Source organism: Asticcacaulis sp. P2_C5 (assembly GCF_056404555.1).
Genome location: NZ_JBFUDU010000008.1, coordinates 56,862 through 114,532, shown reverse-complemented (window position 1 = coordinate 114,532; position 57,671 = coordinate 56,862). Strand labels below are relative to the sequence as shown.

Sequence of the window (57,671 nt, the reverse complement as noted above, 5' to 3'; positions counted from 1 at the left end):
ATGAGAGGTAAGCGTATGACCCAAACCATTTCGTCCGCTGAGTTTTTAAAATCCTACGTCAGCATCGTGCAGATCGCTTTGCGTGAGCCGGTAGCCATTACCAACCACGGACGTGAGCACCTGGTACTGCTTTCGGCTGCCGAATACCGCGGCCTTAAACAATATGATCGCGTCGCCCAGTACCCGTGGGAACTGAGCGATACAACATTGAGCGCAATAGCCGTAGCGGAGCCGCCGCCTGAAACCGCCGACTTCGATCGCGAAGTGCGCTGATACCCTGTGGCGCTTCCTCAACCTGTTCCTGGCCTGGTGATTTCTTACCCCTTTCTGTGGCGGGATGAGGCGCTACGTGGTCAGGAGGAGGGAGAAGGACCGCCCGCGCGTCATTGTCGTGGCGGTCGAGGAGACTGATGGCCGCAAAAAGAGTGACGGTAGTGCCGATCACCCATTCACCGCGTGCCCATGCTGAAAGCGCCCTGGAAATTTCGACGGCAACCAAACTACGTCCAAACTACGTCTCGGTCTCGACAGCGAACGCGCCTGGGTGATTGCTGCCGACCTCAATCAATTTGTTTGGCCGGGCGTAGACCGTCGCCCCATTCGTCGGGGCGCAACGACCTACGCTTATGGGCAGCTTCCCGCTACCTTTTATCGCCAGTTGCGCGACCGAGTCGTTGCCCTTGCGCGGGCTGGCCGTACGGCGGTGACGCCGCGTAGCGTGTAGAATCATCCACAATACCCAGATTTATGCCGTACATCTGAGTATTGAGACAGCTTTTCAAGTGTCGATTATATATGCAATTGGTAACCTGTCACCGAAACCGGGATGGGTGTCGGTATCGGCGAGGCAGGTGGTGTGGCGCCGGCCTACAGCCTGATCTCCGACTATTTCCCGCCCAGGTCCCGCGCCCGGGCGCTGGCCCCTGGGCGGCTGGCTGGCTGACGCCCTGGGGCAGAACCGCCGCGCCGTCTATCCGCCGATCCCGGCTGTGTCGTTCCTGATTTCGGCTCCGCTCTATGTCTGGGCGGTCATGGCGCATCCGTCGCCGAACAATTTCTGGCTGTTCGTTATCCCCCAGGCCCTGGTCCTGGTCTGGCTGGGGCCTGTCCTGACGGCGGTTCAGCACCTGGGGCCGGCCAATGCGCGCAGCCAGGTTTCGGCCCTCTTCCTGCTGATCAACAACCTGATCGGCCTGGGCCTGGGTCCCTTCTTCTTCGGCAAGATGTCGGACGTGTTGACGCCGCATTTCGGCGCGGAGGCGATGAAGTACAGCTTTATCTCCGGCCTTGCCTTCTATCTTCTGGCGGCCCTGCTGCTCATTGCCGCCTCGACGCGCATGAAGAAAGACTGGCACGACGGAGGTTGTCCTGGAGCTTTGCAGTATGGTCTTGCAATCCTTATGGCGTCGCCGAAATTCCTGGTGTCCTACCTCATTCCGTGTAGCGCACTCGCGTCGTTCAGCATATCCGGACGAATGGAAACGGAAACCGAGGGTCGCAGCACAAGTGATGCGAGGACAATCAGCGCAGTAAGGGCGAGAACGATCTGAACACCTCTCATGCTCACACCTTGGCGCTTGAGGTCTGTGCCGACAATGGCACCTATGCGGGTCTCAATCTTGGACTGCCGCAAGAACGACACGCTGATCAAGCCGCAGCGCGAGGCCTGGCTGTCAGATTGCTTTGCCATGTGCATCAACTCGCTGGCATAGACGGATGGCTTCACGCCCGACATCAGAACGGCATCGTCGGCCGCGCCTTCGGCGTCTTCGCGCATGGTATTGGCCGTAAACCAGACGGCAGGGTGAAACCAATAGAGGGCACAGACGGCATAGGCCAGGATGCCGGTCAGGCTGTCGCCTCGCTTCACATGGGCCAATTCATGCAGCAGAACGGCCCGGTAGCGGTCCTCTGTCCACAGTGAGGACTCGTGAGGTAATAAAACGACCGGCCTCATAAATCCCCAGGTCATGGCCGTGGTCAAAGCTGGGGTCGCGCTGACGCGAAGTTCCCAGGCACGCATCAGGCCGATGTGCCTTTCCAGATCCGACCGCTGGCGGGCCGTCAGACGGCCAGGTTCACTGTTGCGATACAACCGGCGTAAGCCAAAAATGGCGATGAGAGGCTGAAGGCCGAACCAGACAGCGCCGCCAGCCCACAGGCACGCAAGCGCAATCCCAGCCAGACGCCATTTCGTTATCGGGGTTGGACGATGTGGCGCCCTGGGGCTGTGCCCAACCTTGCTTTGCAAAAGAGACGCGCCAACCCGAGAGGGAACGGCTGGGTTTGGCGCAACGAATAAACGTGCGGCACGAACAGCGGACGCCGGTATCGGCACCCGCAAGGGATAATGCGGCTGGGACATCTGGGCCAGAACAGGGATAGCCAGCAGGACCATGAGCGCCGTCAGGCGGATCAGGTGGCGCATGGCCGCGTGTTTGCGACACATCCGCGTCATCAACCATGCGGCGCCAAGGGCTACGGCAATCCAGGCATTGAGGACCCCGAAACTCAAAAGGTCCTGAAGCAGTTCGTTGCCTCTCATCGTCCGTCTTTCCGTGCTTGCTCGATCATGGCCGCCAGGCGATCCAGTTGCGCAGGCGACAAGGGTTTGTCGTCCTGGTCGATCAGGGTGGCCACAACCTTCTCGACCGAATTTTCGAAAAAGTTTTGCAAAACGCCCTTCATGACGGTCCGGGCCATCGCTTCTCGCGGCACGGTCGGCTCGTAGATATATCGTGTGCCGTCACTTTCGAAACGGACAAGCCCCTTTTCTTGCAGCAGGGTCAGGTGTGTACGCACCGCCGTATAGGTTGGGGGATGCGTCAGGGCTTCGCGAATATCGGCGGCCGACGCCCGCCCAAGCCGATAGAGGGCGTCCATGATCTGGCGCTCTCGCCGACTTAGTTCCTTGTCGGGCTTTTTCTCTGACATAGGGGCAGGTTCCAGCTGAATGTTCGGGCGATGCCAAATTTTTAGCATGAAACTGATGTCGCATCAATCTTGGTGCCAATTTTTTGGCATTCAGGCTTGACGTGCCGTCCCGAGGGGTGCCATAATTTTGGCATAGTGAAAATCGATGAGGATTTCTGCCCTCTGGCAAGGAAACATGATGCGTACCCACAACACGAAACTGCGCCGAAAGATCGTCGTCTGTACGCTCCTGGCTTCGCTGTCCTTTCTGTCAGCCAAGGTCTCGGCTCAGACGGTCTTGCCGGATACGGTCGCCGGAAAGCAATTGGGCGAATTCCTTGAAGCTCTGAACTCGGGCGACAGGACGACACTGAGACACTTCCTCGCCACGCATTTCGCCATCCCTGCGGACGATCCAGGCTTCATCGATCACATGACGGATGAGGATGAAAAGCTGTATGTTCTGAGCCAGGGATTTGAGGTCAAAACTGTTGTCGTTTCATCGCCGGCCGCCATCCAGGTTTTGGCCCGGGCGAAGTCGACCGGCATGTGGAACAAGGTTTCCTTGTTCACGACAGCGGCGCCGCCGGATTATATAATGCCTGCCGCACCTTATCAGATCGTGGGTCTGGGGTTTACCGACGTGGCCGCGCCTGCGGAGACCACGAAAGGTCCTAGGTTAAGCGATCGCCAGATACATGATAAACTTTCGATCCTCATGTTGCAGCTGACAAAGGCGGACGCCTTTTCGGGAACGGTGTATGTCGCCAAAAATGGCCGACCCATCTATGCCGAGGCTTTCGGCCTGGCGAACAAGACCTGGCGGATTCCCAACCAGGTCGACACGCGATTTAACCTCGCTTCCGTCACAAAGATGTTCACCGCCGTGGCGGTTGCCCAATTGGTCGAGCAGGGGAAGCTGTCGTATGGCCAGACGGTCGGCGAGGTGCTGCCTGGCTATCCGAATAAGGCGATCGCGCAGACCGTAACGATCGGGCAGTTGTTGTCACACACATCGGGCATGATCGGTGGCCGCGCGCTGGCGGAAAAAGCGCCTGTCCCGCAATCTGCCCGGACACTCGCTCATTGGCTCGAAACCTTTGTCAATGAACCGCTGTCAGCGGTCCCCGGGCAACGCTTCGATTACAGTAATGCCGGCTATATCCTGCTGGGTGCGATTATAGAAAAAGCCTCGGGCCAAACCTATTACGGCTACGTCAGCGACCATGTGTTCAAAGCCGCAGGCATGACGGACACAGCCTTTTACGACCTTGAGACAGACCCGCCAAACCTGGCGACCGGGTTTATGGACGGTCCAGACGGCGTGAGGCGCGACAACATCTACGCCCTGACCGTCAGGGGCGCGCCCAGCACGGGCGCCTATTCGACGGGGCCTGATATGGTGAAGTTCCACCTGGCGCTGACAAACCACAGGCTTTTGAAGGAAGCCTCGCTGAAAATCCTGTGGACCGGCGTGACGGAAGACGCCGACACGCACCGGGAATACGGTTATGGGGCCTATATCGAGCGGTATAATGGTCATCGGGTCATAAGTCACGGCGGTGGCTGGCAAGGCATCACCAACCAGTTCGAGGTTTATCCCGATCTCGGCTACACGGTCGTCATTTTATCGAACATCGACGATGACCCCACAGCCATTGCGTACAAGCTCAGGGAATGGCTGACCCAAGGCCCGTTAAATGCCGCTTCCACGGCGGAACAGGCGCCGGATCTCAGGAGCGCCGTGTCGATCACAGGTCCTGAGGTGGTGGGATCGCCTTTGACCGTAATCGTAACCGTGACGAACACAGGCGGTCCCGCCCATGCCGGCATTGTCGATATGGAAGTCATGGATGCAAAAGGTAACAAGGTCGATCAGCAGGTCACGGAAGGACAGAAGCTGGCGGGCGGCGAGACGCGGCAATTTACCTACCGCTGGACGCCGGCGGTTGCGGGTAAATACACCGTGAATCTCGGTCTGTTCGGGCCAGGATGGACACCCAGATATCGCTTCGACAAGGCCATTGCGACCCTGGATATCAAAACCAAAGGCCCCTAGGCGGACTCGTCATTTCGCTCTGAACAACTTCTATGCCTTGCGGCTCTTTTTGCCAGACATCAAACGACTACGTCCGTAATGGCTATCTTTTCTGCCAAATAATCCATTCTCCAATGAGCCTGAAATACCAGTATGTGACGCGCGCGTTTAATTTGCTATTCTTATTACCAATTGCATAATTCCCTGTCTTCGCGCCCAGCCATAGAGCTTAAAGGGGCCAGAGAGATTACTGCCAATGACAGCGTGCTTCAAGAGTCGACTGAATCGAGACTGATGTATTCATCAGAGTTTCCAAAAAGATTTGCCTGGCTTTGGAGCACCAGTATTCGGTGGCGGCTGAGTCTCGGATACGCGATCGATTTCGGTTAAGGCCAATCCTTTGTATTCATTGTCAAACTCGAATAGATCAACCAACTTTTCCGACCAAAGCGCTGCCTCGTGGCGCGCAATTTCATGCAAACTGCGCGAAGGCTGGGCCAAGGTTACAATATGGACCCGACCTTCACTGTTGACGCGTATCTCTTCCTCATCAGACATGAACGCGACGTGGTGCAGGACGCCGTCGCGCTTCACACGCGAAATCCCATTCGTCATCGTCTGAGGCGATGGACAGGACCGGACAGCCGATGAGACTATTCAAAAGCAGGGCGGAATGCACGGCGACCACGGGAAACGTTCCGGCTCTGCGCTGCTTGCCGAGTTGAGCATACAAAGCGTCCAGCCCGGGCGCGCGGACGTCGAAATTTGTCTTAAAGCTTACGCCAGACGGACGGCAGGAGAAGGTTGGACGTTTCGGAAACACGACAGGACTGCACGGAACGTTATTCGGATTTGGTCGTCGCAGCCACTCGATCAGAACCAACCCGTCCTCAGTACGGTAGGCCCGCCACGGCATGGATTCTGGCAAGCGATGAAGGCTTGACGTATCGCTCAATTCGGCGACTACAGCGAGAAACCTGAGATAAGCCATAACCCAACTTAACCGTCGGACCTCTTTTAGCAATAGTTTGCGAATAGGCATAGACATCCTGGCGATCGTCTACGGAAACTGATCTTACAGGCAATTGCGGAGGGCGTCGTTGGCCACCAGCAAAATTTCGTGGACAGCTTATCAATTGCCTAAACTTAGAAGATGCCTGCAATCCCATTGCAATCTTCCGCGAACTCTGTCGCGTTACGGGTCCAGGGTGCTTGCACCCTGGTGCGGGCGGCCGGACTCGAACCGGCATGGGATTGCTCCCGACGGATTTTAAGTCCGTAGCGTCTACCATTTCGCCACGCCCGCAGTTCAGGTAGAGCCCGCTTCTGCCTGAATCGGCGGGCGACGTCAAACCCCTACCCTGCCGGCTTGATCTCCGGACGCTTGAATGTGATGTCCGTGCCGGCAATCATCCACAGGCTGGCCGTCCAGGCAGCCACGATCTGGTTGAGGTCGTCGGGCCTGATGCGTTCCAGCACGTCGTCCGGCGTATGGTGGATGTTGAAGTAGTCGTAGCCGTCCTGTTTCAGGGTCAGGCACGGCACGCCCAGATTATACAGCACGTCAGTGTCGGAATCACCCTCCGTCGCCGGCTCTCTTTCGACATAGATGGCCAGGGGCTGCAGCAGAGCGGCCATATTGGTGCGATAGGTCGCGTCATCGGTCGGCGCCAGGCTGGCGCTGAGGACGCGGCCGGCGCCAAAATCGGCCTCCAGGGCGGCGACCATCTTCGGCGCCTCGTCCTTGTGCATCAGGGCATAGTTGCCACCGCCCGTGGTGAAGCCCTCAGGCTGCGACATCTCCTCCGAGCCCCACAGGACCAGGCGGATCGTGCGTTTCGGGCGCGGGCCGTGGTCGAGTATGGTCTTGGCTGCGCCCAGCGCAATCGCCATGCCGACGCCGTCGTCGATCGCGCCCGTGCCGAGGTCCCAGCTGTCGAGGTGGCCGCCGATGACGACAACCTCTTCCGGGTGCTCCGAGCCTTTGATTTCGGCCACGACATTGACCGAGGTGCCGACGCCCGGGAAGCTGGCGCCCGAGACGATCTTCAGACGGACAGGGCCCGCCTCACCCTTGGCTTGCAGGGTCTTGATGCGCGACAACTGGGCCGCGTCGGGTGACGAGATCGCCATGGCCGGAATGCCCTTGCCGTCGCTCCACCCCGTGGCGCCGGCGTGCGGGAAGCGATGGTCATCGGTGCTGAGTGAGCGCAGGACGAAGCCGACGGCGCCGCGCTTTTGTGCCTGGGCAGGACCGGCCCAGCGGATGGCGCCCGACATGGCGCCGTAGCCGCCACCGGTCGATGACCGCGGCATGGGTTGCAGGATGACGACGATCTTGCCCGTCACGTCGGCCTTGGAATCGAGGAAGGTCTGCCAACTGTCGAACAGGGCGGCTTCGGCCTCGACCTCGCCGGCCGTCGAACCGCCGAGTGCGACACCATTCAGCTTTTGTGGAAACTGTCCGGTGATCTCGATCGAGTCCGCCTTGCCGCGCAGCCACGGATGATAGGGAAAGGTTTCAACCACGGCCGTGTCGAAGCCCATTTTCTTCAGTTGCTCGGCGGCCCAGGCACCGGCCGCCTTTTCCTTATCGCTGCCGGCCGGGCGAGCGCCGAAACGCGTCGTCAGGTCGGAAGTAAACTGGTAGGCGACATTGCCGGCCAGGGCCGCGTCGCGCAGGGCGGCGGCCTGGTCGAGCGGCGCCAGGACAGGCGCGACAACCGCCGGCGCAGGTGCCGGCTTTTTCGGCTTGGCCTCGGCGAAGGGCGCGATGACAAGGGCGAGGCCGGCCGAAGCCAGGGCGGAGACGTGGAACAGTTTCATGGGAAATCCTTAGGCGCTGACGTCTTCGAGACTGGCGAGTGAATTACGCTGCCGGGCCTCTTCGACGATGGGTTCTAGCCGCGCCATCAACTCGGAAGTGGCAGTATTGAGGCTGGTTTCGTCCTGGCCACGCACGACCAGATGGGTGCCGAATTCGCCGGGCACCATGCCATAGGGGTAGCTGCCCAGCGACAGTTCCGGAAAACGCGTATCAAGATCGCGCAGCACATCGGCGGCCCAGCTTTCGCCGACATAGGTCAGTTTCAGGGTACGCGACAGGACGCGACGGCCAGTACGCAGGCGTGGCGCGACGTCGTCCAGCATGGCGGTCATGATCTTGGGCACGCCGGCCATGACGAAGACATTGCCGATCTGGAAACCGGGCGCGGCCGAGACGGGGTTTTTGATCAGCTCGGCGCCATGCGGAATGCGCGCCATGCGGCGGCTGTTGTCGTTCAGCTCCCAGCCCATCTTCAGCGCACGATCGGTTAGCATCTTCAGGGCGGCGGGGTGCTCGCTAATCTGGACGCCGAAGGCCTTGGCGATACAGTCGGCGGTAATGTCGTCGTGGGTCGGGCCGATGCCACCGGTGGTGAAAACATAGTCGTACAGGTCGCGGACCGCGTTGACGGCGGCGATGATCTGGTCCTCGATATCGTGGACCATGCGGACCTCCATCAGGTCGACGCCCAGGGCCGCGAGGAATTTGGCGATTGTGTTGACATTGGTGTCGATGGTACGCCCGGACAGGATCTCATCGCCTATGATGATTATGGCGGCGGTCGGATTGGCAGTCATCTTGGGAACTTCCGGTGGATCATCTTATCAGTTTCGACGGGCTTATCAAAGGCCGTTTGCAAGTGCGATACAAGCGATTCTTTGCCGATATCGAACTGGATACCTTTGAGACGATTACAGCACACTGCCCCAATCCGGGCAAGATGCTGGGTCTGCTGGAACCGGGTACCGAAGCGCTGGTCAGTCCGGTGGCCGATCCGTCGCGCAAGCTGAAGTACCGTCTGGAGGCGCTGAAGGAACGCGGTTGCTGGGTCGGCGTCAATACGCAATGGCCCAACCGGGTGATCGCGCGGGCCATCGCGGCGGGATTGATTCCGTCGTTGGAAGGATATGGTTCTATAAAGCCGGAAGTAAGGTATGGCCGCAATTCGCGCATTGATCTCATGCTGACCGGGCATGCCATGCGACCCGACGCCTATGTCGAGATCAAGAATGTCCACCTGTCGCGGACGGCGGGGCATGCCGAATTTCCCGACTGTGTCACCGAACGCGGCGCCAAGCATCTGTATGAGCTGATGGATATGGTGCATGAGGGCCATCGCGCCGTGGTGGTCTTTTGTGTGCAAAGGCATGATGTGGCGACCTTCGATATCGCGCGCGATTGCGATCCGGCGTTCGGACGGGCCTATGATGCGGCGCGAGCGGCAGGGGTCGAGGTGCTGGCGGTCGCGTGGGAGTTTTCGGAACAGGGACTGCGGTTTGAGCGGACTCTGGAGGTATTGTGAGAAAGAGCGACGGCGCAGGGTGAAACAACCCCTCCGTCGGCTACGGCGCACGCCACGGGGCGCCCCGCTCCCCGCGAGCGGGGAGCTGGGAGACATACGATTAGGCCCTGAGATGCGCTACGGCGCTGTGCGCTGTTTGGGAGTCTTTCCGCCCAGCGCCACCACCGCCATCAGGCTGGCACCCAGCGCCGTTTCCTGGCCCGACACAGCGACATAGCGCGGCTGCCACTGCGGGTGGAACTTTTCCTTGTAGGCGCGCAGGCCCTCGAAATTGTAGATGTCGCCGCCCAGTTGGTAGATGACCGAGGCCACCTTGTCCCACGCGCTGCTGAGCGGACGGACCTCAAGCCCCGCCAGGGGCGCCAGGCCGAGTGAAAAGGTCGTGTAGCCGCTGTCGCGGGCATAGGCGATCAGGCGCAGGAACAGGTATTCCATGATGCTTTGCGGCGACTTCGGATCGTAGCGCATCAGGTCTATGCTAAGGGTCGAACGGTCGCAGGTCGGCCACAGATTGGCAAAGGCCAGGATATCGCCGTTCAACCGGATCACAGCGACCGGCGTAGCACGGATATAGTCGGGCTGGAAGCTGCCCAGCGAATAGCGCTTTTCACGCGCCCCCTTGGCGGTCAGCCAGGCGTCGGATACGGCTTTCAGGTTTGCCATCTCGGCGTCGATCGCCTCGCCCTCCAGGACCTCGAACGTCGCCCCCAGGGTGTCGAAGCGCTTCAGGGTCTGCCGAAAGCCGTAGCCCTTCTTGCCGGCCAGTTCGAAGCCCGCAACCTCGACCAAGGCCTCCTCGCCGATTTTGAACGGGCGCAGGCCCAGGTCGATCATCAGGGGCAGCCGGTGCGGACCGAACTCGTAGAAGCTGAGGCGCGCATTGGCCAGGGCCGCCATCTCGCGCAGGCGCCAGCACAGGGCCGGCGCGTCGGCAGCGGCGCCGATCGGTTCGCCCATCACCACCCACTGGTTGCCCGAAATGCCATACATAAGGAAGGCCGTGCGGTCGTCATTCCACAGGATGTGCTTGTCGCGCAGCAGGGCCAGCCAGGCATGCGGCTGAGGCGCGCTGACGACCACGGCCTCAAGATCTCGGGCGTCGCTTTCGTCCGGCATGGCTGGTGGACGGCGGGCTATGCCGAACAGGCGGTAGAGCGTGAATACCATCAGGGTGAAGCCGATCACCACGATAGCGCGCAGGAACCGCGCCGCGGCGGCGTGGTAGGAGAAGTCGACCCACAGGTCGTGGGCATAGGGCACGTGCATGTAAACATAGAAGCCGCCCCAGACGACCAGGCCGAGCGTGGTCATGACGCTGCCGGCCCACCATGGATTGATGTCCATCGCCAGCAGGCTGGAACGGCGGTTGAAGGCCGGTTTGCACGGCGCCAGCAACAGCGCCCCCATACCGAGGAGCACGGCATTGATTAGGGCCAGTTCACGCGTCAGGGACAGGATGGCGCCGACAACGAACAGCGCGATGGCGGCGTACCAGGCGGCTTCGATCCGCGCCCACAGACCGCGTGCCACAAAGATCATCAGGACCGCAATGACGGTGCCGGCGACGTGGGAGATTTCGACCAGGCCCAGCGGTAGCCAGCGCTCGACAAAGGGCATGGCGGCCGGGTCGATCGGCGTGATGATGGATAGCAGCAGGGCGACACCGGCAGCGAACAGTATGGCCGCGAAGCCGGCAGGAATGGCCCGGGTCACGGCGTCGAAAAGGATGCGGCGAGCGCTTAACCGGCGAGTCATGGGGCGTTTATAGCGCAGATCGCACTTTCCGCGACAGACTTCTCAACCGTGTGGAGGTTGTTTTATCTTTACGACGCGCGGGCGCACCAGGCGTCGTGGATATTGAGCTGGTTGCACAACCGTTCGGCCTGGCCGGGCTGGGTGACTGGCCCCACCTTCAGGCGCACCATCGACTTGCCTGAGGCCAGGGTGACCGACTGGTAGCTGGGCCGGAACTGTTCGACACCGGGGTATTTGGCCTGAAGCGTACGCCAGGCATTCTGGGCCGAGGCCAGGCTGCCGAATGATCCGACCTGTATGGTCTTTCCGGCGGCCGCAACTGTGACCGGTTTGATGTCGACGGGTTTTGCTTCCGTGACCACAGAACGTGGCGTCACCTCGGTCCGCAGTTGCGGCGCCGTGCCGGCTTCGGGCTTGACGTCCAATTCCGGTTCAGAAGCAGGCGGCAACTGCAACGGATCGACAACGGCGATCTGCACCTTGTCGGCACCGTCTTTCGACGGCTTCTTCAGCAGTCCGCCCTCCCCCACGGCCAGATCTTCAGCGGTTCGAACGACCAGCTCGACGTCTTTCTTGTCGAGCTTCTTGTGGCTGTCCGAAGACGGCTGGCCACTGTCATCGACCTCGATCGCCTTGATTTGTGCGAAGGTCTTTCCCAAATTCTGATTATCGCAGGCGCTAAGTCCCGACGCGGCGAGGAGTGCGGCGCACAAAAATACGGCTTTACGAGATGTGTCTGGATGGGTCATAAGCCGAATTATGTGCCTAGCCGTTTAATTCATGGTTAGGGACTATGGTTAATTTGGAAACCGTGATGCCGGACAGCGCTTTTCCCGTCGACAATCTGACCCGCGTCACCACGGTCCCGGACTTGCGTGCCACCGTCGCAACCTTACGGCAAGATGGCGCCCGGATCGCCTTTGTGCCGACCATGGGTGCGTTGCACGAAGGTCATCTCACCCTAGTCCGCCAGGCCCGCGCCCTGGCCGACAAGGTCGTCGTGTCGATCTTCGTCAATCCATTGCAATTCGCTCCGACCGAGGATCTCGACCGCTATCCGCGTAACGAGGCCGGTGATCTGGCCCTGCTGCATAGTGTCGGCTGCGACGTCGTCTATCTGCCGACGGTCGATGCGCTGTATCCTCAGGGCTTTGTCAGCCGGGTCGAGATGAAGGGCCCGGCGCTCGGACTGGAAAGCGATTTCCGCCCGCAGTTCTTTTCCGGTGTCGCGACCGTGGTGATGAAGCTGTTCAACCAGGTGCGCCCGGACATTGCCGTGTTCGGCGAAAAGGACTTCCAGCAACTGGCCGTTATCCGCGCCATGGTGCGCGACTTCGATATGCCTATCGAGATCATCCCCGGTGCGACCGTTCGCGAAGCCGACGGCCTGGCCCTGTCGTCGCGTAACGCCTATCTCAGCCAAGAAGAGCGCTCGATCGCACCCTTGCTGCACCAGGCACTGCAAACCGTTCGGACAGCGGTCCTGGCCGGCGACGCGCCTGACGCGGCAATCGCCCAGGCGCAGACTGGATTGCTGGCGGCGGGTTTTCGTAGTGTCGACTATATCGCCCTGCGCGATGCCGAAACCCTGGGGGACGTGACGCCCGGGCGTCCACAGCGCCTGCTGGCCGCGCTATGGCTGGGCAAGACCCGGCTGATCGACAATATAGCGGTTTAGATTACCAAACGCCGGCTTCCTTGAGGGCGCGCGCCAGTTCGGGCGTCAGGTCGCCGTGCGCCGAATCGGCGATATCGCGCGGCGCGTCGGCCGGCTTCAGATAGCGCCAGCCCTGGAACGGGCGGCGTGGCTGGGCTTCGGTCAGGATATTCTGCGACTTCATGCCGATCAGCCAGTGATCGGCCTTTTCGTCGAAATCGAACGACACGATCTCACGGCGGCAGAGAATCACCCCCTTCACCACCCAATAGAGCGAACCGCCATTGATCAATTCTTCCCAGCGCGTCGGGCGGTGGCGGGTGTGGATATAGGATATCTCGTCAAAGCCGCGCTCGCGCTGCCAGCGCAGCATGTCTTCCAGGCTCTCGGCGCCCACCGCCAGCTTCATGATATGAATATCGCCCACAGGTACTTTCCAATCCAAGCACGTCCCGACAAAGTGGCCGCCACTTTTCGGATAAGACGTGCGACAAGATAAAAAACCAAGAGCGTTGAGACGATTTATCGTTGAACGCTCTTGGTAAATGCGACTTAAATCTTTAGAAGCAATTCAGGCGCATTCCTATAAGAAAACAGGGAAACGCCTCAGGTAACGCGTATGGCCAAAGACATGTCCACAGCCGCTCCCACACTTCAGGAAGCCCTTGAAAACCTGTTCGGTACGACGCTTGGGCAAAGCGCCAGCCTGATCTCCCTGCCGGGCGGATCACGGCTGTTCAGCGCCGGTGACGAATCCGACCATCTTTATCTGTTGCGCTCAGGCCGGCTTGGCGCCTTCCGTCACGACGAGGATCAGGACGAACTGAGCCTGATCGGTATTATCCGGCCGGGCGAGCCGGTGGGCGAGATGTCACTGATTGCCGGTACCCATCACAGCCATACCGTCATGGCACTACGTGACTCCGACTTGCTGGCCATGCCACGCGACGCCTTTCTCGCCGCCATGGATTCGCGGCCCGAACTGCTGATGGCCCTGTCGCGCAAGATGATGGAACGCGCCCGCCATAACGCCCCGGCCGTGACGCCCAATGTCTTTGCCTTTCACGCCATCTGCGACAAGCCGATCCGGCCAATGGTCGAGCGTGTCGCGGTCCAGATCCGCGCGCTTGGCTACAGGGCGGCCGTGCTGGACAAGACGTTTCACGGCACCAATCCGGACGCGTTTTCGAACATCGAAAGTGAAAACGACTACGTCCTGCATGTTGCCGAGCGCCACGAAAGCCACTGGCGCCTGCTCAGTTCACGTCAGGTCGATCATGTCTTCCTGGTCGCCGACGCGGAAAACCCGCCGAATCTGGTTGAGACCGAGGGCGAAAAGTCGCTGCTGCACCGTGCGCCCGACCTGATCCTGGCCTATCCGACAAAGGTTCGGCTGGCCCACACGCCCGGCCGCACACGCGCCTGGCTGGACGCCCTGTCGCCGACACGGTGGTTTCATATCCATGACGACGACATCTCCGACGTCGCGCGACTGGCCCGAATCGTCACGGGCCACAGCGTCGGTGTTGTCTTTTCCGGCGGTGGGGCGCGCGCCTTTTCGCAGATCGGCGCCGTCCAGGCCCTGCGTGAGGCGCATATACCCGTCGACTTCGTGTGCGGCTCGTCCATGGGCGCCATACTGTCGGCCAGCCTGGCGCTGCAATGGGATGACGCCGAGATCGAAACACGTATTCGCGACGCCTTCGTCACCTCGTCGCCACTCGATGACATTACCTTCCCGTTCATTGCCATGACCGCTGGACGCAAGGTCGATGCCCGGCTGGAAAAACATTTCGGCGATGTGATGATCGAGGATATGCCCCTGCCCTATTTCTGCCTGTCGTCGAACCTGACGACCGGCGTATTGAAGGTTCACAAGACAGGGATGCTGCGCAAGGCGTTGCGGGCGTCGATTTCCCTGCCCGGCGTCATGCCGCCGGTCATCGAGGACGGCGAGGTCCTGGTCGACGGCGCGGTGATGCGCTCCTTCCCGGCGACGATGATGCGCAATATGCACCTGGGAACGGTGATTGGGGTTGACGTGACACGGGCGCGCGGACTGGACCCCAAGGCGCTGAGCGTACCGAAAAGCCTGCTGTCGTGGATCGCGCGCGGTGACTGGCGGCGGGGACCGCCCATTGTCTCGGTGATGATGCGCTCGGCGACCATTACCACGGCCGCCGATCTGGCCCAGTCACGCGCCGCGACGGATCTGCTGATCATTCCTGAGCCGGCCGGGGTCGAAATCCGTGACTGGAAGGCCTATGATAAGGCTGTGGAGAACGGTTACCAGACGACCGTGGCGACCCTGGCGCAGCTCGATTCCCCGGTCACGACCTTACGAAAGCTGGGGCGAAGCGTTCATCCCAATATCCCGGCCTTTACACCGGATGACAGCTATTTCGAGCTGGCGTCAGCGCCACCCGAGCGCCAGTCCCCCCTACGCCAGTCAGACGTCAGGACTCATCCCTGAGGCCGCCCAGGCGCTTCATGATCAGCCAGACAGAGACCGATACGAAGAAGATGCCGAGCGCCGCCATGACGATGGACAGGGTCGTGTAGTCGGGCGCGAAGCCGTTGCGCACAACGGTCATGTCCTTGGTCGCCTTCCACCAGGCCGCCGTCGCGACGCCCAGGCAGGCCAGGCCCATGCCGGAGATGAATATCCACCACAGGGTCGAGATGATCATCTTGCCCCAGCTGGCGCCTTCCTCGTGCATTTCTTCGGATGACAGGGCGATGCGGTCGCCGTCCATGGTCCATGGCTCGTTGTCGTCGTCATAGACCTGGTCGTAACGCGATGCGCGGGACGCCTGGATGAGGCTGGCCTGTTCGGGCTGCTCGGTTTCCGGCGTCTTGTAGCCTTCGGGAAGAGGGCGCTGCAGTTGCTCGCGCCAGTTTTGTTCGGGCTTGGCCAGGTTTTGGGCCTGAGGCGCGGACTCGGCCGCCGGCTGCGCACGCTCGAAAATCGCCGCCGTCGAGGGCGCCGACAGATCGACAGGCGCCGGACGCGGGACCTCGACGACTTCGGGTTCCGCTGCGGGGGCCGGTACCAGCGTTGGCCGGCTCGGCGACTGGGCATAGGGATTGATAGCCGTGATCACGGGCGCCGGCATGGCAAAGGCCGAAACACCGAACGGCGCCATGATCGGACCTTCGTCTTCGTCGTCCTCAGTTTCAGGCTCAGACTGCTGGACTGGCGGTTTCGCCGGCTCGGCGTGGCTGGAAATATCGATCGGCGACGACTGCGCCGAAGACGGTGCAATGACGCTGTGGTTGCTGAATTCCTCGACGGCCGCAGGTGCGGCGGGCTTGGCCACCGGCGCCGCCAAAGGACTGGCCAGGGGTTTGCCCAGCGAACCGCCGCCGTACGGCGAATAGAGACGCATCAGGGCCGCGGCGGCCTCGGCCTTGCGGATCTTCTCGGCTTCTTCGCTGGTGGCCTGCGGAACGACCGGCGCGGCGGCGGCTCGTGCCTGTTCGGCGCGTTGGCGTTCTGCGGCCTGGGCAGCAGCCTCGGCGGCGGCCAGGCGTTCGCGTTCGGCGGCGGCCGCAGCTTCGCGTTCGCGCTCGATTCGCGCCTGCTCCTGACGCTCGTACTCACGGCGCGATTCCTCGGCGGCCAGGCGCTGACGTTCAGCGTCTTGGGCGGCGGCTTGGGCGGCGGCTTGGGCAGCCTCAGCGGCCGCCCGTTGTTCCTGCTCTATCCGGGTCTGCTCAAGACGTGTCTGCTCAAGACGGGCAGCGTCGGCAGCGGCGGCGGCGCGCTGGCGTTCGGCATCTTCGGCAGCCAGGCGCTCCTGTTCCAGACGGGCCTGCTCGAGGCGTTGCTGTTCGAGGCGCGCCTGTTCAGCGGCAACAAGCCTCTGCTGTTCCTGGAGACGCGCTTCTTCCTGCAGGCGCGCCTCTTCGCGCAGGCGGGCTTCCTCGGCGGCGCGGGCAGCCGCCAGGACCTGGCTCTGGCGCAGGGCATCGTCGCGTAGACGTTGTTCTTCCTGGGCACGGGCCAGGGCGGCCTGGACCTCGGCGCTCATCTGCGGCGCAGGCTCGTCGCTGACACGGTCCTGACCCGCAAAAGCAGGGGCCGCCGGTTCGGCCGGCGATTCGCGCATCGCCGAAGAGACAACCATACCGTCGGGCAGGGCTTCGACTATATGCTCGACTGGGCGCTCGGGGGCAACAGGCGCAGTGAAAGTGGGGGTTGGGGCGGGACGCTCGACGACAGGTTCGACGGGCGCAGCGTAAGGCGACGCCACCGGTGCCGCGATCGGCGTCGGCGCCGGCTGGGCAAAGGTCGCCGGTGCCGGTTGCGAATAGGGTGAGTAGAATTGCGCCGGATTTGGCGTCGGGGCAGGAGCCGGGGCAGGCTCAGGCGCCGGTCGCGCGGGTTCCGACGCACCGACGGGATAGGCCGACAGGATGCCGCCACGATCCGGCGAATCGAGTTCGGACGGACGCATGGGTGCGGCGCCCGGGGCATCTTCGACCGGACGGACCAGCAGGGTCGGCGCATTGCCGGCGGATTCTTCCGGCGTCAGGAACAGGTTCTTTTCGGCGGCGCGGCGGCGGATCAGCGGCGCGAGGACGTAGGTCTGGCCGTTGAACTCCGCTGAACGCCACGCGTCCATAGCCAGGGCGGCCTCGGTCATGCGGCCTTCGTTAATGCGCTTCAGCACCGTCGAGGCGCCGAAATTCTCGACGCCAATATTGAAGCAGAACGAAACCAGGGCGTCGAACTGGTTCTGGTTCAGCGGAACCAGGACCATGTTGTTCAGTGTATCGACGATCGGCAGGAGGTCGAAACGCAGCAGTGCGTCGGCATCTTCCTGAGTGACCCGGGCGCCCTCACGCGCCGAAAAGGTATGACCATACCCGAGTGTCCACCGGCCGTCCGGCAGGCGGGCCGCGGTCGATCGCAAGCCTTCAAAACTCTTGATCAGCTCGACCCCGGCGCGGGAAACCTTTTGACGCGCTCTCATCCCTAATCCTGACCCCAAACTAGCCTTATGGCGGGTAAACTTGACCCACCCCCGACCCAAAACGAGACGTTTTGAGCCTGTACGCCCCATACTTAGCAAACCACAGACCGTTTAAGAATTACAACAGGATTATAGCCGCTAAACCCAGGAAACTGAAAAAACCGAAGAAATCGGTCACCAGGGTCACGAAGATGGGCGAGGCGCTGGCGGGGTCCATACCCAGTTTCGACGCCGTCAGCGGGATCAAGGTGCCGGCCAGGGCCGCCATGGTGAAATTGATCAGGATGGCGGCGGCGATCACGCCGGCCAGCCGGATATCGTGCCAGAAAATGAGGGTCACGGCGGCCAGCCCCAGGGCGACACACGCGCCGACCAGCCAGCCGGAACAGATTTCGCGCCACAATGTGCGCATGGCATTGGCCGCGGTCAGCTCGCGCGCGGCCAGGGCCCGCACCGACACGGTCAGGGCCTGGGTGCCGAGATTGCCGCCGATGGAAGCCACGACCGGCATCAGGCTGGCCAGGGCCACCATCTTGATAATCTGGTCCTGGAAGACCGAAATGACAGTGACCGAGGCGAAGGCCGTCAGCAGGTTGATCAGCAGCCACGGCAGGCGCGACTTGACCATGCCGACAATGTCGGTGTCACGGCCTTCGACGTCGGAGACCCCGGCCAGGGCCAGGATGTCTTCGCGGTGTTCGGCCTGGATGATGTTGACGATGTCGTCGACCGTGATCTGGCCGACCAGACGACCCGAGGTGTCGATGACCGGCGCCGATATCAGGTGGTATTTCTCGAAAATATAGGCGACCTCTTCCTGGTCCTGGTCGACCTTGATCTCGGTGATCGGCTCCATCAGACTCTGCAGCTGTGCGTCGCGCCGGGCGCGCAGCAGAAGCGACACCGGCACGGCGCCGACAGGCCTGTGGCTTGGGTCGATGACGTAGATGTCGAAAAACAGTTCCGGCAGGTCGTCGCCGTTTTCCCGCATATGGTCGATGGTGTGACCGACATTCCAGAAGCTGGGCGCAGCCATGACCTCGCGCTGCATCAGGCGGCCGGCGGTTTCCTCTTCGTAGCCCATGAAGGTGACGATGGCGTCGCGCTCGGCCTGCGGCATGGCGGCCAGGACGGCCTTCTGCTGGTCTTCCTCCAGGTCCTCGAAGACAGCGGCGGCGTCGTCGGAATCGAGCTCCTGCAGGACCTCGGCCAGGTCGTTGGTATGGAGGGTGTCGATGACCTCTTCGCGGATGTCGTCGTCCAGTTCCGGCAGGATCTCGGCCAGGGCATCGGCGGGGATCCAGGGGATGACCTCTTCGCGATAGTCCTCCGACAGAAAGCCCAGCAGGTCGGCGATATCGGCCGGATGCAGGGCGTCCAGCAGTTCACGCAGGCGCATACCGTCACCACGATCGGCAGCGTCGATGACCAGCGAGATATATTGTGGATTAAGGGCGTAATCGTCCTTGAGGGCGAAGTCTTCGATCTGTTCGGGGGTGATCAGTTCGGGATCAGCCTCAGCCTCGCGCTTTTCGCGCGCCGTCTGTTCACGAGGCTTGATGATGACTTCGGGATCAATATCGGGCTTTTGCGGGGTTTCGGTTGTCTGGCTCACGGTAAAAGCCTCCCCTTCAACGCTCTATAGCGTAATCCCTCATCTGTTCACCCATCTCCGGAGGCCTGTACCTTCAAACTATAGCGCCGAGTGGCCTGCCACCCGAAGCTTTGAGCTGAGGGTGGTGCGGTCGAGAGGCACCGTACCGGGCGTCTCCCCTAGCTCATGCTTTCTCATAGGTCAACAGGGGCAACGATACTATATATAAGAGGTACTCGTACATTCTCATTACACCTCGCCCCTTCTCAGTGTAAAAGGTGGACTGAGAGGTGGACTATGAGGTATAATGTCCTCAATCAGATGACGGCCAAGAACCTGGACGCGGGAAAGTATGCGGACGGTCAGGGGCTGTGGCTCGTGAAGCGCGAAAAGCAGTTTGGCAAGTGGGTGTTCCGATTCGCGCTGTACGGTAAGCGTAAAGAGATGGGCCTTGGCCCTTGGCCGGATGTGTCGATCTCGGAAGCCCGTACCAGTGCCGCCGAAGCGAGGAAGCTCCTTCGGGCCGGACACAACCCCATTCAGACGCGTTTGAAGGAAAAGCGACGCCAGGCGCCCCTAACGGTTAATGAAGCCGTGCAGGGATGTTTTGACGTACCGTAGCTGGTGATTGCTGTCGTCGTCGCCGTGCCAGCCCCGGACAGGCAGGCGGTCAGGGTCTTCGCCGCAAACTGGCCTGATCGGCCGGTTAGGTCGCCGTCTTCAATCCCCCATGGGCATAATACCATGTGTGGACGGCCCGTAGAGTACGTTGCGCGACGACCATATCGCGATGTTTCAGGATCATGGCGTTGGCTTGTTGCTCGACAGTCTTGACCGCGACCGAGGGCATGGTCGGACGCGCCGCAGCCTCACTGATGGCCTCAGCATCGTTGCGGTCATTCTTCGCACGCTTGACGAAGGGTTTGATGTACTGCGGCGGGATCAGGCGGACGCTATGCCCAAATTGACGAAGCACGCGGGCCCAATGATGCGAACCGCCGCATGCCTCCAGTACGACCTCGGTCGCCGCCTGTTTGCCGAAGAAGTCCTCGAATTGAGTTCGCGCCGGAGTACTGGGTTGGTCGCCTCGCCTGCCATGGCGGACACAGCCCAGACGCCTGATGTCACTTGCGTCGACCTGTATGCCACGGCGACCCAGGTGAATTCGCTGGCGAAGCCATACTCATCTCACACCGGCAACCTTGCTGGCGCAATGCGTTTCGGCCAGCGGATTGCCATTTGTTCTGATTGCACCGTCGGATGGCATTACAGTCGCCTTGGCCTCAGATACGACCAGTATCTCGACTATCACCGTCGAAAATGCGGCGGGTGAGAGAACGACGGCCAAAGTGACCATCAACCGCAGCCAATAAACATTATGGAAAATGCAACGACAGGAACGGCGGGGATCGGCGTCCAGACAAGATCCTTGGCAGCAAGTTCGATCATCGCACCCGCAGCTTCAGGAAGGCCGCGCGTATGACAAGGGCCATTGCTGCGTCGAACGACGTCTGCTGCGCGAATTCGGTCTGGGCCCAATGCGCGCGCAGATCGTCCAGCGTCCGCGTGCCGTCCAACATCCTGATAAAGGCCGCTGGCGCCGGTTCCCGGATCGCCAGGATGTGATGGTCGAGGGTACAGATATGTACCTGTCCGTCTTCCAGCTGCGCCCGCGCCAGCGAACTGGCTTCCGGTCTGGCGGGCTGCGTCACCGCAAATGGCGGCGCCCCGGCATGCAGTTGCACCAGGCCGGCTTCGAACAGGCCGTGCAGGGCGCGCGTCACCTCGTCATCGGCGTCGAGGTCCGCCATCGGCACGCGGTCGGGAAAGGCGCCGATCAGCCGCTCCATGACGGCGATCATGCGCGGATCCGACATTTCATAGATTCCGGATTTGTTCTTGTAGCCGTTCTCGCCCGACCGTGATGCGTTGGAGGACACATACAGCGTGCGGATCAGATCCGGATCAACCTGGCGCAGCGGCCTTTGCGCCGCACGCACGAACAGGCTCTGGCGGAAGAAGCGAACATTACGGTCATCCTGCACCTGGGCGGCCCGGACAACCGCCGGCGTGGACACATCGTCGGCCCCATCAGGCAGGAAGCCGTCGCCCAGCGGTCCTTCGCCCGCATCGCCGAGAAACTGAAGACCATGCGCTTCCGCGGACCTCGCCACGTCCGACAGCGCCTGCGGAAAGAAGCACTCACCCAGTTCATCGTGGAACAGTACGCTCGCCGACTTGGTGCGCATGGTACGCGCTTCGTCGATCAGCGCCTTCTGCGGCGGCCGGTCGTCGTCCGTCCCCTGAGCGATATAGGCATCAAGGAACGCGTGGGCGGCGGCCAGGCGTGCCTGCGGATCTTCCACGCCGGCCACCGCGCGCAGCAGCATGTCACGCAGCGCGATGCGCAGATATCCGCCCGGCAGGGCATTGTAGCTGATATAGGCGACGCCGTTGTCGGCCAGCACCCTGCCGGTCAGGCGCAGGATAGCGTCACGCACCACCTCCGGCACCCAGGCATAGACCCCGTGGCAGATGACATAGTCGAAGGTCTGCGTCAGGTCTTGCGCGGCGTCGAGGATATCGCCCACCTCGACCTGGACATTGGCGAGGCCGGCCTTTTCCACCGCCAGCTTGCCGCGCGCCACAGCCTGGGGCGACAGGTCGAAGCTAAGCACCCGGAGGCGCGGATAGGCTGCGGCAAGGGCGATGGCGTTCATCCCCTCCCCGCCGCCGATTTCCAGTACGCGCGCGGTTGCAATCTCCGGTGGCTTCAGTCCGTGCAGCCTGGCAATCGCCGCCAGCCGGTCCGGATGGGTTTGGCTGAAGATCGATGACGGATAGGCGACGGTGTCATAGGCTGTCGGAGCGGTCATGATGTCCTTTTCGCACAGCTAGGCTTAGCCGAACGGATCCTTGAAAGCGTCGCCAAGCGCGTCCTCGGCGGATGATGCGGCGTCCTGAGCCTCCTGCTTGGCCTCACTGGCGGCATCCTGGGCCTGTTGGGCAGCGTCCTGTGCCTGTTCTTTGGCCGCGTCGGCCGCGTCTTGGGCTTGTTGCTTGGCTTCGCTGGCAGCATCCTGCGCCTGTTCTTTGGCGGCATCGACCGCGTCCTGAGCTTGCTGCTTGGCTTCGCTGGCAGCATCCTGGGCCTGTTCTTTGGCGGCATCGACCGCGTCCTGAGCTTGCTGCTTGGCTTCGCTGGCGGCGTCCTGTGCCTGTTCCTTGGCCGCGTCAACCGCATCTTGAGCCTGCTGCTTAGCCTCGCTGGCGGCATCCTGCGCCTGTTGGGCGGCGTCCTGCGCTTTTTCCTTGGCCGCCTCGACCGCATCTTGCGCTTGTTGCTTGGCATCGTCCACGGCCTGATTGGCCGTATCCTTTGCCTGTTGCACCGCGTCTTGCGCCTTCTCTTTGGCAGCGTCCGCGACCTCTTCGGCCTTGTTCCTGGCATCGTCCACGGCCTGACTGGCCGTATCCTTTGCCTGCTGAACCGCGTCTTGTGCCTTCTGTTTGGCAGCGTCCGCGACCTCTTCGGCCTTGTTCTTGGCATCGTCCACGGCCTGATTGGCCGTATCCTTTGCCTGCTGAACCGCGTCTTGCGCCTTCTGCTTGGCAGAGTCCACGACCTCCTCGGCCTTGTTCTTGGCGTCGTCTACGGCGTGGTTGGCAGTATCTTTTGCCTGCTGGACCGCGTCTTGTGCCTTTTGCTTGGCAGCGTCCGCCACCTCTTCGGCCTTGTTTTTGGCGTCATCCAGGGCCTGGCCGGCGGTGTCCTTTGCCTGTTGCACGACATCCTGGGCCTTTTGTGCGGCGCCTTGCGCGGTGTTTTTGGCGGCTGTCTTGGCCTCGTCCAGCAACGAAGACGGTTTTGGTACGGCGCCCGACGCAGCAGCCTTCGGCGCCGCCTTTGGCTGCCACGGCCGATCAAGGTCGACAGCGGCGGGAGCGTCGCCGCCGGTAAACGGATGTGCCGCGCCAAACCCGGGTGTGTGCTGCGCCTGCACCTTCCCCGAGGCGACCTGGCGCGCGACAATGGCGATGACCTCATGGTCGCTCAGGCGGTGATACAGGGCCTCGGTGGGAACAAGGCGCTCCCGGTCGAGGAAGGCACGCAGACGCTGCATCTGCTCCGGGCTGGCCAGCAACCGGTGCAAAACCTGCTGCACGCTCGACACGCCGCCGGCTGTCAAAACAATCGTGTCGCTCCCAGCTCTAAACTCAGTTCCATGGCGTTGCATGTGCGCCTCCTGTGCCTGCTACAATGCTTTCAGATAGGCGATGGCCGCCTTTTCGTCGGCGCCGACCCAGCCCGCCGACATCAGGTCGATCAACAGGGCCTTCAAGGGTCCAGCGCCACGCACAATCTGTTCCAGCTTCTTGTCCTTGCGGACGATCCCGGCATACGATAGCGCGATATCGTCGGAATCGCTGGGATTGTTCTTTTCGAGATAGGTGAAGATGTCGAACACCCGCTTGGTATTGTCACCCATCTCGGCCAGGCATTGCGCAAGGCCATCTTCGTCCATGTTGACCGTCACGCCCCATCCGCCGGTGCGGAAGCGGTTGATGACAAAAGCCGGATCGTCATTGAGATATTGCAGGAAAGCATGAGTGATCGGATTCCACGAACTGGACGGCATGCCAAGCTTCGACACACTGAAGCTGAGGTCGATGCCGCCCAGCCACGATACCGGGTCCATGGTATAGGCCATTTCGACGCGCTGCAGTCCGGCCGGCCAGTTCACCGTTGGCGAGCCGAAGCTGCAAACCCTCGACGAACGCAAGGTTTCAGCGCCGATGGCGTCCAGCGCCTGAAGGACGTTGCTCAGAATCAGATTGCCCTGGGAATGGGCGAAGACCTCAATGGCGCCGGACGTCTTGCGCAGCAGGTCGAACAGCGCCACCTGCGCCGGGTTGCGGCTGAGCGCTCTGCGCATGATCTCCGCCTTCTGCAGCGGACTGACGCCATTGTTCCACACGATCCGGTGTTGTGCCGACAGCGAAAACCCGTTGAATTGGTTCTTGTCGCCCAGGCACTGGATCAGGTCTTGCCGAAACCCGGCCGTCATGTTGTAGACGCCGGTGACCTTCGACATCTGTACCAGGGACAGGGCGAGCGCCGACTGTTTGTGATCGAGACCGGTATTGCCCATTCCGTTGATGAAGATGATCGTCTTCATCAACTGGGGCTGGCCGACTTCCGGATTTAGGTAGGTATTGACCTCGCCGTCCACGGTCGGAATCTTGCCCGGCAGGGACTTCAGCTTGTCAACGTCGAACCGCATCGCCATTGTCTGTCCCTGCTATGAGAAGCTGTAGATGAATCCGCTCGCACCCTCACCGGTGCCAACCGAAATCGCCTGCACCTCCTCGCCATTCATCTGTTTTTCCAGCAGGGCGATCGACAGTTCGGGCAGCATAGTGTTGGTCAGAATGGCGTCGATAATGCGCCCGCCCGACGCCACCTGATTGCAGCGCGAGACAATAAAATCGATCACCTCGTCGCTATAGCTGAAGGCGATGCCGTGGTTCTCCTGGATACGTTTTTTGACCCGGTCGATCTGCAGCTTCACGATGCCCTGAAGCATGGTTGGCGACAGCGGATAATAGGGCAGAACCAGCAGACGGCCCAGCAGGGCCGGTGGAAAAACCTTGAGCAGTTCGGGCCTGAGCGCCTCGGCCAGGGCTTCGGAATCGGGCTTCATCTCCTCGTCTTCCGACATGGTGGTGATCAGGTCGGTGCCGACATTGGAGGTCAGCAGGATTAAGGTGTTCTTGAAGTCGATATGGCGGCCTTCGCTGTCGTTCATGAAGCCCTTGTCGAACACCTGGAAGAACATTTCGTGCACGTCAGGGTGAGCCTTTTCGACCTCATCGAGCAGGACCACGCTGTACGGCCGGCGCCGCACCGCTTCGGTCAGCACCCCGCCCTGGCCATAGCCGACATAACCGGCCGGCGCGCCTTTCAGGGTCGAGACGGTATGCGCTTCCTGGAATTCCGACATGTTGATGACGATCATCGAGTCGTCGCCGGAATAGAGCAGTTCCGACAGGACGTGCGCGGTCTCGGTCTTGCCGACACCCGACGGACCGCACAGCATGAACACCCCGACCGGTTTGTTCGGATTGTCGAGCTTGGCGCGGCTGGTCTTGATTCGCTTGGCGATGGCGTCCATGGCGTGGTCCTGGCCGATGACGCGTTCCTTCAGACGGTCGGCGATTTCGAGCACGCTGCGGATCTCGTCCTTGACCATACGTCCGACCGGAATGCCAGTCCAGTCGGCGATGATTGCCGATACGGCATCGGCATCGACGACGGCGAATACCATGGGGCTGTCGCCGCCCGCCGCGCGCATTTCGTCGATGGCCGATTGCAGAGTGACCTTGAGCGCACCGGTGTCCGCGTCGCCTGGCGCCTCTTCAAGTGCGGTGCGCGCCGACTGCACCTTCTCCAGCGCGGCCTTCTCCGCCTCCCACTTGGCGGTGGCTTCCGCGAGGGCCGTTTCGGCTTCGTCGAGCTGTTCCTGGAGCTTCGGACCGCGATCGTCGCTGCGGTACTGTCCGGCCAGTTCGCGCGCCGCCACCTCCATCTCGACATTGAGCAGTTCGACGCGACGCCTGCGGTCCTCGACCGCCGCCGGGGTAGCGTGCTGCGAGACGGCCACGCGCGCACAGGCGGTATCGAGCAGGCTGACGGCCTTGTCCGGCAGTTGCCGCGCCGGCACATAGCGCTGCGACAGCTTGACCGCGGCCTCGACCGCCTCGTCGAGCAGGACGATCTTGTGGTGCTTCTCCATCATCGGCGCCACACTGCGCAGCATGGCGATGGCGTTGGCTGTCTCCGGCTCGCCCACGTCTACGGTCTGGAAGCGGCGGGTCATCGCCGGGTCCTTCTCGAAGTACTGGCGATATTCGGCATAGGTCGTGGCGGCGATGGTGCGCAGCCGGCCGCGCGCCAGAGCGGGCTTGAGCAGGTTGGCGGCATCGCCGGTCCCTGCCTGGCCGCCGGCGCCGATCAGGGTATGCGCCTCGTCGATGAACAGAATGATCGGCTTCGCGCTGGCTTCGACCTCGTCGATCACCTGGCGCAGCCGCTTCTCGAACTCGCCCTTTACGCTGGCCCCGGCCTGGAGCAGGCCGATATCGAGCGCGCGCAGCGTGACATCCTTCAGTACCGGCGGCACGTCGCCGTCGACGATGCGGCGGGCGAAGCCCTCGACCACGGCGGTCTTGCCGACGCCCGCCTCCCCGATCAGGATCGGATTGTTCTGTCGCCGGCGCAGAAGAATATCGATCATCTGGCGCACCTCGGCGTCACGGCCGACGATCTTGTCGATAGCGCCGGTCCGGGCACGTTCGGTCAGGTCGACGCTGAACTTCGCCAGGGCCTGGCCCTCGCCTGTCGGGCCGGACCCTGGCTCTCCGCCGCCCGACGACATGGCGCCCGCCGGTTCGGCGACGGTCTGCTCAGCCGACGACTGGACGATGCTCTCGAAACTGTCGCCCAGCTTGTCGACACTGATCTTGCGGAATTCGCCCGAGACATTGGCGAGCGCGTTCTTCAGGGTCGGCGTCTTCAACATGCCATAGACCAGGTGACCGGTACGGATGCGGCCGGCCGAGAACTGGAGCGAGGCATACAGCCAGCCCTTCTCGATGGCCTCCTCGATCTGGGGCGAGAAGTCGGAAATCGCCGTCGCGCCGCGCGGCAGGCGGTCGAGCGCCGCCACCACGTCGCGGGCCAGCTGGGTGTCGTCGATGCCGAAGGCGGTGCGGATCGACGCCACGTCGTTTCTCGGATCCTGCAACAGGACGTGCATCCAGTGGACCAACTCGACATAGGGATTGCCGCGCATCTTGCAAAAAGTGGTCGCGGTCTCGATGGCCTTGAGCGCCGTCGGGTTGAGCCGTCCGAAGAGGGAGGATCTGCTAATGTCGGCCATTGTAATCCTTTAGGCTGCCTGTCGTTTGGAAATAATGGTATCGCGACGGATGCGTCCGGTCTTGCCAGGCGTCATCCAGGTGGTCCAGCCGAGCCGCGTGCGTCCGTCGAGCTTCGCCGGCGGGCACAGCCGCTCGTCGATTTCGAGCGCGACGTCCCAATCCAGGTGAGAGGGCGCGAACGCGTCGAGCGCCTCGGCCAGGATCTTAAAGCGGCTGCCTGTCGGCAACAGGTCTTCGTAGTCGCGCAGGGTATTGGAGCGGATGACCACCCGAAACGCATCTGACGCCGTGCGCACACGCCCTCCCAGCACAATGTCGCCGCCGAGTTGTGCAAAGGCCTGGCCAAGTCGCGAGCGGTCGTCCTTTTCGATGGTGCGCCAGCGTGGCTGGAATTCGTGGACTTCGACCTTTTGCCGCAGTAGGTGCGACAGCGCGTCTTCGATGCCACGCGCATTGCGCTGGCCCGCCAGAAGACTGGCATAATGCAGCCGCGCCCGTGCCGGAAAGGCACTGTCGGCGCGCGCGCCTTCATAGGCACCGGTCAGGACCGCAAGATAACCGGCGAAGCGATCGTCATCCGGCCGGTCGGCCTGCGCCGCCGGTTGGCTATCGGCCCAGGCACGGTAAAACAGTTGCAGCATGCGCCCGGCCAACAGGTCGAGAAAGCGGCCGAGCGGCCGCGAACGGGCATATTTCTTTTCATAGACCGCGAATTCGGTGATGTGGGTCGGCATCGGTCCCATCGGTCCGGTCATGCCAAGCCAGTAACCGGACACGCGCGCCCTCCCGCCTTTGATGACGATTTCGTCCAGGGTCGACTCCGGAAAGCCCATGACCGGCGTCTGCGCCAGGTCGACGATGTTCTGCTGTGGCAGATGCGACCGGCCGACGCGCGGAAGCCCATGCGCCCGCGCCTCGGCGCCGCGCACCAAGGCGAACAACCCCCAGCGGCGGATCGTCGTGCGAGCGCCTTCGAGGAAGGTCAGATGGTGTGCTGGCGGCCGATCCGGGGGGGCCATTGGACGAAGGCTCCTTCGAGCGGCGATTCGAACGCGCACTCGGTGAATGTGTTGATGGTGGCGAACTCAGCCAGGAAACGCTCCAGCACGGCCGAGAACAGGAACAGCCGCGCGCGGTCGAAGGCCGCGTCATCCAGGCGAACAGTGATGTGATGGCCAGAAGCGATGGCCATGCGGTCGCGGCCCGGAACACGGCGCGACACGGGACGCGAGGTCACGGTCATCACGCCGTCGATCTGGCGTCGAGACGATGCGTCATCCGGTCGGCCATACAGCGCCAGATGGTCGCGCAGCAGCGCGGGGTCACCGCCCGGCTGGCTGACCAGGCTGGCATAGTTGGGCGTCAGGTGACCGATCACGCGCCACGCGGCGTCGTTCAGTCCCATCGGTGGACGCGGTCGGGTCGGCGCCCGCACAACCGACACCTTTGACACCGGAACGCCCTGGACAGTGAAATGGTTCTCGCCACGGAAGGTCAGGGTTTCCGGCAGTTCGCGATTGGTGACCAGGGCGCGTACCGCCACTTCGTGGATAGTGTCGAGCAGTTGCGGCTGACCGGGCGCGGTCAGGCTGAGCCAGACCTCGGTGCCGACATAATCGGCGGTACGGCGCACGCGCTGTTCCTTGGTGGATAGTCGCCGCGGCCGCAGCTTGGTGGTGTAGAATATGGCATTGCGCCAGTCGTACAGCAGGGCGCCGAAGGCATAGAGCGGCGCAACTTTCTGCGACTCGGTGTTCTCGCGGGCAAAGGCGTTGACGTCGAGCACGCGGAACACCTCGTAATCAAGCGGCTTAGCCCGGTCGGGAATGACATGGTACTCGTGCTCATAAGGTTTCATCTGCAGGCGGCCGCACTGCATCTCGAACAGGTTGATCGCCGGCGAACAAAACAGGCGGAAGTTGGCCGGTGTCAGGGCGCCGCTCAGGGCCGGCACGCTGCGCGAGAACAGAACAATGACGTCGACCGACTCCTTCGCCGTCGGCAGCACCTTCGCCAGACCGTCCAGACCGACGAAGTTGAAGCGCTCCGGGCAAGCGAAATATTCGGTCAGCAGTCGGTAGCCGCGGAAGGATCGCACCTCCTGCGGCAACAAGGCTTCCTTATCGTCGAACCCCAGTTGCACCGGCTTCGGCAGTTCAATCCAGCCCCCCGCTCCGGCGGCCGAATTGGCATCGCGCGCCATAACGGCAAGGGTTTCTCCGGCCAGTTGCCGGTACAACTCGCCGGGAATCGTTTCCGATCCGTCGAGATACAGGCTGATCGTGCCCGGCAGGATTTTCGCCAGGTCGGCGCCCGCCGTGGCGGCGAAGCGCAGGCGCAGGCCGGCTTCCGCCTTGAAACGCGTGCCGGCGGCAAAAGGCGCGATGGCGGCGCGTGAACCGAGATATTCCGCCTGGGTGATCTGCAGCGGCCACAGCCTGATCTCGTGACCGGTCCGGAACACGACCGGCGCCCCGCCCTGGTCCGCCGCCGTGGCGGTAATCGCCGTGCCGGCTGGTACGGTGACGCCCTTGGCCAGGCCTGGATCGCCAGCCCTGGGCTCAAATTGGGCGATACAGATGGACGGCGTTGGTGACAGGTAGTGCGGCTGGATCGCAGCGAGCAGATGCTGGGTGAATTCGGGATACTGGTCCTGCTGCTTGAGCTGAACCCGTGCCGATAGGAAAGCCACGCCTTCGAGCAGACGTTCGACATAGGGATCGGGATCGGTGGGCGTCTTCAGTCCCAGCCTGCCGGCCACAGCCTCGTGCTCCTCGCCGAACTCGCGCGCAGCTTCGCGTAAATAGGCCAGTTCGTCGCTATAGGCACGAAGAAGACGCGGGTCCATCAGTCCCTCACCGTCACGGTCGAGGCATCGGCTTCGACATCGGTCTTGAAGGTGACCGGAATCGCCTGCACAGCGGCGGTGATATCGCCGTGGATGGCATAGGTGATGGCGTTCTCGCGCTCGCGGGTCTCCATCGGTTCGACATGCAGGGAGTCGGGGTTGATGCGCGGCTCGAACGCCTTGACGGCGGCGGCGATATTCTTGGCGCGCGCCAGGACCACGCGATAGGAATGCGCCTTGCCGGTCAGGTCGGCAACGCCGAAATTGAGCACCGATGTCTTGACGTGCGGATAGGGGTCGAGATCGATACCGGCCGCCATGTTGGTGGTGTTGAGCAGCCACGCCATGTCGCGCTTGATGGTTTCGCGCAGGGCGTTCTCGTTGAACCGCTCCAGTTTCGGCACCGAATAGGAGCGCATGGTCTCGCGCGACATCTCCACCACGGCGCCGGTCTCGTCGCGCAGGCCGGGCATGTCGAGATCGGCGACCAGCTTGTCGAACAGTGACGGATTCAGCCGCTCGGAAATCGCCATGCGCGCACCTATGACCCGAACCGGAGCGCACGCAGTGATAGCAGATCCATCTCCTCGCCGCCCGACAGGTTCAGCACGTGCTGGCCGACAGGCGCGTCATCGATCCAGTCGGTGGACCGCGCCAGGATGGCGGCGGTGTTCTCGCACGTCTCCGTGCCGGGATAACGCACGGGCAGGAAGCCGGCGATGGACTGCCCCGATTTGAACCCGATCTGCACCGGCAGCCATACCGTATCACGCAGGTCCTTCGGGCCGTCGCTCTTGATATAGTCCAGCGTGTCGAACGGCAGCAGGCCCCACTTGCCGGCGACAATGGCTTCGACCGCCGGTCCGAAACGCGTATCGGCGTCGGCGATCCAGTCGAAGGCGGTATCGTTGAAGGTGCCCGGCGTATCCGGAGCGGCGTCGAAGGCACGGGCGCGTGCTGCTTCCGCCTCATCCGCCCGGCCGGCGAGGTCGTGGCCAAGCGCGGTAACGAGGTCCTGCGACCACGGACTGCTTTTGGTCAGGAGCGCCACTGGCGCCCGGCCGGCAAACGCATCCGCGCGAGTTATTTCGGCGTCTATGGCCTGATTATAGGCGACGCTCAGCATCTGGGCTTCGGGGGATAACTGGGCAAGCGCGCTCAGCTGGGCTCGCGCCTTGGTCCACTCGGCGGTCAGGCACAGCAACTGGAACAGGAACATCCTGGCGTCCACATTGCCCGGCGCCTTTTTTACCAGGTCGACAAGCTCGGCACGGGCCCCGCCAAGATCACCCTCGCGCAGCTTGATTTCTGCGAGACTCATCTAAATTCCGTGACCTGAACCGACTGCCGGCAGGGCCAGCAGCCGGGATTATATCAATCCTTATTAGACCGGCTTGTTCTGCCGCACGTCGTAGCCACCGGACACAGCGCCGCCAAGCGTGCCGTCGTCGTTCTGCGGCTGATAGCTGAAGCTGACCGTGGCGAAGTTGAGCGAGAGCGTCTCCATTGGCACGTCGGAAGACGCATCGCCGGAGTTCTGGAAGCTGGAGATCAGTATGTCGGTCAGCTTGATGATGTAGTATTCCTGACCTCCAGCCTTGCCGCCGCCGGCCTTGCGCACGGTGATCTGGGCGGTCTTGATGTGCTCGCCGGTGGCGCAGTCCATCATCAGCACTGGCGAAGCCTTGTCGGAGCGTTTGTGAATGGTGATATCGCTGAACTCGGCCTTGCCGGCGCCGCTGCCGCCGCTGCGGCCGCCAAGACCGTGCTGGGACACGCCGAACGTGAACGCATCGATGTCGATTTCGTCCTTGTGTTTGGCGTCCCTGGACTCGCCCTTGATGCCGTCCAGCTTCAGAAACATATCGATAGACATTGTCTACTCCATGGAAGTGAGCATGTGATTGGAACCGCCGAATACGCGGCGGGCACTGCCGGCCCTCTACGCACACCATCATGCCTGGACCGTTATGGATCACGGAAGCATGTCAGACCTGCGTGCGAGCCGCCTCAAACGTAGGTCTGTCAACTAACTCCGGACGCGCGCCCCAACGCACCTGCGTCAGTCGCGTTTTATCCCGCCCCCTTTGGCAGGCGCGACACCATGCTCATCGACACGTCCATGCCCTCAAGCTGGTAGTGCGGAATGAACAGGAACTTGCCCTTGTAATAGCCGGGATTCTCCTCATCGGCCACGACTTCGACCGACGCTGCTTTGAGCGGCAGCCGCGCCTTGGTTTCTTCCGACGAGGTTTCCGGCGCGCCATCGACATACTGCATGATCCAGTTGGTCAGATCACGCGTCAGCTGCGGCGCCTCGCGCGAGCCACCGACCCAGTCGCGCACCATACACTTGAGATAGTGGGCGAAACGGCATGACGCGAAGATGTAGGGCAACCGCGCCGACAGGTTGGCCGAAGCCGTTGCCGCCGGATCGTCATAGACCTTGGGCTGGTGAACCGTCTGCGCGCCAATGAAGGTCGCCTGGTCGGAATTCTTGCGGTGAACGAGCGCCAGCAGACCTGACGTCGACAGTTCGGCTTCGCGCCGGTCGGAAATGGCGATCTCGGTCGGGCATTTCATGTCCACGCCGCCGTCATCGGTCGGGAACATGGCTGTGGGCAGGCCGGTGACCGTGCCGCCCGATTCAACGCCGCGGATACGTGTACACCAGCCCCAGTCCTTGAAGGCCTCGGTAATGCGCACGCCCATGGCATAGGATGCGTTAAGCCACAGGTGGTTGTCATGCTCGCCGCCGGTGTCCTCCTCGAAGTCGAAAGCATCGACCGGGTTGGTCTTGGCGCCATAAGGCGGGCGGCCCAGAAACCGCGGCATGGTCAGCGCCAAGTAGCGGCTGTCCTCCATGGCGCGGAAACCGCGCCATGCGGCATAGTCGGTGGCGTCGAACAGCTTGCCGAGATCGCGCGGCTGCGACAGTTCCTGCCAGCTCTGCATACCCATCAGACCGGGCGCTGCATTGGCAATGAACGGGGCGTGAGCGGCCGCGCCAATCTTGGACAGGCCTTTCATGACCTCGATGTCGGGCGCGCTTTGATCGAAGCTGTAGTCGCACATGAAGGCGCCGTAGGGTTGCCCCCCCAACTGGCCGAATTCCGACTCGTAAATCTTCTTGAAGAGCGGGCTCTGGTCCCATGCGGCGTCACGGTACTGGCGCAGCATCTTGCGCACCTCGTCCTTGCCGATGTTCATGACACGGATCTTGAGGTCCTTGCCGGTCGGCGTATTCATGACAAAGTAGTGCAACCCGCGCCACGCCGATTCCAGCTTCTGGAATTCCTCGTTGTGCAGGATTAGATTGACCTGCTCGGTGAGCTTCTTGTCAATCTGCGCCCGCATGGCGTCGAGCGTCGTGAAGACGTCGTGGCCGATGACATTGGCGTCGGCCAGTGCCTGCTGCGCCAAGGTTTGGACGGCCGATTCGATGCGTGACTTGCGCGTATCGTCGGTCGGCTTGAATTCCTTCTGCAACAGCGATGCGAAGTCATCATAGGCGACCTCGCCGGTCTGAGCTGCGCCCGTTGTCTGTACTGCTTCTTGAGCCATTGATCCCCGTCTCCCTTATTCCGGCGCCGCTTCGTTCGCCGTATCGCCACCCTTGTTCGCGCCTTGGGTAGCCGCCAGCGACTTCATCAGGTCCGGATCCTTGAGCAGCTTATCCAGGAGCTCCTGGGCGCCATCCTTGCCGTCCATGTAGATCATAAGGTCGTTCAGCTGCTGGCGCGCCTCGAGCAGCTTGTTCAGCGCCGGGACGCGCTTGGCGACCTCGCCGGGGTCGAAATCGTCCATATTCTTGAAGGTCAGGTCGACCGAAAGTTTGCCCTCACCGGTCAGGGAATTGTCGACATTGAAAGCGGCGCGCGGCGCGATCGCCTCCATGCGCTGCTCGAAATTGTCCATATCAAACTCGACGAAGTCCCGCTTGTCCACCGGCTTCTTCTCGACCAGGCTCTTGCCCGACAGGTCGGACATGACGCCCATCACAAACGGCAGTTCGACCTTCTGCTTGGCGCCGAAAGTTTCGACCTCATACTCGATATGAACGCGCGGCTTACGATTCTGGCTGATAAAACGCTGACCACCCTTGCTTGACATCGCTGACCCTTTTTATGAGTGCGCTTTCGAGCGCCGTTAGAACGCGGTTCGCCAAATTATCAAACGGCAATTTTCTTTTTACAAGCTAATTCGAGATCAAACACTCATTTGTCAGAATTCGTTAGGGCAAGCTTACCCATGCGGCAACATTAGCCGGTTACCAGTTACTGTTTTCGTCTTTCTTGGTGGGAAGGAGCACGCGCCTCGCCTCGTCAAGGCTGTTCGGCGCGATGTCTTCCAGCACGGCCATAAAATCGAGCGTCACCCACTCCCGGGCCCGTTTCAGCGCCAACGGCACCGGACTGGCCGGCTCGCGGCGGCGGTAATAATCGGCGATGGCGTCGATGGCGCGGACCACGTCCTCGCGCGAGTCAATAGAACTGGGCGAACCGGGCGAACCCATCCCCGATCGCCCACTGCCGTTCGAGGCGGCATAGGTAATATCGCCACCGCCCGCCGGCGGCACATCCGCTTGCGGCGCGGCGGCACCACTGCCTGGCAGGAACTCCGCCAAGGCCCTGCGCACACCACTGAAGGCTTCATAGGTCGGAGCGAAATTGACAGAGGTCTCGCCGCCGGCATTGGCGGTCATCACCTTATCGGCGCGCCTCAATGCCAAGATGATGGCGTCGAGGTTGGCGGCGGTCGCCTCAAGCTCTTCGGCCGGAACATCGGCGATCGCAGCGCGGAAAATGCCGTAGCCGTCCTCGGCATCGCCGCCTTTCATGAAACGCTCGATATCGCTTGCGGAATATTGGCCGAGGCGAGGATGGCTGACCAGGATGATATTGCGCAGCGGACCCAGAAATTCGCCGATGCGTGTCAACGATTCGCACGGTGTCTTGCGCCCCTGGAAGCCGTATTCCTCGATCTGCGGATGGACACTGTCCCACCAGGTCTCGACCAGACCGGCCAGGTATTCCGCGCCCTTGGCGACGGTCTCGAGTTGCGCCATGCGGGCGCCGGCACGCATCATGTAGACAGGAAGCCAGATGTCCTTGGTGCGCGCGCTCTGCGCCTCGATCAGACGCACCACGGCGCGCCAGTCGGTGTCACCGTCATTGGCATCGCCGCCGCCCGCCGTGCGCTCGAACGCCGTCTCGATTTCCTGGCGCTGGACGTCATAGGCGAGATCCTCACCCACCGGCGAGTCGCCGGGAACCGGCGCAAGCAAGGCCTCGACATTAGCCGCCACAAAGTCACCCTTGAAAAGAAACTGTCTCCGGAAACATCCGGGAGACTGTTATTATGAATATTGTCAGTTCGCGCGAACCAACTCGACACGGCGGTTGAGTGGAGATGTCCGCGTAGCGCCGGTCAGCGGGCGGTCCGGGCCATAGCCCATCGCCTGGAGCCGGTCCGGAGAAACGCCGTTGGCAACCAGGAAATCAACGACCGACTGCGCCCGTCGCTTCGACAGGTCCAGGTTGGTAGCATAGGAACCGGTCGAGTCGGTATGGCCTTCGATAACGAACTTCATGCCGGCCAATTGCTGCGACTGGAGCGCTTTGACATACTCCCCCAGTTCCGTGCGAGCATCGGGCGTGAGTACCGCCGAACCCAGCAGGAAATGCACCTGCATTGCCATCTCATGCGATGCAGACGGTGTACCGGAGACACTGCCGCCGCCAGTACCGGCGTGGACCTGCGCTTTCGCACCCGGCTTATAGGACGGCGCACTCGACGTCACTTTGGGCGGCGCAGGCTTGCCCGGCACGGCGGCCGGAGCGGGATTGTTTTGAGCCTTCTGCAGGCTGAACATCTTCTCGTCGCCATTCGTCTGCTTGCTGCCGGCCGGCGCGACGCTCGTGTCGTCACAGCTGTCCGACATCCGGCAGATGATGTCGTCCGCCTTGACCGTCTGCGCGGGAGCAGAACCATATGAAAGCGCAAAACCGGTCAGGAGAAGACCGCATGCACTGAGACTACGTAAAGTCGAGAAACGCATACGACACCTTTATAAATAAGGGCCGACCATTCAGCCAACAGTGTTATGACCGAAAATACCCCATTTACAAACCCGGCGCAACTGGATTACCCTTGTAAGAAAAAGCAGTCTAAGCTGCTTCCGCCTGGGATGGCATAAATCCAAGGGCACAGTATGGTCCGCCACCCGGCAGATGGAGATGCGTGTTGCCCGATAAGCCCTTAGCCACCATAGACCTTAGCTTCGGGTCCACCGATGCCGATCTCGTTCGCGTCGACATCCAGGAAGCGCTGAGCGAGCTGTTCATCATCACGGCCGACATTCTGACGAAAGATCAGGTGTCCCTGAGTGACAAACTGGGCGCGTCGGTGACGGTCGCGATCTTCCAGAACGAGGAGCCGGACCGGGTGTGGAACGGCATCTTTACCGCCGGCGAGTTCGTCGAGCGCACGCCAGCCGGCTGGCGCTACCGTCTGACGCTACGCCCGGTGCACTGGCTGTACAGCCTCAGCCGCTTCTATGCCATTTACCAGGATAAGGCGGCGTCGGACATCGTCGGCCTGACGATGAAGCGCTGCAATCTGCCGTGGAAGCCCGCAGCCTTTGGCATCAGCCGCGAATATTGCGTGCAATATGACGAAAGCGACTTTGGCTTCATGACGCGCCTGATGGAGGAGGAAGGCGCCTACTATTACTTCGACCATGGCCAGGGTAGTCACACCCTTGTCATCCAGACGCGAAATTCCAGCCATCCAAAGGCCCAGCCCTACAGCCTGGCCTTCAACCCGGACGCGCAGAACCTGCACTTTTCCGACCAGAAGGGTGAAAACGACGACTATTACATCCTGTCGTGGGCGGAAAGCGTCTCGACCGGCAGCGAAACTTCGGTCGGGTACCAGGACTACGACTTCAAGGACGCCACCAATCCTGTGAAGAACGAGTCCAGCGTCAAGAAGGCCCTGGGCCAGAAGACGGTCGTCGTCCAGCGCTTCGCCGCCACACGCGATGTCCGCGCCGATGTCGCACGCACCGAGACGCATATGGAACTGATCGAGTCCGGACGCCAGTTGTTCGCGGGCACGTCGCTGACGCCGGGTGTGCGTTGCGGCGAACTGATCGAGATGACGGATCATCCCGTCGGCCGCTTCAACACCAGCTACCTGATGACACGGGTGCGCACGGTGGCGCACGGTGCCGGCTTCGAGACGTCGTCAGGCGCGGTCGACGACAGCGGCACCTGGTTCGAATGCGTTCGCGCCGACCAGCAGTGGCGCCCGGCGCACATCACGCCGCGGCCACTCGTGCATGGTTCCGAAACTGCGATTGTGATTGGGCCGGACAGCGAGACCATCTATACGGACGAATGGGGCCGTGTGAAGGTGAAGTTCCATTGGGACAGTGGTGTCGCCGACGACCGGGGCTCCGACACCACATGCTGGATCCGCGTGTCGAACTTCGGAGGCCTCGGTAACGTCGTGCTGCCACGCGTCGGCCATGAGGTGATTGTCGATTTCCTGGGCGGCAATCCCGACCGGCCGATCGTCACCGGACGGCTGTTCAACAGCGAGAACAAGCCGATCTACGACCTGCCCGCTAACAAGACCCGGGCTTTATGGCGAACCAAGACCTATGGCGACGCCAATGCCGCCCTGGGCGACGACGCGGTTACGCTCGACACCGGCAATCCGGCCGCCAACGAGCTGCGGTTCGAGGACATGTCGGGCAAGGAAGAAGTATTCGTCCATGCCCAGCGTGACCTGAACACGCGCATCCGCAATGACGAAAGCCACCATGTCGGCCATAACCAGCAGACCAAGATCGGACTCGATTCCGAGCGCGAGGTCGGCCGCGACAGCAAGGTCAAGATCCGCAGGAACTCGACCATTGAGATCGAGGAGAACGAGAGCCGCACCACCAAGGGCACATGTGCCGTCGAGGTTCAGAAAAACCATACCGTCAAACTATTGGCGGACGCCAGCTACACCACGAACGGCAAGAATACGGTCAAGGTCGATGGCGAAGACAAGCAGACCTATGGCGACAAGTCGACCATCAGTGTCGGCGATACGCTGAAGATCTCTGGCAGTACCGACATCCTGATCGAGGCCAATACCACGATTACCCTGAAGGTCGGCAGCAGCAAGATCGAGATCTCCCAGGCCGGCGTGAAAATCACCGGCCTCATGGTCAATGTCGAAGGCCAGGTCACGGCCGAGATGAAGTCACCGATGACGACGGTCAAGAGCGACGCCATGACCACCATCAAGGGTGGCATCGTGATGATAAACTAGGCCTGATGATAGACTAGGCCTGATGATAGACTGGGAACGAGCACATGAATGAATGGGGCATGGTCGAATGGTCGCGGGCGCGGCAGATCACCCAGGCCATGGGTATCCGCGACAAGGATCCGGCGGCACCGGCGCCGGCCGTGACACCGCCGCAGCATTTCGCCAATCTCATTTCCTCCGGCGAGCTCGCCGACGCCATCCGCTTCCTGGCCCACGCCCTGCCGCGCTACGAGGCGATCCAGTGGGCGGCGCGCGTCATGTCGGAGCTGAAGCCCAACAGCCAACGGGACATCGAGGAGGTTCGCGCCTTCGACCTGGCGCATCAGTGGCTGCGCGACCCGTCCGAAGCCGTCCGCCGTGCCTGCGAGGTTCAGATTACGCGAATGGAGGAGGCGTGCGCCGAGAAGTTCCTGCTTCAGGCGATCTTCATGTCCGGTGGATCGATGACCCCGGAGGACCTGCCGCCGGTTCATCCGGCGTCCGATATCACGGCCAAGATGGTGGCCGGCGCCGTCCTGTTGACCGCCCTGGGCACGGTTGACGGACGGGGCGGGCTAATAAGCGCGCTTGAGGCCGGCGAAAAATTGGCGCAAAGGGCGGCATGAAGCTTATTCTGACGATCCAGGGGCTCGACCGGCTCGACAACGGCCTGCCGGCGCGGCTCGACCTTGCCGAACGCGGCGCCATAATCGGCCGCTCGCCAACCGTGTCGTGGTGCCTGCCCGACCCGTCCAATCATATTTCCTCCCGCCATGCCGAAGTGGGATTTCGCGACGGTGTCTACACCCTGACCGACACCTCGACCAACGGCACCTTCGTCAATGGTCGTCAGCTGACGTCGCCGCACCGGCTCAATACCGGCGACGTCATCGACATCGGTCAATACCGGATTCGCGCCGAGGTCGAAGGCCAGGCCGCGACAGCCGGCGGTCCCGCTGCGCCGCCACCGCCCGTGCAACCCCCGTCTGACGCCTGGGGACCGCCGCCCGGTCCCGCCCCTGTCGTGTCGTCCGCGACTGGAAGCGGCTGGGATCCGGTGCACGCCGCACCCGCACCGCCGCCTCCCTCCGAATGGGGTCCGAGTCCGCAATCCTCTGGCGCGTCACCGTGGGATGTCGGCGCACCGACCCCGCCTCCCACGCCGGCCTCGCCATGGTCGAGCGCCATACCCGAGGTCGCGCCTCCACCGTCCGCCGATGACGTATGGGGCCGCTTTGCCGAAAACCATATCGTCGATTGGGCGCGCGGCGGCTTCGGGCAGCAGGCGCCGGAACTCAAGCCGGCTTCCGCGCCGCTCGGCCTCGACACGACCAACAATTTCGCCCAGTCCCTGCCGCCGGTCGAGCAGAAATGGGCCGGCCATGCGCCTCCCGAAGCCCCCCCTGCCCCGGTTGTTCCAGCGCCGCAACCGGTACAATCGGCGCCGCCTTCGCTTGACGGTTTCATTCAGCAGCTTGGCTTGTCACCAGCCGATCTGAAAGCCGCGCCGCAAGAGACGCTTGCCACTTCGGCCGTGCTGCTGCGTCGCCTGATCGCCGGCATGGTCGTGATGCTGGAGGCTCGCGCCCGCGCCAAGTCGCAGATGGGTGCGCAGGGCACGGCGCTCAGTTTCGATGGCAACAATCCGCTCAAATTCGCGCGCACGCCGGAGCAGGCCCTGGCCCAACTGCTCAACGCACCCGAACGCGGCTTCATGCCGGCCGAACGGGCCATCGAGGACGCTTTCCTCGACCTGCAATCGCACCAGATGGCGACGCTCAAGGCCATGCAGGGCGCGCTGAAGGCGACGCTCGACCGCTTCTCGCCTGCCGCCATCCGCGAGCGCGCCGAGAAGAAGGGCATCATGGCCAAGATCTTCCCCGACGCGCGCGACGCCGCCTTGTGGAAAGCCTATGAAAAGGAATTCAGCGGCGTCGTCCACGGCTCGGACGAGGCCTTCATGGATGTCTTCGCCCAGGAGTTCCGCAAGGCGTACGAAGCGCTGACAATGAAAAAGGGATTTTGAGACTTGCTATTTCCCGGTCTACGCCCCGGCCTGTGCGCGGATGGCGTCGATGCGGTCACGTTCCGCGAAGAAGCCGCGTAGGTCGGCGCCACTCAGGCCATGGCCCGCTTCCAGCGGCACGGTCATGGCGTCCACCGGCTCGCCACTGATATGCATCTCATAGTGCAGGTGCGGCCCCGTCGAACGCCCGGTCGTACCGACATAGCCGATAGTCTGGCCCTGATGCACGCGAGCCCCGGCAACAATGCCGGAGGCAAACGCGCTCTGATGCAGGTAATAGGTCTGCCAGCCGTTGTCGTGCTGGATGATGGTCAGGTTGCCGTTCGGTCCCTTCATCGCCGCCCATTGTACGGTGCCGTCGCCGGCGGCGTAGATCGGCGTGCCGACCGGCGCACCAAAGTCGGTTCCCTTGTGCATCTTCTGAAAGCCCAGCACCGGGTGAACGCGCATCCCGAACTGGGAGGTAATGCGTGCGCCGTCGATGGGCGTGCGCAGGAAGCTCTTGATGATGCTGGCGCCATTGCCGTCGAACCAACCGGCGTCGCCGGAGGCCGGCGTGAAGAAGTACAGCGCCTTCGACTTGGCCGCCGTTGTCAGCGAGGCATATATCAGGTGGGGCTGGCCGACCACCTGGCCATCAGCGTTCTGCGTTTCCTCGAAGGCAGCCTCAAACACGTCACCGGGAAGGATTTCGCGCTGGAAGTCGAAATCATAGGCGAAGGCCTTGGCGAAATCCGGGATCAGGCTGTCGGTGATTCCGGCCGTGACGGCGGAGGTATAGAAGCTGTTGGTGTCGATCTCGCCGCGCCGAACGACGGTGACGGTTTTCAACGCGGCTGCAATCGGCGTCGCGGCATAGCTGTCGCCGGAGCGGGCGATGCGGACGCCTGAGCTGTCGCCGCGCGTGATCTCGGCCGCGCGCAGGTCCGTGCCGGCAAGGTGCGCGACGATGCGCAGTTCTCCCGGAGCTGATCCAAGCTGCGCGGTCGCTGCCTGCGCCGCCGTCTGCGCATCCTCGGGCGCCGCACCGGCCGCGGTCAGGGCTTCGACCAGGCGCGAAGGACCTGAGATCGACAAGGTGCGCGTCGCGGCGCCTTCGTCGGCGGGCGTGACGGATGCGGCGGCAACCGCGCTGACCACGACGCCGCCATGGGTCTGAACCTTGTGCGACAGAATGGCGGTGCCCGCTCCGGCCACCAGGATGACGGCGCTTAGACCCAGCGCAATCAGGTTGCGACGGCCTGCGGGAGGTGTCTCGGGTGGCTGCGGTGCCTGCGGGTCGTGCGGCGCCTGCTTACCCGCGCCTGCGATCGTCCTGCTCCACGTGCGCGGATCGAAGGAGAGACTGCCGGGATCTTCTGTCATATAAGCCGCGCTCGCCAATAACACGAATATTTTCCAGTCAGAATTCGTGTAACATGGCTTTCAAGCGGCGTGAAGCTGTGCTTTATTCGCGCACCAATTCACAGCGGGAACCGGAAGATGGCTGGCAAGCGGCGTGTGGCGTGGCGAGAAGGTATGTTCCTGCGGCCGCAGCATTTCCAGCAGCAGGACCGGTACTTCGATGCCCAGCTGAATGTGCGCGCCGGAGCGACGCAGCCCTATGCCTGGGGCCTGTTCGATATCCAGATCGACGAGGACCTGGCGACGCTGGGCAAGTTCGGCGTGGTCAAGTGCAGTGGCGTCATGCCTGACGGCACGGCTTTTTCCATTCCCGGCGACATGCCGCCGCCACCGCCGCTCGACATGCCGCCCGATACGCGCGACGCCATCGTCTATCTGACGCTGCCGGCCAGCCAGGAGGGCACGGTCGAATTCCGCGAACAAGACAACGCCGCCCATGACGCGCGTTTCATCGTCGAAGAGATGGAGGTCATCGACAGCTTCTCCGACGACCGCATGCAGGAATCGATTGAGTTCGGTACGCCCAACCTGCATTTCGGCGTCACGCGCGACCAGACGTACGGCCGGGTGACGCTGGGCCTTGCGCGGGTGCGCGAGTTGCAGAACAAGCAGATGATGTTCGATGACCGCTACATTCCGCCGTGTCACGACATTCGCGCCGCCCAGCGGCTCAAGGGCGGGCTCAGTGATGTCCTGGGCCGCGCCGACCAGCGCGCGCAGGACCTGGCCGTGCGCGCTGCCGAAGCGACAGACGGCGGCCAGGATTCGTTCAAGAACTACTTCATGCTGGTGGCGCTCAATCGCTGGTGCCCGCTGTTGGCCCACCTTGATGCCTTGCCGTCGGTCCACCCGGAACGGCTATACGAGTCGCTGACGTCGATGGCGGGCGAGCTGGCGACCATGACACGGCCGGATCGCAGGGCGCCAGCCTTCCCGAAATACGACCACGAGAAGCTGCAATTAACCTTCGAGCCGGTGTTCGACATGCTGCGCTCGATCATGGCGGCGGTGTTCGATCAGGCAGCGATGCAATTGCCGCTCGTCCCGACGCCGACGCCCGGCGCCTATGTGTCGGAAATCCGCAACAACGCCATCTTCAAGACCGGCTACTTCTTCCTCGCCGTATCCGCCGCCGCACCTCTGGACGAAATCCGCGCGCGCTTTCCGGCCGTGGCCAAGATCGGGGCCACGCCCAAGATGCGTCAGATCGTCGAATCGGCCCTGCCCGGCGTACCGTTGCGCCACACGCCCAATCCGCCGCCGCAGTTGCGCGTGCTGCCGGGCTATGTTTATTTCGAGCTCGACCGTGGCGTCGCCGATTGGCGCGACTTCACCACGGCGCCGGGCCTCGGGCTGATGGTCGCAGGCGACTGGCCGGCTTTGAAACTCGAACTCTGGTACGTCCGGGGGAGTGACAAATGAACGATAAGGACGGAAATGGCAACGGCGGCAACCGGACGGTGTTCCGTCCGAGTCCCCTTCAGGGCCTGAACCAAAACAAGCCGCAGGCGGCGCCGGTCCCTGCCCCGGGCGCGGCATCGCCATTCGGCATGGCGCCCCAGCCGGCTAAGGCCGCCCCGATCAGCGACGATATCGTCCAGCCTGCCCAGCCAGCCCAGGTTCGCAACCGGCTCATGGCCGAGGCCGGGCCCGTACTGGCCCTGGTCGCATCCTTGCGCGCCGGACGGGCCCGGCCGCCCCTGCCGCAGTTCCATCGCATCGTCAGTGAGGCCATCACCCGCTTCGACCAGGCGATTGGCGGTAATGTGCCGACCGAGACCTTCCAGCGCGCACGCTATGCCCTGTGCGCCACGGTCGACGATATCGTCCAGACCTTGCCGGGCCAGGGTAACGACACCGCCGAATGGGCGCGCCGTTCGATGGTGGTCACCTTCTTCCAGGAAAACATCGGCGGCGACCGGTTTTGGCAGCTGGTCGAGGATATGCTGAAAAATCCGCCGCAAAATCTCGACCTGATCGAGCTGTACCATGCCTGCCTGGCCGCAGGGTTCGAGGGCCGGTTCCGCGTCGAGCCGGACGGCAAGCGCCGCCTTCAGGAAGTGATGGCGCGCCTGTATGCCGCGCTCGACCATCCGCGCACCCAGTCGACGCGCGAACTCGTACCGCATTGGGCTGGTGAGAACGCCCCGCCGGCCAGGGTCGGCTTCTGGAGCCACATCGCCCTGGCCGGCGCGGTCGCCGCGGGCGTGCTATTGCTGATCTATATCATCCTGCGCCTCATCCTGATGCAGACGGGGCATAGATCATGGGATGCCCTCGGCGCACTCAGTCCGAGCGAACCGCTGCGATTGTCGCGGCAGGCGGTCACGCCGTCTTTGCCGTCGGGCGGTCAGGCGTCGCGCCTAAAGACCTTCCTGGCACCCGAAATCGCCCAAGGGTTGGTGGCGGTGGACGAAGACGCCAACACTGTGCGTGTGCGCACCACGGTAGGCGCCCTGTTCAAGTCCGGTTCGGACCAGCTGTCGAGCAGCGCCCAACATGACCTGTTCACACGCATCGGCAAGGCGGTCGAAAGCGAGCCGGGACCGGTCATGGTCGCGGGCCATTCCGACAGTGACCGCATCTCGTCCCTGGCCTTTCCCGACAACATGGCCCTGTCCGGCGCACGCGCCAGGACCGTGGCCAACATCCTCGCTACGGTGCTGAGCGACCCGTCGCGCATCACGTCGCAGGCCTATGGCGACACCCAGCCGATCGCCTCCAATGCGACACCGGACGGCAAGGCGGAAAACCGCCGCGTCGAAATTGTCCTGCAACGCCACGACTAGGGCATCGATCATGCAAGCCATCAAACGCGCCCTGCTCAACTGGTGGACGGTGACCATCGCCATTGCCGTCCTGCTCGTCCTCTTGCTGTGTCTCGGCCTGCCGCTCTTCGTCGCTATCCTCCGGCCATGGTGGGTTCGCCTGATCCTGTTCGTGGTCATTGCCGGCGTATGGGGGGTATTGGCCTTCCTGCGCATTCGCAAGGCCCGCGCCGCCGCCGACGCCATCGCAAAAGAACTGACCGCGCAACAGGCGGCCGGAGCCGAAGGCGCGGAACTGTCGCGCCGGATGGGCGAAGCCCTGGCGTCCTTCAAGACCGCCAGCGGCAATAAGCAGGACTATCTTTACTCGCGACCATGGTACGTCATCATCGGCCCACCCGGTGCCGGCAAGACGACGGCTCTGCTCAATTCCGGCCTGCGCTTTCCGCTGTCGGATCAGGCATGTAAGGGTGTCGGCGGCACACGCAACCTCGACTTCTGGTTCGCCGACGAGGCTGTTCTGATCGACACCGCGGGACGCTATACGTCCCAGGATTCGCAGCGCGAGCGCGACGCCAACGCGTGGACCTCGTTCCTGGGTCTTCTCAAGAAGAACCGACCGCTGCAACCGGTCAACGGTGTGCTGGTGGCCTTTCCCATCGACGAACTGCTGCGCGCTGGGCAAGGCGAGATCGACCACCACGCCGCGACCGTGCGGCGGCGCCTGAGTGAAGTGCGCCAGTCGCTGGAACTGAACGTACCGGTTTATGTGCTCTTCACCAAGGCCGATTTGCTGTCCGGATTCAGCGAATATTTCGAGGATCTGGATGTCGAGGGCCGCCGCGCCGTATTCGGCGAGACCTTCGATTTCCGCACCGGCCAGCCGCAGGCGCTGGATGTGGCGCGAGCTTTTGATACCGTTGCGCAGGCCATCGCCGACCGCCAGGCCAAGCGGCTGGAGGACGAGAACGATACGCGCCGGCGCAGCCTGATCCTCGGCTTTCCAGCCCAGGTTGGCGGCCTTCGTGCCCGCGTGGTGCGTTTCCTGGAAGGCATCTTCTCGGCACACGACGAGCCGGTCGGTCAGTTGCGCGGCTTCTACCTGACCTCGGGCGTACAGCAGGGCGCGCCGCTCGATCGCCTGCTGGCCGGCATGGGCGATATCTATGACGCCCCGCAGACGCCGCCGTCGGGCGGTCGTTCCTACTTCCTCAACCGGCTGCTAGGCGAAGTCGTGTTTCCGGAAGCAGGACTGGTCCAGATGGAGCCCAAGGCGCGGGCTCGCCGGCAACGCAACCTGATGATGGCCTTTGGGGGCATTGCCGCGGTGTGCGTGCTTGTACTGCTGGCATGGACCATCAGTCTCTTCGCCAATCTCGGGCTTCAGAAAAATCTGAACGACCAGGCGATCGCCGCGGCGCAGCTCGAAAAGGACAAGGGCATTGATATGGTCGAGGTTGGCCCCAACGATGCCGACCTGGAGCAGGCGATCGACGTGCTCGACAGCATTCGGTCCCTGTCGCGCGGCTATGCCGACCGAAAGGCGGGCGGACCGCCGCTGACCCTGGGTTTTGGCCTCTACCAGGGTGGGCATAGCCAGCGCGCCGAGCTGGAATACCGCGAAGGCCTGCGCCGCATCCTGTTGCCGCGCATCCTGCTGCGGCTTGAGGACTATATCAACACCAATATCAGCAATCCGCTCGCCATCTACGAACCGCTGAAAGCCTATCTCCAGCTGGGTGGACAAAAGCCTGGCCAGATCGACACCAAGAGCATTGCCGCATGGATCGAGCAGGATTGGGCGGATAATGCCTATCCGGGTTCCGACCGCGCCAATCTCAGAAAGCGGCTGGATGCGCACCTCGACGCCCTGTTGGAGGACAAGGACCTTCAGGTGTCGTGGCAAGATCACCAGGCGCCCCTGGACGGCGACCTGATCGCCCGTGCCCGCGCCGCGGTGCAGACCCTGTCGATGGCCGACCGCGCCTATGCCATACTGTACCAGAAGGCGATGGCGACGGACGATCCACCGTGGAGCGCCGACGCTCTGCTGTCGAGTGGTGACGCCGCCGCCTTTGCCAATGGCGACGAGGTGATGGCGCTACAGGTGCCGTACTTCTTCACCCGTGCCGGTTATGAAAAGCTGTACCAGCCGGGCTTGCTGACAGTGCAGCAGGACATGGAAAAGGACCTGTGGGTTCTGGGCGCCGACGCCGATACCACCAGTGCCAAGGCGCAGATCGGCGACATTCGTCCGGGCGTCGCCGACCACTACGCCAAGGATTACGAAGCGGCGTGGGACAAGGTGATCAATACGCCGAAACCGGCCGACTACTTTAACAATACGACGGCGCTTAATGCCTTCGTGCGCAGCCCTTCCCCGTTCAAGATGCTGTTGATGGAGGTGGTCAAGAACAGCGACTTCTCCGGTGGCAGTCGCGCCGCGGCCCAGGGTGCGCAGAACATGCTGAAGAATAAGCTGGGTCAGGCGGCCACCCTGCTGCCGTCCGGGGCCGGCGGTAGAGACGCCGGTGAGACCATCCAGACCTACTTCAAGCCGGTCAAGGCCTATGTCGGTGACGGCAAGACGCCCGGTCCGATCGACGACTTCCTCGCCGCCATGAAATCGGCCGGACAAGCCATAGGCGCAGCGAAGGCCGTTGGCGGCGGCGCCGGTTCGGACGCGGTTCAGGCCCAGACCGCCACCGCCACGGCGGCGTTAAGCCAGGCTGCAGGGGGAGCGCCGCCCGGCCTCCAGGGATTCATGGGCGACGCGGCCAAGGGCGGGTCAGCGGCGCAAACGTCGGCGGCGGAGGGCGCGGTCACTCAAACCTACGCCGCCGGCATCCTTCCTTCCTGCCAGACCGCGGCGCAGGACAAATATCCCTTCTTCGGCGCATCGAAGATCGACGTGTCCACCATAGACGCCATCAGGACCTTTGGTCCCGGCGGGACCATGGACGCCTTCGTACAACAGCGCTTGATGTCCCTGCTCGATACCTCCGGTCCGGTATGGCGCTGGAAAGCCGACGACCCTGTCGCTGCCGGTTTCAACCCGTCCACGGCTGACGATATGTCGCGCCTGGCCCAGATACGCGACATGCTGGCGACCGGCTTATCGTTCAAGGTAGCGCCGGAATCCTTGGGGCCCGACGTGGATGCAGTCGAGGTCTCGTCCGGCGGCGCGACCTACCGTTTCGACGCCACGAACAAGGACCCGCAACCAGTCGTGTGGACGGTGCAAGGGCTGCCTGCCGCCCACGTCACCATGTTCAAAAGCGGGCAGGTGGTGCAGAAATTCGACGGACAGGGGCCGTGGGCGGTGTTCCGCGTCATGGATGCGGCCAGCGCGCGCCAAAACGCCGGCAGCAACGCCTTCCTCGCCACGTTCGGTCAGGGCACAAAGGCGGCAACGATCCGGGTGACGCTGGATTCAATCAGCAATCCGTTCAGCAAAGGCGGGATGTGGACCTTCCGCTGCCCGGTGACGCTGTGAGGGCGGCGGTGCTGTTCGGCAAGTTGCCGGCACACGGCGATTTCGTGGCGCGCGGCCTCGGCGACAGCGAGGCTGGAGCGCTCGACGACTGGCTGTCCGCCTCCTTAAGCGATGCCGCCACGATGGAAGATTTCGACAGCCTGTATACCCAGGCTCCGGCGTGGCGCTTCATCGCCACGATCAGCAGGATGGCGATGTGCGGGGTGATCGCCCCGTCGCTCGACTCGGTCGGAAGACAATTCCCGATTCTTGCCGGCGTGGCGGCAGGCGAGAATACCGGCATGCTGATCGATGCGGTGGAGGCGCATCTGTACGACGCCTTCGCCAACGGCCAGACGGCGGATGCGCTGTTCGCGGCTTTGTCGACTTTTCCCGGCTTGCCGGAAGAGGCCGTGGTCCTGTCGCCGACCGGCTGGTTCCTGGAAAACGCGGACAAGGTGGTGGTCGACCGCCTCGATGGCGAAAGGCCGCCGGACCTTCTCCGGCACATGGTGGAGGCGGGGCGGTCATGATCGGCACAACGCTTAGGATGGAATGGCACGCGCAGACCCATGAAGGCCGGGTGCGCGACCATAACGAGGACGCCCTGTTCGCCAACGACCGGCTAGGCGTATGGGCGGTTGCCGATGGCATGGGTGGGCACGAACGCGGCGAATGGGCGTCGGCGACCATCGTCGACGCCTTGCGCACCGTACCGGACCTGGGCGATTTCAACGATCAGGTCACGCACACCGTCGCTGCGATCCATCAGGCCAACGCCACCATCTTCGATGAGGCCAGGGCACGTGGCATCAGCATGGGCACGACCGTCGTCGTCGCCGTCATTCGCGACGCGCGCTTCGCCATCGTCTGGGCCGGCGACAGCCGCGCCTATGTGCTGCGCGACGGAATGTTGCACCAGTTGAGCCGTGACCATACCCAGGTGCAGGAACTGATCGACCGAGGCCTCCTGACGCCCGAGCAGAGCGCTGGGCACCCCATGAGCCACGTCCTGTCGCGCGCCGTCGGCGTGATGGAGGATGTCGAGCTCGAAGCCGTCACCGACACGATGCAGGCCGGTGATGTCTTTCTCCTGTGCTCTGACGGCCTTTATGGCGTCGTAGGCGACGACGAGATTGCGCGCACGCTGACCAGCATGCATATCGACGAGGCCGGATCCGCCCTGGTGGCGAAGTGTCTTGACAACGGGGCCCCGGACAACGTGACTGTGATCCTGATCAAGGCGTCAGAAGCCACCGTACTGTCGCTGGCGCCGCACCCGCAGGGCCTGTCATGACCGACGACGACAACAACGACAAGACGGTGTTCAGGCCATCGCCCCTGTCGTCACCGACGACCGGCAGAAAGGACGTACAGTCCCCCTTCGACCTCGGCAACAACAAAAAGGCCGCGCCGCCGCAGCCCGAACCGGACCCGAAACCCGTCACCTCGTTTACACCGCTCACCCCGCGCGAGGGCGGCATTCAAGTCGGCGACGTGCTCAACCACATGTTCGAAGTCAAACGCTTTATCGCCCGCGGCGGCATGGGCGAGGTGTTCGAAGGGACGAACATCGCCAGCGAGGAACGTGTAGCGATCAAGGTCATGCTGCCGCAACTGGCTGCCGATCCGAATGTGCAGGCCATGTTCAAGAAAGAGGCGCGAACCCTGACCCGACTGTCGCACCCGGCTCTGGTCCAGTACCGCACCATCGCTCAGGAACCGCAGCTTGGTGTCCTGTTCATCGTCACCGAATATGTCGACAGCAAGAACCTGGAAGACGCCCTGGCGTCTTTGAAGGCGACGCCGGCGCAACTGCTGGCCCTGACGCGGCGGCTGGCCGATGGCCTGCGCGCTGCGCATAGCCTCGGCGCCATCCACCGTGATATTTCGCCCGATAACGTATTGCTCGAGGACGGCGAGCTGGCCAAGGCGCGGATCATTGACTTTGGCATTGCCAAGGACCTTGACCCATCTTCGAAGACCATTGTTGGCGACGGCTTTGCCGGCAAGCTGAACTTCGTCGCGCCCGAGCAGCTGGGCGACTTTAACCGCGAGGTCGGACCGTGGACCGACGTCTACAGCCTGGCGCTCGTCATCCTGGCGGTGGCGCGCGGCAGGCCGGTCAATATGGGCGGCACCCTGGTCGATGCTGTCGATAAGCGGCGTGCCGGACCTGACCTGTCGGATGCGCCGGAGGAGCTGCGGCTGCTGTTGTCGGCCATGCTGACGCCCAATCCTGAGCTGCGGCTGCGCTCGATGGACGAAGTCATCGCCTTTATCGACAACGGACCTGCCCTCGCCCCGCCTGCCGCCCCCGCGACGAACGTGAAACCGAAGTCAGCTCCAAAGCCGGCGTCGGTGACGGGTGATGCGCCGAAGGTTGATCCGAAACTTCTCATGTACGGTGGCGGGGGCGCTGCCCTTCTGCTGGTGCTGATCGTTGGCGGGGTGATTCTGTTCAGTGGCAAGCCTTCGGTGAAACCAAAGCCGCAAGGTCCAGCTCCTGCAGCGACGGGCAACCCCGTCGTCGAGGCGCGGGCCGCCATCACATCCGCCTTGCCGGCAATGGACTGTGCCTGGCTCGACATCGGCTCGCTGAGCGGCGACGGGTCGGGGGTGACCGTGTCGGTCAAGGGGGTGGCGCGCGATACCTTGGCCGTGCAAAAGGTGATTTCGGATGCCGTGGCGTCGAAGAACCTGACGTTGAAAGGGCTTGATACCAATGACGTGGCGCCGCTCAGCCGGCAGAATGCCTGTCCCATGCTGAACGCCTATGCGGCGATCAAGGGCGGCGACACCAGCGCGCTCAGTTCGCCGCAGGTCAAGTATGAAATGACCTTGCCGGAAGGTAAAACCGCGCCCTCGGCCAGCCCGATTATCGATTTTCGCGTCGATCCCGGAACACCCGATCTCGCGCTATACGGTATCCAGCCAACCGGGGAAGGCCTTCCGCTGATCGAAAATCTGAGACAGCTGGCCGACCCGGCCTTCCGTTCGGATTGGGGCATCACCGAACGCGGTAACGGCCAGTACGAGATGAAGCTGGGACAGGACGAAACCGGTTGGGCAGGTCTTCTGCTGCTCACCGGCAAGGGACCGTTCCCGCCATCCGTCATTATTCCGCCGCCGTCCAACCGCGGCGTGGCATGGCGGCAAGACTTCGACCGGACAGCCGCCGCCAACGGATGGAAGTCGGAAATGATCTGGATCGATACCGTCGACGACGTGCCGAACCGATAGATCAGCTCAGAATGGTATTCACCGGCTCGTCCTTTCGCGGCGCGCGACGCCATAGGATCAGCGGCACGCACACTGCCGACAGAACGAACGTGACCGCGACGGACGCGTTCAGCCCTTCCGCCGAACCGCCCCATAGCGGCGATCCGGTCATATCGAGATTGACCACGGCGCCGAAGATATCCGTGCCCGGGTTCGGCGACAGACCGAACAGCACGGACTCCGCCCAATTCCAGCCAAAATGGGCCGCAATAGGCGCGGCGACACCGCCCGTGCGCCATGCCAAAAGGCCGAACAACACCCCTGCCAGGGCGATATTGACGAGACCAAGCGGCGTCTGGGTCGCGCCGGCCAACAGGTGCAAAAGGGCAAACAGCGCCGCAGCCGCCCCAATCCCGATCCAAGGTCCGAATGCGCGCGTCATCACCGGCTGGAGCCAGCCGCGAAAATAGATTTCCTCTGCCGCCGCCTGATAAAGCACCAGCGGTATGCTGAGCAGGAACAGCAATGGATCGAAGGCCTTGCTCGCTGCAGTCACAGTCCCGGCCAGGGCCGCGTACACGACGGCGACGGCCAGCCCGCCGAAGCCGAGACCGAGCGCGCCGGCGACCGCCTTGACCGCATCCCGCCCCGGCGCCAGCACTCGACCCCTGACAAACGCATTCCAGGCGCAGGCGACGGCGATAAGTGCGCCGAACAGAACCAGCGTAATGATGACCGACTGCCACGCCAGGTTTAGCGTCATGTCCACGCCGGTGGCGTGCAGCAATGCCGTCACCGCACTGCCCAGGAACAGCACGATCAAGGCGATCACGACGGCGCCGACGGCAAACACCGCCGCCGCCTGTAACTTGCCGTCGCCACGTATCCAGTCCATGCGCTATCCTACGGCAGTATCGGAATCATACAGCACCTCGCCGCGAAGGCTGTAATTGTGCATTGTCTCGGGTGTTGCCCCTTCAACGGCGAACAGCTCCAGTGCCTCGAACCATGGCCGGCGCTCGTCCGGCGTGGCAGCGCGGATATAGGTGTTGAACACGCGCGGGTCGTAGAAGCGGAACAGGGCGATTCGTCCGTCCGGCAGCTTGGCCTGGAGAAATTGCCGGAAGTGCTTGCGCATCTCGCCCAGCGTCCGGCCCGAGCGGCACATGATGCCCCAGTTGTGGCCGCGTCCTTCGCTTTTCCACGCGTCGAGCAACGGCTCGTCGGGGCTCAGGCGCACGAGCCACGGCGCCGCCGCGGCCAGGACAGGCGCCAGATGTCCGCTGAACAAGCAGACATGACCGCGCGACCGCGTCACCAGTCCGTGCAGCTTCGAGTCCTGGGCCGTATCAATGACGGCGAACCAGTCGCTTTCGACATCTTCGCTCATTACGTGCAGCGCTCGCAAAACGGCGTCCCGTCTTTGGCCGCCTGTTGCAGCGCCTTGGCCTGGGCATCGGGCTGCTGCAGGGCGGCCGAGGTGGTGAAGTCCAGCGCTGGCGCGGTGAGGCTGCCGGTCTGGCCGGCCGCGCCAACCGCCCGCGCGGCATCGACCATACCGCCGCCACCTCCGCCCCCGCCTCCCCCGCCGCCGGCATCGCCGATCAGCACAGTCGGAAAGCCCATGATAATGCTGCCGCCGTGCGCCGTCATATCGCCCATACGCGCCGCCGGCAAACTGCCGACGAGGACGGTGAATGCGCCCAGCACGATAACGTCGGGCGGGCCGACGCAGACCAGCATGTCGGAAATTCGCGCCTGAGGCAGCGATCCCGTGAGCACGGTCGGGCAGCCGGCGGGAAGGATCGGCCCCCCGACGTGCGGCACTATGCCGGTGACCATTGGACAGACGTGCATATCGGTTATGCGTGCCGCCGGTTGTCCCATGATGCGCTCCTTTCGCCCTACCCTATCCTAATCATCGCCGAAGAGCGAATTATATGCGTCGCTCGCCGCGTCCTTGGCGTCACTGGCGGCATCCTTGGCTGCTCCCGCAGCGTCACCCGCCGCCTGCTTGGCATCATCCACGGCCTGGCTGGCCTGCTGCTGTGCGTCACTCGCCGCCTGTTTCGCATCGTCGACAGCCTGTTCGGCCTCCTGCTTGGCATCTTCCGCAGTCTGTTCTGCTGTCTGTACGGCCTCGGCGGCGGCGTCCTTGGCCTCCTGCTCCGCCGCCTGTGCAGCTTGCTTGGCCTGGTCCACGGCCTGTTGCGCCTGTGCCTTGGCGTCTTGTGCCGCCTGCTTGGCGTCGTCCGCGGCCTCTTGAGCGGCGTCCTTCGCCTGTTGCTCGGCCGCCTCGACCTCCTGCCTGGCTTCGTCGACCGCCGTCTGGGCCTGGTTTTCAGCGTCGGCGACAGCATCCTCGGCCTGTTTCTGAGCCTCATCCGCCGCCTGTTTTGCCTCATCGACGGCCTGCTTGGCGGTATCTTCCGCCTGCTGAACCGCATCCTCGGCCGCGTGCTTGGCGTCTTCAGCGGCCTGCCTGGCCTGGTCAAGGGCGGCCCCGGCCTGTTGTTTTGCATCCTGCACGGCATCTTCGACCTCTGCCTTGGCCGCGTCCGTCGCCGCCTTGGCTTCCTCCATCGCCGCCTGTGCTTCCTGCTGCGCCTGGTCGACGGCGCCCTGAGCCTGCTGGGCCAGCGCCTTTTCCTCGTCCATCGCCTGCTGGACCGCGTCGTTCAGCGCCTGTTCGCCTTCGTCCATCAGCGCATCGGCCTTTTCTTCCGCCTGTGCCGCATAGTCGTCTGCCTGATTGGCAAGGTCCTCAGCCTGCTTTTCCGCCTCGTCATAGGCGTTATTGGCGGTGTCGATGGCGTCGTTCACCAGCTGGTTGGCCAGCGACTGCGCGCGGGCAAGCCGGTCTTTCAGTTCCCCCAGTATATCCGCCGCCTGATCGCGGACGAAGTCCTGCGCCTGCTGGAAGGTATCATTGATCTGGTCGAGTGCCTGCCCGAATTCATCGTCAACCGCCTGCTCCATGGCATCGGCCTTGGCAAGCAGAACGTCCGCCGCGCCGAACAGTGAATCGTCGATGCCCGTTTCCAGCTTTTCCAGCGTCATCACCGGCAGCGATGGCTTGGGAACCCTGCGCCCGCATGGCAGCACCTCGAAACCGCCATCGATTAGCTGCACCGCCGGCACCATGATCACCTGCTTCGCCATGGCTGCCGCAGCCCTGGCCTTGTCCAGCAGGTCCTGGGCCTGAGCTTCGAGCGCGGCAATCTTCGCCTTGGCGGCGGCGCGGATGGCTTCCGCCTTGGCGCGCGCCGCCTGCGCCAGCTTATCGGCCTGGGCCTGGAGCGCTGCGATCTTCGCCTGTATGGCGTCTATGGCGGCCTGAGCCTGAGCTGCCATGTCGTTCATCGTCTGCTGCAAGGCGCGCGCCTTGGCCTGCGCCTGCTGGCGCATCTGGTCGGCCTTGGCCTTGGCGTCGGCTGCCGCCTGCTCCGCCTTTTCACGAACGTCCTTAAGCGCCTGCTGCGCCTGCTGCTTGGCTTGATCGGCCTTGGCCTGTAAATCCTTGACCGTATCTTCTGCCTGTTGTTGTAACTCGGCTGCCTTCTTCTGCGCGTCATCGACAGCGGCCTGCGCCTGGGCAGCCATTTCGTCGGCCTTGCTTTGAGCATCGGCATAGGCCTGCTCGGCCTTGTCCTGAAGCGCCTGTGCCTTTTCCTCGACCTGCTGCTCAAGCTCTTCCGCCTTCGCCTGGGCGTCGGCGACGGCCTGCTCGGCCCTGGCCTTCATCTCATCGGCCTTGCCCTGTGCGTCGGCAAGCGCCTGGTTGGCCTTGTCCTTGATGTCCTCCGCCTTCCGTTCGGCCTCGGCGATTGTCTGCTGCGCCTGCTGCTGGAGCTGCTGCGCTTTCTCTTCCGCCGCCTGCTTCAGTTCGTCGGCTTTCTGCTGCATTTCAGCAGCCTTTTGCTCGGCCTGCTGTTCGACCTGATCGGCCTTTTCCTCCAGCGCCTGCGCCCTTTGCTCGGCTTCATCCTCGATCTGCTGCGCCTGCTGCTCGATCTGGTCGGCCCTTTGCTGCGCGGCGTCCTTGGCTTTCTGCGCCGCAGCCTGCGCATCGGCCATCTTACCTTCGGCGGCGTTCTGGGCAGCCGTCGCTGCCTCCTGCGCCTTGTCCGCGGCGTCCGACAGCGCGCCCTGGGCCGCGTCGGCACCCTTGTCGGCATAGGTCGTGGCCGTGTCGGCCATCTGCTCGGCCCATTTCATGTCGTCGCCGGCACTCATGCGAACCGTCCATTGTCCTGGGCCAGGCGCAAGCGCAGGGCGCTCAATACCAGTTCCGGCGGAAAGCGCTCACGCGCCACCACCACGGCCCACGGCTGGCGCAGAAAGTCCGCACCCCACATCGCCCGGCACACGCACACCACCAGCGGCGCATCGGCCAGACCGCGCAAGCCCATTTCCTGCACCGACGGCAGAGCCTGTTCGACCGCAATTCGCGCCGAAGGCTGGGGCGGTCGGTCGTACAGCACCAACGGCAGGGCGGCGACTGTCTGGTCCAGGACCGGCGCGCCGATCAGGTCGACCGGAATGAACAGGCCGAGCACCGACCGGTTGCGCCTGGCCCGTTCCCAGGCCTCTTCCGGCGCCTCGTCGGGCAAGGTCGTCAGCGCGCGATCAGGTGTCGGATAACCGCGTTCCAGCCAACGGCGCAGGTCAGGTTCCTCGTCGAAGTTGGGCGCAATCTTCAGCATCAGCTCGCAGAAGGCCAGTGACGCCGCTTGGCCGGTCAGTCGCCAACGCCGCGCTCGTTCGAGCATGTTACCGATGATCCGCGCCTGGACGTGCGGTGGAAATCGGCTGAGGATCGTCGGATAGGCGGCGGCCAGCGGCTCACGCAGACGCGCGGCGAAGGCCGGCCGAGCCATGTCCGCCAGGGCCCCCTGCGCCTGAGGTGAGACCGACAACATGCGTCTATCGCGCCTCCGTCGGCTTTGGCGGCGTAGACAGCATCAGCTTGTTGCCGTCGCCGATCAGCACATAGGCGCCCCAAAAATACGGATGGCTATATTGCGGCTGGCCCATCAGGCGCATCTGCGCGCTGCGCAGCGCCGACGCCATGCCGTAGATGCGTCCGGCGCTGTAGAAACGCTGAATTAGCTGGTCCGTTTCGTCCGACGCCGGCACGTTCCAGTAGGTTGCCAGCACGGCGCGGGCACGCGCGGTAATGAAGGCGCGCACCAGGCCATCCAGGGTCGCACCCGATTGCTCCTGGCCCGACAGACGGCCCAGCTGGCCGCTGACGCCAGCGGCGGTGTCGCACGCCGACAGCACCACCAGATTGGCGTCAAAGCGCATTTGCGCCACGTCGGGGAAGGTCAGGAAGCCGTCCGACACGATCGTGCCGTCCGGCGCGGGCGGCGCCACCGTGGTGATCAGCGACGGCGGCACGTCCGAGCAGCCGACTTTCGATTCCGGAATGCCGTGCGTGGCGAAATGGACCACCTGATACTGTTCGTAGGCGCCCGTATCGGAGGCCTGCATCAGTCCGCTATCGGTAAATGCCGCTCCGGTGACCTCCGGCGCGCCGGGAACGCCCAGGGCGTTGGCGGCAAGCGTGATCTCGTGCGCGCTGACCGGCTTGTTCGACGCCATTATGTCGAGGAAGTCGCTGTATTTGATGTCGCAGCCGCCGATATTAATCTGACGGTCGCCGAAGGCAGCGGCGGCCTCGAGCGGTGGCGGTGCGTTCTGGCCGAAGCCGATGAACGGCTTGGGTGCCGTTGACGGTGGCAGGGCACGCGCAATCAGCAGGGAGCGCGGCGACAGGGCGTAATACACATCCGATCGGTAGGCGACAAAATCGACATGGCTGTAGTCATACGGGTTCGTCGCGAAGGTCGTCTTGAAGGCCTTGACGCTGGACGCATTGGTCACCAGGACGCTGAACGGCAGGTTTTCCAGCGGCCCGGAGGGATCGACGATGATGGCGCTCGCCTGTTTCAGCCGCGGCTCGGCCGGCCCGGCCAGCACGTGAAACAGCGAATAGGCGGCCTGGACATCAAAATAGGGCCGCTCGTTTTCGACGCCCGGCTCATCGCCATAGGTGGGTGTGCCGAACTGGCTGCACCCTTCGTTGGCGTATTCCGGCACGTAGCGGATGGAGGCGCGGACGCAGCGCGAAATGTGGGTGAGCAGGTCGGAGTCGACCGCAATTCGATACAGGTAGCTCTCGTTGCGCCCGATGACGATGGCATAGGCATGTTGCTTGAGCTGGCTGACCTTAAGGTAGTATTCGCCCGGTTTCAGCGCGGCGCGGATATCGGAAAGCGTCACCAGCTGGTCGTCGACCGTGCGGAAGTGGGGATCCGCCGCCAATTCTGCATTCACCTGGACAAGCCGATTTTCCGCATCCTGACGCTGCCGATCCAAAGCCG

The 57,671-nt window shown here is 63.0% G+C and carries 46 protein-coding genes, 1 tRNA gene and 1 pseudogene (1 of these 48 only partly in view); 16 read left to right on the top strand and 32 right to left on the bottom strand.

Going from position 1 to position 57,671, the window contains the following annotated elements:
* The first annotated feature begins 15 nt into the window (after positions 1-15).
* Together AC1DXO_RS15250 and AC1DXO_RS15245 are read left to right on the top strand one after the other, a co-directional pair.
* On the top strand, positions 16-273 hold the full coding sequence (locus tag AC1DXO_RS15250) for a type II toxin-antitoxin system prevent-host-death family antitoxin (protein WP_476979024.1): 258 nt from the start codon (positions 16-18) through the stop codon (positions 271-273).
* Positions 274-826: 553 nt separating this feature from the next.
* Positions 827-922, top strand: a pseudogene (locus AC1DXO_RS15245) (hypothetical protein); the annotation flags it as partial.
* A 504-nt stretch (positions 923-1,426) separates the two neighbouring features.
* Here AC1DXO_RS15245 and AC1DXO_RS15240 read toward each other — a convergent pair.
* Positions 1,427-2,545, bottom strand: coding sequence for a M56 family metallopeptidase (locus tag AC1DXO_RS15240; RefSeq protein ID WP_476979023.1), 1,119 nt, complete (start codon positions 2,543-2,545; stop codon positions 1,427-1,429).
* Complete coding sequence (locus AC1DXO_RS15235) at positions 2,542-2,934, bottom strand: BlaI/MecI/CopY family transcriptional regulator (RefSeq protein WP_476979022.1); 393 nt, start codon at positions 2,932-2,934, stop codon at positions 2,542-2,544. Before AC1DXO_RS15235 ends, AC1DXO_RS15240 begins: the two co-directional genes overlap by 4 nt.
* Before the next feature lie 175 nt (positions 2,935-3,109).
* Between AC1DXO_RS15235 and AC1DXO_RS15230 the strand changes: the two genes are divergently transcribed.
* Complete coding sequence (locus AC1DXO_RS15230) at positions 3,110-4,972, top strand: serine hydrolase (protein WP_476979021.1); 1,863 nt, start codon at positions 3,110-3,112, stop codon at positions 4,970-4,972.
* Between the two features lie 282 nt (positions 4,973-5,254).
* Here the strand turns inward: AC1DXO_RS15230 and AC1DXO_RS15225 are convergent, their stop codons facing one another.
* The 4 genes from AC1DXO_RS15225 to AC1DXO_RS15210 form a co-directional block, all read right to left on the bottom strand.
* Positions 5,255-5,545, bottom strand: a complete 291-nt coding sequence (locus AC1DXO_RS15225; RefSeq protein WP_476979020.1) for a hypothetical protein — start codon at positions 5,543-5,545, stop codon at positions 5,255-5,257.
* A 626-nt stretch (positions 5,546-6,171) separates the two neighbouring features.
* A tRNA-Leu gene (locus tag AC1DXO_RS15220) sits at positions 6,172-6,257 on the bottom strand.
* A gap of 50 nt (positions 6,258-6,307) precedes the next feature.
* Positions 6,308-7,777: a M20/M25/M40 family metallo-hydrolase gene (locus tag AC1DXO_RS15215; RefSeq protein WP_476979019.1), complete on the bottom strand. Its 1,470-nt coding sequence runs from the start codon at positions 7,775-7,777 to the stop codon at positions 6,308-6,310.
* Positions 7,778-7,786: 9 nt separating this feature from the next.
* Positions 7,787-8,575, bottom strand: a complete 789-nt coding sequence (locus AC1DXO_RS15210; RefSeq protein ID WP_476979018.1) for a competence/damage-inducible protein A — start codon at positions 8,573-8,575, stop codon at positions 7,787-7,789.
* Between the two features lie 14 nt (positions 8,576-8,589).
* On the opposite strand from AC1DXO_RS15210, the gene sfsA reads away from it, so the two are divergent.
* Entirely contained in the window at positions 8,590-9,300 is a 711-nt protein-coding gene (gene sfsA / locus AC1DXO_RS15205) for a DNA/RNA nuclease SfsA (RefSeq protein WP_476979017.1), read from the top strand.
* Between the two features lie 117 nt (positions 9,301-9,417).
* On the opposite strand, the gene AC1DXO_RS15200 is transcribed toward sfsA, so the two are convergent.
* Both AC1DXO_RS15200 and AC1DXO_RS15195 read right to left on the bottom strand, forming a co-directional pair.
* The gene (locus AC1DXO_RS15200) at positions 9,418-11,055 is read right to left on the bottom strand and encodes a phosphatidylglycerol lysyltransferase domain-containing protein (protein WP_476979016.1); all 1,638 of its coding nucleotides are present in this window, start codon (positions 11,053-11,055) and stop codon (positions 9,418-9,420) included.
* Between the two features lie 68 nt (positions 11,056-11,123).
* Positions 11,124-11,714, bottom strand: a complete 591-nt coding sequence (locus AC1DXO_RS15195; RefSeq protein ID WP_476979015.1) for an SPOR domain-containing protein — start codon at positions 11,712-11,714, stop codon at positions 11,124-11,126.
* 155 nt (positions 11,715-11,869) lie between these two features.
* Between AC1DXO_RS15195 and panC the strand changes: the two genes are divergently transcribed.
* Positions 11,870-12,733 (top strand): pantoate--beta-alanine ligase, encoded by an 864-nt coding sequence (panC, locus tag AC1DXO_RS15190; protein ID WP_476979014.1) that lies wholly within the window; start codon positions 11,870-11,872, stop codon positions 12,731-12,733.
* Position 12,734: 1 nt separating this feature from the next.
* Here the strand turns inward: panC and AC1DXO_RS15185 are convergent, their stop codons facing one another.
* Positions 12,735-13,139 carry a DUF1489 family protein gene (locus AC1DXO_RS15185; protein ID WP_476979013.1) on the bottom strand — a complete coding sequence of 135 codons (405 nt, stop codon included), beginning with the start codon at positions 13,137-13,139 and terminating at the stop codon, positions 12,735-12,737.
* Between the two features lie 192 nt (positions 13,140-13,331).
* Here AC1DXO_RS15185 and AC1DXO_RS15180 point away from each other — a divergent pair, with 192 nt between their 5' ends.
* The gene (locus AC1DXO_RS15180) at positions 13,332-15,185 is read left to right on the top strand and encodes a patatin-like phospholipase family protein (RefSeq protein WP_476979012.1); all 1,854 of its coding nucleotides are present in this window, start codon (positions 13,332-13,334) and stop codon (positions 15,183-15,185) included.
* On the opposite strand, the gene AC1DXO_RS15175 is transcribed toward AC1DXO_RS15180, so the two are convergent.
* Both AC1DXO_RS15175 and mgtE read right to left on the bottom strand, forming a co-directional pair.
* Positions 15,169-17,691, bottom strand: a complete 2,523-nt coding sequence (locus AC1DXO_RS15175; RefSeq protein ID WP_476979011.1) for a lysozyme — start codon at positions 17,689-17,691, stop codon at positions 15,169-15,171. The two genes, AC1DXO_RS15180 and AC1DXO_RS15175, sit on opposite strands and share 17 nt — an antisense overlap.
* 118 nt (positions 17,692-17,809) lie before the next feature.
* Positions 17,810-19,252: a magnesium transporter gene (gene mgtE, locus AC1DXO_RS15170; RefSeq protein WP_476979210.1), complete on the bottom strand. Its 1,443-nt coding sequence runs from the start codon at positions 19,250-19,252 to the stop codon at positions 17,810-17,812.
* A gap of 330 nt (positions 19,253-19,582) precedes the next feature.
* On the opposite strand from mgtE, the gene AC1DXO_RS15165 reads away from it, so the two are divergent.
* Positions 19,583-19,906, top strand: a complete 324-nt coding sequence (locus tag AC1DXO_RS15165; protein ID WP_476979010.1) for an Arm DNA-binding domain-containing protein — start codon at positions 19,583-19,585, stop codon at positions 19,904-19,906.
* 85 nt (positions 19,907-19,991) lie between these two features.
* On the opposite strand, the gene AC1DXO_RS15160 is transcribed toward AC1DXO_RS15165, so the two are convergent.
* The 14 genes from AC1DXO_RS15160 to AC1DXO_RS15095 all read right to left on the bottom strand — a co-directional run bounded on the left by AC1DXO_RS15160 (position 19,992) and on the right by AC1DXO_RS15095 (position 36,021).
* Positions 19,992-20,399, bottom strand: coding sequence for an IS110 family transposase (locus AC1DXO_RS15160; RefSeq protein WP_476979209.1), 408 nt, complete (start codon positions 20,397-20,399; stop codon positions 19,992-19,994).
* Positions 20,400-20,730: 331 nt separating this feature from the next.
* Positions 20,731-22,161: a methyltransferase domain-containing protein gene (locus tag AC1DXO_RS15155; RefSeq protein WP_476979009.1), complete on the bottom strand. Its 1,431-nt coding sequence runs from the start codon at positions 22,159-22,161 to the stop codon at positions 20,731-20,733.
* A 24-nt stretch (positions 22,162-22,185) separates the two neighbouring features.
* The gene (locus AC1DXO_RS15150) at positions 22,186-23,523 is read right to left on the bottom strand and encodes a hypothetical protein (protein WP_476979008.1); all 1,338 of its coding nucleotides are present in this window, start codon (positions 23,521-23,523) and stop codon (positions 22,186-22,188) included.
* An 18-nt stretch (positions 23,524-23,541) separates the two neighbouring features.
* The gene (locus AC1DXO_RS15145) at positions 23,542-24,576 is read right to left on the bottom strand and encodes a hypothetical protein (protein ID WP_476979007.1); all 1,035 of its coding nucleotides are present in this window, start codon (positions 24,574-24,576) and stop codon (positions 23,542-23,544) included.
* Between the two features lie 12 nt (positions 24,577-24,588).
* Positions 24,589-27,228: a type VI secretion system ATPase TssH gene (tssH, locus tag AC1DXO_RS15140; protein WP_476979006.1), complete on the bottom strand. Its 2,640-nt coding sequence runs from the start codon at positions 27,226-27,228 to the stop codon at positions 24,589-24,591.
* Between the two features lie 9 nt (positions 27,229-27,237).
* Positions 27,238-28,248 carry a type VI secretion system baseplate subunit TssG gene (tssG, locus tag AC1DXO_RS15135; protein WP_476979005.1) on the bottom strand — a complete coding sequence of 337 codons (1,011 nt, stop codon included), beginning with the start codon at positions 28,246-28,248 and terminating at the stop codon, positions 27,238-27,240.
* Complete coding sequence (gene tssF / locus AC1DXO_RS15130; protein WP_476979004.1) at positions 28,212-30,077, bottom strand: type VI secretion system baseplate subunit TssF; 1,866 nt, start codon at positions 30,075-30,077, stop codon at positions 28,212-28,214. The genes tssG and tssF overlap by 37 nt, the downstream gene beginning before the upstream one ends.
* The gene (tssE, locus tag AC1DXO_RS15125) at positions 30,077-30,610 is read right to left on the bottom strand and encodes a type VI secretion system baseplate subunit TssE (protein ID WP_476979003.1); all 534 of its coding nucleotides are present in this window, start codon (positions 30,608-30,610) and stop codon (positions 30,077-30,079) included. Before tssE ends, tssF begins: the two co-directional genes overlap by 1 nt.
* Positions 30,611-30,618: 8 nt before the next feature.
* Positions 30,619-31,398 carry a type VI secretion system accessory protein TagJ gene (locus AC1DXO_RS15120; RefSeq protein ID WP_476979002.1) on the bottom strand — a complete coding sequence of 260 codons (780 nt, stop codon included), beginning with the start codon at positions 31,396-31,398 and terminating at the stop codon, positions 30,619-30,621.
* A gap of 63 nt (positions 31,399-31,461) precedes the next feature.
* Positions 31,462-31,953, bottom strand: a complete 492-nt coding sequence (locus tag AC1DXO_RS15115; RefSeq protein WP_476979001.1) for an Hcp family type VI secretion system effector — start codon at positions 31,951-31,953, stop codon at positions 31,462-31,464.
* A gap of 197 nt (positions 31,954-32,150) precedes the next feature.
* Positions 32,151-33,641, bottom strand: coding sequence for a type VI secretion system contractile sheath large subunit (tssC, locus tag AC1DXO_RS15110; protein WP_476979000.1), 1,491 nt, complete (start codon positions 33,639-33,641; stop codon positions 32,151-32,153).
* 15 nt (positions 33,642-33,656) lie between these two features.
* Positions 33,657-34,190: a type VI secretion system contractile sheath small subunit gene (gene tssB, locus AC1DXO_RS15105; RefSeq protein WP_476978999.1), complete on the bottom strand. Its 534-nt coding sequence runs from the start codon at positions 34,188-34,190 to the stop codon at positions 33,657-33,659.
* Between the two features lie 157 nt (positions 34,191-34,347).
* A complete protein-coding gene (tssA, locus tag AC1DXO_RS15100) occupies positions 34,348-35,385 on the bottom strand; it encodes a type VI secretion system protein TssA (RefSeq protein WP_476978998.1) in 1,038 nt (345 codons plus the stop codon).
* Positions 35,386-35,448: 63 nt separating this feature from the next.
* Positions 35,449-36,021 carry an OmpA family protein gene (locus tag AC1DXO_RS15095; RefSeq protein WP_476978997.1) on the bottom strand — a complete coding sequence of 191 codons (573 nt, stop codon included), beginning with the start codon at positions 36,019-36,021 and terminating at the stop codon, positions 35,449-35,451.
* 302 nt (positions 36,022-36,323) lie between these two features.
* On the opposite strand from AC1DXO_RS15095, the gene AC1DXO_RS15090 reads away from it, so the two are divergent.
* From AC1DXO_RS15090 to tagH, 3 genes are read left to right on the top strand one after another with little or no spacing between them, the layout of a single operon-like run.
* Positions 36,324-38,408, top strand: coding sequence for a type VI secretion system Vgr family protein (locus tag AC1DXO_RS15090; protein WP_476978996.1), 2,085 nt, complete (start codon positions 36,324-36,326; stop codon positions 38,406-38,408).
* A 44-nt stretch (positions 38,409-38,452) separates the two neighbouring features.
* Entirely contained in the window at positions 38,453-39,013 is a 561-nt protein-coding gene (locus AC1DXO_RS15085; RefSeq protein WP_476978995.1) for a DUF6931 family protein, read from the top strand.
* Positions 39,010-40,413 (top strand): type VI secretion system-associated FHA domain protein TagH, encoded by a 1,404-nt coding sequence (gene tagH / locus AC1DXO_RS15080; RefSeq protein ID WP_476978994.1) that lies wholly within the window; start codon positions 39,010-39,012, stop codon positions 40,411-40,413. Before AC1DXO_RS15085 ends, tagH begins: the two co-directional genes overlap by 4 nt.
* 18 nt (positions 40,414-40,431) lie before the next feature.
* Here tagH and AC1DXO_RS15075 read toward each other — a convergent pair whose 3' ends face one another.
* Entirely contained in the window at positions 40,432-41,778 is a 1,347-nt protein-coding gene (locus AC1DXO_RS15075) for a peptidoglycan DD-metalloendopeptidase family protein (RefSeq protein WP_476978993.1), read from the bottom strand.
* Positions 41,779-41,895: 117 nt separating this feature from the next.
* Here AC1DXO_RS15075 and tssK point away from each other — a divergent pair, with 117 nt between their 5' ends.
* From tssK to AC1DXO_RS15045, 6 genes are read left to right on the top strand one after another with little or no spacing between them, the layout of a single operon-like run.
* Positions 41,896-43,239 (top strand): type VI secretion system baseplate subunit TssK, encoded by a 1,344-nt coding sequence (gene tssK / locus AC1DXO_RS15070; RefSeq protein ID WP_476978992.1) that lies wholly within the window; start codon positions 41,896-41,898, stop codon positions 43,237-43,239.
* The gene (gene icmH / locus AC1DXO_RS15065; RefSeq protein ID WP_476978991.1) at positions 43,236-44,606 is read left to right on the top strand and encodes a type IVB secretion system protein IcmH/DotU; all 1,371 of its coding nucleotides are present in this window, start codon (positions 43,236-43,238) and stop codon (positions 44,604-44,606) included. The genes tssK and icmH overlap by 4 nt, the downstream gene beginning before the upstream one ends.
* Before the next feature lie 10 nt (positions 44,607-44,616).
* Positions 44,617-48,081, top strand: a complete 3,465-nt coding sequence (gene tssM / locus AC1DXO_RS15060) for a type VI secretion system membrane subunit TssM (protein WP_476978990.1) — start codon at positions 44,617-44,619, stop codon at positions 48,079-48,081.
* Positions 48,051-48,593, top strand: a complete 543-nt coding sequence (gene tagF, locus AC1DXO_RS15055; protein ID WP_476978989.1) for a type VI secretion system-associated protein TagF — start codon at positions 48,051-48,053, stop codon at positions 48,591-48,593. The genes tssM and tagF overlap by 31 nt, the downstream gene beginning before the upstream one ends.
* On the top strand, positions 48,590-49,357 hold the full coding sequence (locus AC1DXO_RS15050; protein WP_476978988.1) for a PP2C family protein-serine/threonine phosphatase: 768 nt from the start codon (positions 48,590-48,592) through the stop codon (positions 49,355-49,357). The genes tagF and AC1DXO_RS15050 overlap by 4 nt, the downstream gene beginning before the upstream one ends.
* On the top strand, positions 49,354-51,303 hold the full coding sequence (locus AC1DXO_RS15045) for a serine/threonine-protein kinase (RefSeq protein ID WP_476978987.1): 1,950 nt from the start codon (positions 49,354-49,356) through the stop codon (positions 51,301-51,303). The genes AC1DXO_RS15050 and AC1DXO_RS15045 overlap by 4 nt, the downstream gene beginning before the upstream one ends.
* A 1-nt stretch (position 51,304) precedes the next feature.
* On the opposite strand, the gene AC1DXO_RS15040 is transcribed toward AC1DXO_RS15045, so the two are convergent.
* The 6 genes in view from AC1DXO_RS15040 to AC1DXO_RS15015 are tightly spaced (at most 27 nt apart) and all read right to left on the bottom strand, a layout consistent with a single transcriptional unit that may run on beyond the window.
* A complete protein-coding gene (locus tag AC1DXO_RS15040; protein ID WP_476978986.1) occupies positions 51,305-52,177 on the bottom strand; it encodes a lysostaphin resistance A-like protein in 873 nt (290 codons plus the stop codon).
* A gap of 3 nt (positions 52,178-52,180) precedes the next feature.
* Positions 52,181-52,672, bottom strand: a complete 492-nt coding sequence (locus tag AC1DXO_RS15035) for a DUF4123 domain-containing protein (protein ID WP_476978985.1) — start codon at positions 52,670-52,672, stop codon at positions 52,181-52,183.
* On the bottom strand, positions 52,672-53,169 hold the full coding sequence (locus AC1DXO_RS15030; protein ID WP_476978984.1) for a PAAR domain-containing protein: 498 nt from the start codon (positions 53,167-53,169) through the stop codon (positions 52,672-52,674). The genes AC1DXO_RS15035 and AC1DXO_RS15030 overlap by 1 nt, the downstream gene beginning before the upstream one ends.
* Positions 53,170-53,196: 27 nt before the next feature.
* Complete coding sequence (locus AC1DXO_RS15025; RefSeq protein WP_476978983.1) at positions 53,197-55,518, bottom strand: coiled-coil domain-containing protein; 2,322 nt, start codon at positions 55,516-55,518, stop codon at positions 53,197-53,199.
* Positions 55,515-56,204, bottom strand: coding sequence for a hypothetical protein (locus AC1DXO_RS15020; RefSeq protein WP_476978982.1), 690 nt, complete (start codon positions 56,202-56,204; stop codon positions 55,515-55,517). Before AC1DXO_RS15020 ends, AC1DXO_RS15025 begins: the two co-directional genes overlap by 4 nt.
* Positions 56,205-56,208: 4 nt before the next feature.
* Positions 56,209-57,671 carry the 3' end of a CHAT domain-containing protein gene (locus tag AC1DXO_RS15015; RefSeq protein WP_476978981.1) on the bottom strand. It continues 1,768 nt past the right edge of the window, so 1,463 of the gene's 3,231 nt are visible here — the last part of the coding sequence; its start codon lies off the right edge, out of view — the gene reads right to left on this strand; it ends in the stop codon at positions 56,209-56,211.

Coding starts and splice junctions, on each gene's coding strand:
- AC1DXO_RS15115 (WP_476979001.1), bottom strand. CDS start 31,953: ATGTCTATCGATATGTTTCTGAAGCTGGACGGCATCAAGGGCGAGTCC.
- AC1DXO_RS15030 (WP_476978984.1), bottom strand. CDS start 53,169: ATGGGACAACCGGCGGCACGCATAACCGATATGCACGTCTGTCCAATG.
- icmH (WP_476978991.1), top strand. CDS start 43,236: ATGAACGATAAGGACGGAAATGGCAACGGCGGCAACCGGACGGTGTTC.
- AC1DXO_RS15175 (WP_476979011.1), bottom strand. CDS start 17,691: ATGAGAGCGCGTCAAAAGGTTTCCCGCGCCGGGGTCGAGCTGATCAAG.
- panC (WP_476979014.1), top strand. CDS start 11,870: ATGCCGGACAGCGCTTTTCCCGTCGACAATCTGACCCGCGTCACCACG.
- AC1DXO_RS15145 (WP_476979007.1), bottom strand. CDS start 24,576: ATGGCGATGCGGTTCGACGTTGACAAGCTGAAGTCCCTGCCGGGCAAG.
- tagH (WP_476978994.1), top strand. CDS start 39,010: ATGAAGCTTATTCTGACGATCCAGGGGCTCGACCGGCTCGACAACGGC.
- AC1DXO_RS15230 (WP_476979021.1), top strand. CDS start 3,110: ATGATGCGTACCCACAACACGAAACTGCGCCGAAAGATCGTCGTCTGT.
- AC1DXO_RS15240 (WP_476979023.1), bottom strand. CDS start 2,545: ATGAGAGGCAACGAACTGCTTCAGGACCTTTTGAGTTTCGGGGTCCTC.
- AC1DXO_RS15180 (WP_476979012.1), top strand. CDS start 13,332: ATGGCCAAAGACATGTCCACAGCCGCTCCCACACTTCAGGAAGCCCTT.
- AC1DXO_RS15085 (WP_476978995.1), top strand. CDS start 38,453: ATGAATGAATGGGGCATGGTCGAATGGTCGCGGGCGCGGCAGATCACC.
- AC1DXO_RS15050 (WP_476978988.1), top strand. CDS start 48,590: ATGATCGGCACAACGCTTAGGATGGAATGGCACGCGCAGACCCATGAA.
- AC1DXO_RS15215 (WP_476979019.1), bottom strand. CDS start 7,777: ATGAAACTGTTCCACGTCTCCGCCCTGGCTTCGGCCGGCCTCGCCCTT.
- AC1DXO_RS15250 (WP_476979024.1), top strand. CDS start 16: ATGACCCAAACCATTTCGTCCGCTGAGTTTTTAAAATCCTACGTCAGC.
- AC1DXO_RS15095 (WP_476978997.1), bottom strand. CDS start 36,021: ATGTCGGACAGCTGTGACGACACGAGCGTCGCGCCGGCCGGCAGCAAG.
- AC1DXO_RS15045 (WP_476978987.1), top strand. CDS start 49,354: ATGACCGACGACGACAACAACGACAAGACGGTGTTCAGGCCATCGCCC.
- AC1DXO_RS15235 (WP_476979022.1), bottom strand. CDS start 2,934: ATGTCAGAGAAAAAGCCCGACAAGGAACTAAGTCGGCGAGAGCGCCAG.
- AC1DXO_RS15035 (WP_476978985.1), bottom strand. CDS start 52,672: ATGAGCGAAGATGTCGAAAGCGACTGGTTCGCCGTCATTGATACGGCC.
- tssC (WP_476979000.1), bottom strand. CDS start 33,641: ATGGCTCAAGAAGCAGTACAGACAACGGGCGCAGCTCAGACCGGCGAG.
- tssM (WP_476978990.1), top strand. CDS start 44,617: ATGCAAGCCATCAAACGCGCCCTGCTCAACTGGTGGACGGTGACCATC.
- AC1DXO_RS15165 (WP_476979010.1), top strand. CDS start 19,583: ATGAGGTATAATGTCCTCAATCAGATGACGGCCAAGAACCTGGACGCG.
- tssB (WP_476978999.1), bottom strand. CDS start 34,190: ATGTCAAGCAAGGGTGGTCAGCGTTTTATCAGCCAGAATCGTAAGCCG.
- AC1DXO_RS15200 (WP_476979016.1), bottom strand. CDS start 11,055: ATGACTCGCCGGTTAAGCGCTCGCCGCATCCTTTTCGACGCCGTGACC.
- tssF (WP_476979004.1), bottom strand. CDS start 30,077: ATGGACCCGCGTCTTCTTCGTGCCTATAGCGACGAACTGGCCTATTTA.
- AC1DXO_RS15150 (WP_476979008.1), bottom strand. CDS start 23,523: ATGCAACGCCATGGAACTGAGTTTAGAGCTGGGAGCGACACGATTGTT.
- tssG (WP_476979005.1), bottom strand. CDS start 28,248: ATGGCCCCCCCGGATCGGCCGCCAGCACACCATCTGACCTTCCTCGAA.
- AC1DXO_RS15025 (WP_476978983.1), bottom strand. CDS start 55,518: ATGAGTGCCGGCGACGACATGAAATGGGCCGAGCAGATGGCCGACACG.
- AC1DXO_RS15040 (WP_476978986.1), bottom strand. CDS start 52,177: ATGGACTGGATACGTGGCGACGGCAAGTTACAGGCGGCGGCGGTGTTT.
- AC1DXO_RS15075 (WP_476978993.1), bottom strand. CDS start 41,778: ATGACAGAAGATCCCGGCAGTCTCTCCTTCGATCCGCGCACGTGGAGC.
- tssH (WP_476979006.1), bottom strand. CDS start 27,228: ATGGCCGACATTAGCAGATCCTCCCTCTTCGGACGGCTCAACCCGACG.
- AC1DXO_RS15210 (WP_476979018.1), bottom strand. CDS start 8,575: ATGACTGCCAATCCGACCGCCGCCATAATCATCATAGGCGATGAGATC.
- AC1DXO_RS15120 (WP_476979002.1), bottom strand. CDS start 31,398: ATGAGTCTCGCAGAAATCAAGCTGCGCGAGGGTGATCTTGGCGGGGCC.
- AC1DXO_RS15020 (WP_476978982.1), bottom strand. CDS start 56,204: ATGTTGTCGGTCTCACCTCAGGCGCAGGGGGCCCTGGCGGACATGGCT.
- tssK (WP_476978992.1), top strand. CDS start 41,896: ATGGCTGGCAAGCGGCGTGTGGCGTGGCGAGAAGGTATGTTCCTGCGG.
- tssE (WP_476979003.1), bottom strand. CDS start 30,610: ATGGCGATTTCCGAGCGGCTGAATCCGTCACTGTTCGACAAGCTGGTC.
- AC1DXO_RS15155 (WP_476979009.1), bottom strand. CDS start 22,161: ATGACCGCTCCGACAGCCTATGACACCGTCGCCTATCCGTCATCGATC.